Genomic DNA, 55,417 nt, shown 5'->3' on the forward strand with positions numbered 1-55,417 from the left:
ATGGCGACGAGTTCCTTGTCGACCATGCCGTCGCCGCCCATCAGCGGCGCCTTGAGGCCCTGGTCGCGCATCTGGCGGATGATCAACCCGGCCTCGGTGTAGTAGCCGCCGAAATAGACCAGATCGACGCCGTTCTGCTTCAGCTTCGAGACGAGCGCCGAATAGTCCTTCTCGCCCGGATTGATGCCCTCGATCAGGACCTCCTTGCCGCCCTTGGCGCGGAAGACCTTGAGGGTCTCGTCGGCCAAGCCCTTGCCGTAGGGGGTCTTGTCGTGGACGAAGGCGATCTTCTTCCCCTTGAGCTTGGTCGCGAGGTACTCGCCGGCCATGGCGCCCTGCTGGTCGTCGCGCCCGCAGGTGCGGAAGGTGCTCCACATGCCGCGCTCGGTGAACTTCACGTTGGTCGAGCCCGGCGTGATCTGGATGATGCCGGCATCGAGATAGACGTCGGAGGCCGGGATCGAGACGCCCGAGTTGAAGTGGCCGACCACCATCTTCACCCCTTCCGAGGCGAATTTGTTGGCGACCGACACGCCCTGCTTCGGGTCGGAGGCGTCGTCCCCGGTGGAGAGCTCGAACGTCTGGCCCTTCACCCCGCCGGCCTTGTTGATGTCCTCCACCGCCTGGACGACGCCGTTGCGCACCTGCGCGCCGAAGGCGGCGCTGTTGCCGGTCACGGGGCTGCCGACGCCGATCTTGATTTGGGCGTGAGCCGCCCCGCTCAGGCCGAGGCCGAGCGCGAGGCCGGCCAGGAATGTGAAACGCTTCATGGTGTCCCCCCGAAAATCGACAATCACGGCCGCCCCGCTTCCTGCGATAGGCCCTCTTGGCGTTCGCGCCACGTGAACGGCCCGGTGCGGGCGTAGAGCCAGCGGTATTGCGTCGTCATCTGCCGCGCCCGCGTCATCCGGAACGCCACCGAGCCGATGGCGATCACCACGAGCGCGTCGATGGCGAAGTAGTGGGGTGAGAGCAGCGTGCCCGAGAACAGCGCGAAATGGATGAAGCGCACGGCGGCCGCGACGCCGAGCAGCGCCGGCAGGCAGGCGCGATAGGGCCGCCAACTGCGCGCCACGGCGCGCGCCGCCATCCAGCCGGCCCAGCCGCCCATCACCCCGGTGACGAAGAGGAAGGGCAGGATCGACTCCGACTCGTGCAGCACGCCCTGCATCACGCCTGGACCCCCTCCCCCACGCTCGCCGTCGGGGCGTGGCCGCCTTCGAGATAGGCGGCCTTGATCGAGGGATCGTCAAGCAATGCGCGGGCCGGGCCGCTCAAGGTGATGCGGCCGTTGACCAGCACGGAGCCGCGATGCGCCAGCTTGAGGGCGTGGTAGGCGTTCTGCTCGACGAGGAAGATCGTCATCCCCTCCTCCCGGTTGAGCGCCGAGATCGCAGAAAAGATCTGCTTCACCACCAGCGGCGCGAGACCGAGCGAGGGTTCGTCGAGCATCAGCAGGCGCGGCCGGCTCATCAGGGCGCGGCCGATGGCGAGCATCTGCTGCTCGCCGCCCGACATCGTGCCGGCGCGCTGGTTCAGGCGCTCCTTGAGGCGGGGGAACAGGGTGCAGACTTTTTCCAGGTCCTGCCCGAAGTACCGGCCGCCGTGCAGCGCGGCGCCCATCTGCAGGTTCTCCTGCACGCTCATGCGCGGGAAGACGCGCCGGCCTTCCGGCGACTGGGCGAGGCCGAGCCGGGCGATGGCGTGGGTCGGCCGGGCGGTGATGTCCTCGCCCGCGAAGGCAATCGTGCCGGAGCGGGCGCGGGGGGCGCCGAACACCGTCATCATCAGGGTCGACTTGCCGGCGCCGTTGGCGCCGATCAGGGTGACGATCTCGCCCTCGTTCACGTCGAGATCGACGCCGCGGAGCGCCGCGACGCTGCCGTAGTACGCGGAGACGCCGCGAAGGCTGAGGAGCGGGGCGTTCACGGGCGCGCCTCCTCGGCCACGGGGATCGTCAGCCCGACCTCGGCATCGACCTGCGCCACCTCCTCGTCCTCGACGCCGAGATAGGCGGCGATGACCTTCGGGTCCTCGCGGATCTCCCGCGGCGGCCCGTCGGCGATCTTCTTTCCGTAATCCAGCACGACGACGTGGTCGGAGATCTCCATCACCACCGCCATGTCGTGCTCGATCAAGAGCACCGAGGTGGCGTGCTCGTCGCGGATATGGCGCAGGAGCCGGGCGAGGTCGGCCGATTCCCGCGGGTTGAGGCCCGCTGCCGGCTCGTCGAGGCAAAGCAACTCCGGCCCGGTGCACATGGCCCTGGCGATCTCCAGGCGGCGCTGGTCGCCGTAGGGCAGGTCGCCCGCCGGATCGTCGGCGCGCCGGAGCAGATCGATCCGCTCCAGCCACGCGGTGGCCTTCGCGACCGCCGCGGCCTCCGCCCGGCGGTAGCCCGGCAGGCCCAAGAGCCCGAGCAGGGTGTAGCCCGAGGCGCGCATCAGGGGGGCGTGCTGGGCCACCATCAGGTTCTCCAGCACGGTCATGCCGGAGAACAGGCGGATGTTCTGGAAGGTGCGGGCGACGCGTGCCCGGCGGTTCACCGCGTGGTTCGGCAGCCGCTCCAGGAGGTGCGTGGCGCCATCGGTATGGCGCAGCGTCAGCATGCCCTCGCTCGGCCGGTAGAAGCCGGTGATGCAGTTGAACACGGTGGTCTTGCCGGCTCCGTTCGGGCCGATCAGCGCGGTGATGTCCCCGCGCCGCGCCTTGAACGAGAGGTCGTCCACGGCGGTGAGCCCGCCGAAGCGCATGGTGAGGTGATCGACGGTGAGGACAGCGTCGGGGTCGTCCGGGCGGCGCGTGGCCATCAGCCGTGCCCCTCGCGCACGAGGTCCTTGCCGATCGCCTTGCGCTGGCCGAGCGCCACCGTGGGCATCCGGTCCGAGATGAGGCCGCGGGGGCGCCAGATCATCATGGCGACCATGGCGAGGCCGAACAGCAGCAGGCGGAACTCGTTGGGGTCGAAGCCCTCGCCGAACACGGCCTTGAGGAAGCCGAGGTTGCGCAGGAGTTCCGGCCCGCCGACCATGGCGACGGCGGCGACCGCGACGCCGAGCTGGCTGCCCATGCCGCCGAGCACGACGATCGCCAGGATGATCGCGCTCTCGAGGAAGTTGAAGCTCTCCGGGCTGACGAAGCCCTGGCGCACGGCGAAGAACGAGCCGGCGAACCCGCCGAACATGGCGCCGAGCGCGAAGGCGGTGAGCTTGGTCTTGGTGGTGTCGATCCCGAGCGAGCGGCAGGCGATCTCGTCCTCGCGCAGGGCCTCCCAGGCGCGGCCGAGCGGCAAGCGGCGCAGGCGCAACGTCACGAGGCTGGTGAGGAGCGCCAGCGCCAGGATCAGGTAGTAGAGGAACACGATGCGGTGCATCGGATCGAAGGGCAGGCCGACGAGCGCCGAGAAGCCGTCCGGTCCCGCCTTGAACGGCACGCCGAAGAAGGTCGCGCGGGGGATCGAGGAGATGCCCGCCGAGCCGCCGGTGACATCGGTCCAGTTGATGAGCACGAGGCGGATGATCTCGCCGAAGGCGAGCGTGACGATGGCGAGATAATCGCCCCTGAGCCGCAGGACGGGGAAGCCCAGCATCACCCCCCACAGGCCGGCGAACAGCCCGGCGAGCGGCAGGCAGACCCAGAACGACAGGCCGAACACCGTCGAGAGCAGGGCGTAGGAATAGGCCCCGACCGCGTAGAAGGCGACGTAGCCGAGGTCGAGCAGGCCGGCGAGGCCCACCACGATGTTGAGGCCCCAGCCGAGCATCACGTAGGTCAGGATCAGGATGCCGAGATCGATCCAGTAGCGCGCGGGCGAGAGGCCGCCGCTGGCGAGCGCCGCGATCAAGGGCAGGAACAGGGCAAAGCCGACGAAGAGCGGCAGGCCGAGGCGCGGCAGGCCAAGACTCGAAGGGTACTGGGCGGCATTGGGCTCCGCGCCGACCGGCTCGGTCGCCTGATGCGGCGAGGGGGTGAGCACGGCCCGCGCGGCGCGCCGCTCCAGCACCAGGCGCTGGACCAGCCGCACGGCGAAGATGGCGGCGCACAGGCCCGCGACGAGGCCCCAGCGCGGGGTCAGTTCGAGGCCGTCCGCGCCCAGATCGGTGCGGTGGCTGACGATGGGCACGCACAGGCCGAACGCCACTAGGGCGAACAGGCCGGCATCCTTGAGGATCGCGGCGGGGGACGCCGAGGACGCAGCGGCCATCAGACCTTCTCGACCTCGGCCCGGCCGAGCAGGCCCGAGGGCATGAAGATCAGGACGATGGCGAGGATCGAGAAGGCGGCCACGTCCTTGTACTCGATGGAGAAGTAGGCCGACCAGAACGTCTCGATGAGCCCGATGATCAGCCCGCCGATCACGGCGCCGGGGAGCGAGCCGATGCCGCCGAGCACCGCCGCGGTGAAGGCCTTCACGCCGGGCACGAAGCCGTCGGAGAACGAGACCACGCCGTAATAGAGCAGGTAGAGAAGCCCTGCGACCGCCGCGAGCACCGCGCCGAGCACGAAGGTGAGCGAGATGGTGCGGTCGACGTCGATGCCGAGCAAAGCGGCCATCTTCCGGTCCTGCTCGCAGGCGCGCTGGGCCCGGCCGAAGGGCGTGCGCTGGACGAGGTACCAGAAGCCGAGCAGCAGCACGCTGGTCACCGCCATGATCAGGATCTGCTTGTAGGAAAGCGTCACGGCGTAGCCGTCGCGCTCGAACAGGGTCAGCCCGCCGTCGAGCATGGAGGGCAGCGCCTTGTTGCGCGCGCCTTGGGCCACCTGCACGAAGTTCGACAGGAAGATCGACACGCCGATGGCCGAGATCAGCGGCGCCAGCCGGAACGAGCCGCGCAGGGGGCGGTAGGCGATGCGCTCGACGGAGAAGCCCCAGAGCGCGGTCAGCGCCATGGTGACGATGAGCACGAGGAGGAAAGCCAAAGCCACCGAGGAGATGCCCAGAGCCGTCAGCCCGAGGAAGCTGATCAGCGCGATGAAGGTCGAGACCATGAAGACGTCGCCATGGGCGAAGTTCACCATGCCGATGATGCCGAACACCATCGTGTAGCCGATGGCGATCAGGCCGTAGATCGAGCCCAGCGTCAGGCCGTTGATGAGCTGCTGTACGAACACGTCCATGCGGCGGCGGTCTCGGGTCTCTCGTGACGGTGGCGCCCGGCGCGTCGCCGGAAGGTGCGTCCCGGCGACAGCCGGACCCCGCGCAGGGCGCGAGCGTAGCGGCCGGAATCGCCTACGGGAAGGGCTGTCCTGCCGGTTCCGCGTCGCGGCGCCTGATCATCGTCGCGGCAAATGCTGACAAAGGCGGCAAAGGTTATCCTGCGCCGGGCCTCCGTTAAGGGATCGAGAACCCTGCGACGACCAATCGTGCTGAATCAACACGCATCTCAGGAGACCGCGACATGGCCCGGCTTTCATCCATCCGTGGAAAGCTCGGAGCCTGTTTCGGGGTCATGGTCGCCCTGGTGGCGGGGCTCGGGGCGCTCTCGCTCTGGGAGATGCGGCAGGTCCATGCCGCGGCGGAGGATCTGCGCGCGCAGCGCCTGCCCGTGACGCAGCGGCTCGGCAAGATCCAGGTTCTCGTGCTGCGCCAGCGGGTCAACGGCGGGCGCCTCATCTCCGCGGACACGCCCAAGCTGCGCGACGAGGTCGCCGCGACGATCGCCAAGCGCGACGGCGAACTCGCCACGCTGCGGGCGGAGTACCTGAAGCAGCCCGCCACGGCTGAGGCCGCCGCCCTGTTCGGGGCCTTCGAGACGCAGTGGCAGGCCTATACCGGCCTCCAGGCCGAGATCGCCGCCAAGGCTCAGGACGGCGACCTCGCCGGGGCGCAGCGCGTCTACAACACCACCATGTCCACCGGCATCAGCGCGGTGCTGGGCGCGTTGCAGAAGCTCGTCGAACTCAACGAGGCCGAGGCGCGGCTGAGCGGTGAGGCGGCGGAAGCGGCCTACGAGAAGGCCGTCGTGCTCACGGCGTTGTTCGTCGGCCTCGCGAGCCTCGCGGCGATCGCGGCCGCCATCGGGCTCGGGCTGCATGTCGGCCGTCCCCTGCGCGCCATGACGGCGACGATGGGGCGGCTGGCCGCGGGCGACGCCACCGTGGCGATCCCGGCGACAGGGCGCCGCGACGAGATCGGCGCCATGGCGGCGGCCGTGCAGGTGTTCAAGGACAACCTGATCCGCACCCGCGCGCTGGAGGAGGAGACCGCGCTCGCCCGCGCCGAGGCCGAGATGCAGCGTCGCGCCGCGACGCGGGCCATGGCCGACGGTTTCGAGCGGGCGGTCGGCGGGCTGATCGGCGGCGTCGCCTCCGCGGCGGCCCAGCTCCAGGCGACCGCGCAGGGCATGGCCGGCACCGCCGACCAGACCGCCCGCCGCTCGCTCGCGGTCGCGGCCGCCGCCGAGGAGGCCGGGACCAACGTCACCACCGTGGCGGCGGCGGCCGAGGAACTCGGCTCGACGGTGGGCGAGATCGGCCGTCAGGTCGACGGCTCGGCGGCGCTCGCCCAGGCCGCCGTGGGCGAAGCCGGCCGCAGCGCCGCCCTGGTGAAGGAGCTGAGCGGCGAGGTCGCCCGCGTCGGCGACATCGTCACGATGATCTCGGCCATCGCCGGCCAGACCAATCTGCTCGCGCTCAACGCCACGATCGAGGCGGCGCGTGCCGGAGAGGCGGGCCGGGGCTTCGCGGTGGTCGCGGCGGAGGTGAAGGAGCTGGCGAACCAGACCGCGCGGGCCACCGGCGAGATCACCGACCAGATCGGCCGCATCCAGGCCTCGACCGGTCAGGCGGTCTCGTCCATCGACGGCATCGCCGGGCGCATCCGCGAGATCAGCGGCATGGCGACCGGCATCGCGGCAGCGGTGGAGGAGCAGGGCGCGGCGACCCAGGAGATCGCCCGCAACGTCGCCCAGGCCGCCCTCGGCACGGCGGAAGTCACCGGCAACGTCGCGGGCGTGGCGTCGGCTGCGGAGGAGACGGGGGCGGCGGCCACCCAGGTGCTCGCCTGCGCCACCGAGCTGTCGCGCCAATCCGAGCGGCTCGGCAGCGAGGTCGATCGCTTCCTGGCGGGCGTGCGGGCGGCTTGATCCGTGAGGCGGGCGTAACGTCCGCCTCCCTCCGTCCCCGATTGTTGAGGGGCCCGGCGCTAGAGCGCGCTTGCGTCTGGCCTCGTTCCTGCTCCACTGCTGATCCACGAGGAGCCGGCCGCATTCGACAAGGCCGGCCCGTGGAGAGGCCCGATGAAGTCCACCCGGCTGACGACGCTGATCTTTGCCGGGATGGTGCTCGGTATCCTCGTCGGCTACGTCTGCAGCATCACCTGGCCCGACCCGCAGACCGCCAAGGAGATCGCCGGCTACATCGCCCTGATCTCGGACATCTTCCTGCGGCTGATCAAGATGATCATCGCGCCGCTGGTGTTCTCGACGCTCGTCGTCGGCATCGCGCATATGGGCGATACGGCCTCCGTCGGGCGCGTCGGCGGCAAGGCGCTGCTGTGGTTTCTCGGCGCCTCGTTCTGTTCGCTGGCGCTCGGGCTCGTCCTCGTCAACCTGCTCGGGCCCGGCCACAACCTGAACCTGCCGCTGCCCGATACGGGGGCCGGCACCGGGATCAAGACCGCCTCGCTCTCGCTCAAGGATTTCGTCACCCACCTCGTGCCGAAGAGCGCCGTCGAGGCGATGGCCAACAACGAGATCCTGCAGATCGTCGTGTTCTCGATCTTCTTCGGCGTCGCCCTCGCCGCGCTCGGTGAGAAGGGCAAGGCCCTGGCCCACGGCGTCGAGCAGCTCGCCGAGGTGATGCTGAAGGTCACCGGCTACGTGATGAACTTCGCCCCGCTCGCGGTGTTCGCGGCGGTGGCGGCGACGATCACCACGCAGGGCATCGGCGTGCTCGTCACCTACGGCACCTTCCTGGTCGAGTTCTACCTGAGCCTGTCGGTGCTGTGGCTGATGCTGCTGGCAGCCGGCGCGCTGCTCGTCGGGGTCGGCGGCCTCAAGCGGCTGATCGACCTGATCAAGGAGCCGTTCGTGCTCGCCTTCTCGACCGCGTCGAGCGAGGCGGCCTATCCGAAGACGCTGGCCAACCTCGAAAAGTTCGGCGTGCCCAACCGCATCACCTCGTTCGTGCTGCCGATGGGCTACTCGTTCAACCTCGACGGCTCGATGATGTACTGCACCTTCGCGGTCCTGTTCATCGCCCAGGCCTACGACATCCCCCTCACCTGGGGGCAGCAGCTCACCATGCTGTTCCTCTTGATGGTGACCTCGAAGGGCATGGCCGGCGTGCCGCGCGCCTCGCTGGTGGTGATCTCGGCCACATTGGCCCAGTTCAACATCCCGGAAGCGGGCCTCCTGCTCATCATCGGCATCGACCAGTTCCTCGACATGGGCCGCTCGGCCACGAACGTGCTCGGCAACAGCATCGCCACGGTGGCGGTGGCCAAGTGGGAGGGCCAGCTCAGCGAGACCGACCAGAGCCTCGACCGGGAGATCGCCGCCGCCCCCGCGCCGTCCGCCGCCGAGTAGAGGCTTTCCGCGATGCGCGCCCGGATCGCCCTCCTGCTGACGCTCGCGCTGGCCGCCGCCCCGGCCGCCGCGCTCGACCTCGTCCTGACCGGCACGATCCGCAAGGCCGCGGAATCCGGCGAGGTGGTGATCGGCTATCGCACCAGCTCGGTGCCGTTCTCGTTCGAGGAGCGGGGGGCCCCGGTCGGCTACGCGATCGACCTGTGCCGGGAGGTCGTCGAGGACATCGGCCGGGCGACCGGGCGGAACGTCCGCATCCGCTTCGAGCCCGTGACCTCGGCCGACCGCTTCGACGCGCTGAGTACGGACCGGATCGACCTCGAATGCGGCTCGACCACCACCAACGCCGAGCGGCGCAAGCGCGTGGCCTTCTCCCCCGTCACCTATTTCAGCGCGACGAAGCTCTTGGTGAAGCGCGATTCCGGCATCCGGTCCTATCGCGACCTCGGGGGCAAGCGCGTCGTCGTGACGGCCGGCACCACCAACGAGGCGGCGTTGCGCACCATGCTGGCCAAGGCGGCGATCACCGCCGAGATCCTCGTGGCCAAGGACCACGCCGAGTCCTTCGCCATGGTGCGGGACGGGCGGGCGGACGCCTTCGCCACCGACGACGTGCTGCTCTACGGCCTCAAGGCCGCCGCCGGCGCCGAGGGCGCGGCCTTCACGGTGCTGCCGGAAAAGCTCTCGTTCGAGCCCTACGCCATCGCCTTCCGCAAGGACGACCCGGCGCTCGCGGCGTTGGTCACCGCCACCTTCCAGCGGCTGGCCGAATCGCGCGAGCTGCGCTGGACCTACGACAAGTGGTTCCTCAAGCGGCTGCCCAACGGCGAGCGCCTCGACATCCCGATGTCGGACGAACTCCGCACCAGCTTCGCGGTGCTGGGCTTGCAGGACTGAACAAGACCATCGGCAAGATCACCGGGGGGAGACGACATGGCGAAGGCACCCGGCAGCACGGCCAAGCGCGTCGCCAAAAAGGTGGCCAAGGCGGCTTCCGCCGCCTCCGCCGCGCCCGAGCCCGCCGCGTCCCCGCCGACTGACGGGCTCGCGGTCGCGACGGTGCGCACCATCGCGATGGAGGCCGGGCGGACCCGCTCCGAGCACGATCTGTTGGGCAACAGCGAGGTGCCAGCCGACGCGCTGTGGGGCATCCACACCAAGCGGGCGGTGGCGAATTTCCCGATCACCGGTGTGCCGGTGGGGCATTTCCCCGAACTCGTGCGGGCGCTCGCCCTGGTGAAGCAGGCCGCCGCCCGCGCCAACCGCCGCCTCGGCTACCTGCCCGAGGACAAGGCCGCCGTCATCGACGCCGCCTGCGCCCGCGTCGCGACCGATCCGGTCTACGCGCAATCCTTCGTGGTCGACGCGATCCAGGGCGGGGCCGGCACCTCGACCAACATGAACGCCAACGAGGTGATCGCCAACGTGGCGTTGGGGCTGATGGGCCGGAAGCCGGGCGACTACGCCGCGCTTCACCCCAACGACGACGTCAACATGGCCCAGTCCACCAACGACGCCTACCCGACGGCGTTGCGGCTCGCGGTGATCTTCGCCACCGCGCCCCTGGTGAAGGCGCTCGACGACCTCGCCTACGCCTTCAAGGGCAAGGCGGTGGAGTTCGCCGACGTGCTCAAGATGGGCCGCACCCAGCTCCAGGATGCCGTGCCGATGACGCTCGGCCAGGAGTTCGACGGCTTCCACGCCACGATCAAGGAGGACGTGGCGCGGCTGACCGATATCGTCGGGCTGTTCCGCGAGGTGAATCTCGGCGCGACCGCCATCGGCACCGGCATCAACGCCGACCCGCGCTACGCCGCGCTCGCCGTCGAGGAGCTGTCGCGGCTCGCCGGCCAGCCGATGGTGCTGGCCTCCAACCTGATCGAGGCGACCTCGGACCTCGGCGCCTTCGTGCTCTTTTCCGGCACGCTCAAGCGCGTTGCGGTCAAACTCTCGAAGATCTGCAACGACCTGCGCCTGCTCTCGTCGGGACCGCGCACCGGTTTCGGCGAGATCCGCCTGCCCGCGGTGCAGGCGGGCTCCTCGATCATGCCGGGCAAGGTCAACCCGGTGATCCCGGAGGTGGTCAATCAGGTCGCCTACATGGTGATCGGCCAGGACCTCACCGTGACGCTCTGCGCCGAGGGCGGCCAGCTCCAGCTCAACGCCTTCGAGCCGACCATCGGCTTCTGCGTGCTGAGTTCGCTCCGGATGCTGACGGCGGCGATCGACACCCTGACCAAGCGCTGCGTCGAGGGCATCGAGGCCGACCGCGAGCGCTGCCGCAGCCTCGTCGAGGGCTCGGTCGGCCTCGTCACGGCGCTGGCGCCGACGCTCGGTTACGAGGCGAGTTCGCGCGTCGCCCGCCGCGCCCTCAAGGAGAACCGCCCGGTCGCCGACCTCGTGCTGGAGGAGGGCCTGCTGACACGCGCCCAGCTCGACCAGCTGCTCGAACTCGAAGCGATGACCCACCCGACCCGCCGGCAGAAGGCGGGTTCCGCAGGCTGAGCCCGCCCTACCCCGCGGTCACGTCCATCGGTTCCGCCCCGTCCAGCACCCGCCGCGCCCGCTCCCGGTCGAGATCGCCCTCCCAGGCGGCGACGACGACGGTAGCGACGCAATTGCCGATCAGGTTGCCGAGCGCCCGGGCTATGCCGATGAACCAATCGACCGAGAGCACCAGCACGAGGCCGATGGCGGGGATCGCCGGCACCGCGTTGAGGGTCGCGGCCAGGATCACGATGGCCGAGCCCGGCACCCCGTGCGCGCCCTTGGAGGTGACGAGCGAGACGCCGAGCACCAGCATGAGGTCACCGAACGACAGCGGCATGTTGGTCGCCTGGGCGATGAAGACGACGGCGAGCGTCAGGTAGATCGAGAAGGCGTCGAGGTTGAACGAGTAGCCGGTCGGCACCACGAGGCCGACGGTGGAATCCTTGATGCCGAGATGCACGAGCTTGCGCATGATCTGCGGCAGCACCGCATCCGAGGAGGCGGTGCCGAGCACGATGGTGAGTTCGGCCCTGAGATACCGCAGGAACTTCCACAGGCTGAGGCCGGACAGCCGCATCACCGCGCCGAGCACTCCGAACACGAACAGCGCGACCGCGGCGTAGAACAGGGCCACCAGCGACAGGAGCTGCGTCAGCGAGCCGATGCCGTAGCGGGCGACCGTGTAGGCGACCGCACCCATCACGCCGAGCGGGGCCACCCGCACGATCAGCCCCATCGCCTTGAACAGCACGGTCGAGAGCGCGTCGATCATGTCCGAGACCGCACGGCCCTTCTCGCCGCCGACGAGCGACAGGCTCGCCCCGAACAGCACGGCGAAGAACAGCACCTGCAGCACGTCGTTGCGGGCGAGCGCGTCGAAGGCGGTCTTGGGGATCACGTCGAGCAGGAAGGCCGAGATGCCCCCGCCCTGAAGCTTCTGGGCGTTGTCGACGGTTTGGCCGAGCGCCTTGGCGTCGAGGCTCGCGACATCGACGTTCATGCCGTGGCCGGGTCCGACGATCCAGGCCAGCACGAGGCCGAGCACGAGGGCGACCGTGGTCATGGTCTCGAAGTAGACCAGCGCCTTCACGCCCACCCGCCCGACCTTCTTCAGGTCGCCGGCGCCTGCGATGCCGTGGACGACGACGCAGAACACGATCGGCGCCACGATCATCGAGATCAGCTTGAGGAAGGCGTCGCTCAACACCTTCAGGCCCTTGGCGAAGTCGGGTGCCATGAGCCCGAGCAGAATGCCCATGAGCAGCCCCGCGATCACCTGCGCGAACAGCGACTTGTGGAGCGGCGTGCGCGCGGCCGGCTGCGATGCCGCGGTGGTGGTCGTCATCGGTTCAGCCCCTTACGTCCCGGCTCGGGCAGCAAGGGCGGTGCCATCGGGCTCACACCAAGCCGGTGAGGTAGTAGACCCCGATCACGAAGAAGACGGCCAGCGTCTTGATGACGGTGATGGCGAAAATATCGCCGTAGGACTGGCGGTGCGTCAGGCCGGTGACGGCGAGCAGCGTGATGACCGCGCCGTTGTGGGGCAGCGTGTCCATGCCGCCGCTGGCCATGGAGGCGATCCGGTGCATCACCTCCAGCGGGATGCCCGCCGCCTGCGCCGCCTCGACGAAGCGGCCGGACAGCGCGCCGAGCGCGATCGACAGCCCGCCCGAGGCCGAGCCGGTGACGCCGGCCAGCACGTTGACGGTCACCGCCTCGTTGATCAGCGGGTTCGGGATCGCCGAGAGCGCGTCCGAGATCGTCTTGAAGCCCGGCAGCGCGGCGATGACGGCGCCGAAGCCGTATTCGGTGGCGGTGTTCATGCCGGCAAGCAGCGAGCCGGCCACCGCCGCCTTCGAGCCCTCGACGAAGCGGGGCGCGAGGTTGCGAAAACCCAAAAGAACGGTCGCGAGGATGCCGAGCAGCAGCGCGCCCTCCACCGCCCAGATCGCCGCCACCGCCTTGACCGATACGGTGACCGGATGGGCGGCCATCTCCGGGGTCAGCGCCGCGCTCGCGGTCTCGCCGTAGGCCGACGTGATCCAGCCGAGCAGGAGCTTGTTGCCGACACCGACGATAAGGAGCGGCAGGATCGCCACCAGCGGATGGATGACGACTCGGTCTTCCACCGCCTGCGGCTCGTTGGCATGGCCCTCGCCGTAGCCCTCGTCGCCGGCCCGGCGGCGGCGCCATTCGAGATAGGCGATGCCGAGCCCGAACACGAAGAGTGCACCGACGATGCCGAGCACCGGGGCGGCGTAGGCGTCGGTCTTGAAGAAGGAGGCCGGGATGATGTTCTGGATTTGCGGCGTGCCCGGCAGGGTGTCCATGGTGAAGGTGAAGGCGCCGAGGGCGATCGTGCCGGGGATCAGGCGCTTGGGAATATCTGAGCGCCGAAACAGCTCGGCGGCGAAGGGATAGACCGCGAACACCGCCACGAACAGCGAGACGCCGCCATAGGTCAGGATCGCGCCGACCAGCACGATGGCGACGATCGCCCTGCCCTCCCCGAGCAGCCCCGTCACCGCGCCGACGATGGAGCGGGCGAAGCCCGAGATCTCCACGAGCTTGCCGAACACGGCGCCGAGCAGGAAGACCGGGAAATACAGCTTCAGGAAGCCGACGAGCTTCTCCATGAACAGGCCGGAGAACAAGGTCGGCACCGCGGACGGATCGGTCAGCAGCACCGCGCCCATGGCGGCGACCGGCGCGAACAGGATCACCGAGAAGCCGCGATAGGCGATCCCCATCAGGAAGAAGAGCGCCGCGAGGCAGATCAGGAAGCTCACGTCTCACATCCTCCGCGCCGACTCGCGGCCGTGCCGAGGATCAATCTGGACGAAGCTCGGCCGTCTTCAACGGGGCGGCGGTTACAGGACCCGGTGCATCACCAAGGCATCGACCGGCCCGTGGACGGGATGGCGAAACACGCCCGGCAGTCGGCCGATCTCGCGCATGCCGAGGCCCGTCCAGAGCGCGACCGCGCGGGTGTTGGTCGCTACGACGATGTTGAACTGCATCATCGTGAACCGTAAGCCCCGCGCCGTCTCGAACGAGTGCAGCCCCATGGCCCGCGCGACGCCCCGGCCCAGCGCCTTCGGATGCGTCGCGTAGGCACCATTGGCGACGTGATCGCCCGCCCCGAGCTGGTTGGCGCGGAGGTAGTAGGAGCCGACCACGTCCGCCCCGTCCAGCGCGACGTGGACGTGGTGGCCGGGCGCGAACCAGTAGGCCAGCGCCTGCGCCCGGTCCCAATCGCGGGGCAGCGCGAAGGCCTCGCCGGCCCGCAGGATCGGCTCGAGGATCACCCAGATCGCGTCGTGGTCGGTGGGCTCGGCGGAGCGGATGGTGAGGTCGGTCATGGGGCACGCTTGCCTGCGCCTGGGTCGCTTCGGCAAGCCCGTCTTCGGAGGTTCGTCGGGCGCGGCCCGACACCCGCCAAAGGGGTGACCCCTTTGGAAACCCGGTCAGCCGGAGACCGGATCGATCTTGCCCGCTGGCTCCGGACGGGCGGTGTCGTTCCCGCCCGGCGTGAGGGCGATCCGCCCCCAGCCCGGCAGCTTCAGCGCCGGACGGCGCCAGTCGAGGCCGGCGACCGCGCCGAGGAGGTTGATCTCGAAGCCGTCGACCCAGCCGATCGTCAGTCCGGCATAGCCCTGGAGCGACAGGCGCAGGCCCGTGTGGCTCGGGGTGACTTCCAGGAAACGGCCCGGCGGGGTCCAGTCCTTGCCCAGCGCGGTCGGCGGCAGCGGCACGTCGTTGTCGGGAATCGCCGCGACGACGTGGGCCGCGAAGGTGTTCGAGTTCGGCCCCGGCCACGCCCGGTACGAGCCGAGGCTGCGGTGCGGATAATCGGCCACCGCGGCGCGGATCGCCGGGATCGCGCGGGCCGCCGCCTCTCCGTCGAGGGCGAGCACGAGTTCCGGGTCGTTGCCGAACCAGCGCCCGTCCGGGGCGTAGGCGTCCTTGCGCACCGGTTGGCCCCAGCCGACCACGTCGTAGCGGGTATAGCGGGGCGCGCCGGCCTCCTTCGTCACCACCCAGCTGTGATGGGCGAAGATGCCCCGCCAGCGCCCGACCCGGGCGGCGTAGACCCGCACCGTCGCCTCCGGCGCGGCGGCAGCCGGCGGCAGGAGGCCCGCGCTCGACCAATCGGCGGAGGACCAGCTCTCGGCGCGCCCGCCCCTCGCGCTCCACCACAGGGCATGGGTCGCGAGCGGCAGCAGGAAGGCCAGCACGAGGACGAGGAGGAGGGTGAGGCTGGCGAGGCGAAGGCTCGCCAAGAGGGTGGTGGCGTGGGCGGCGGTCATCGGCAGACCATGTTGCCGCGCGCCGGCCACGGTTCAAGCGGCGCGGGGTCGCCTGCGGCCTTTGGCCGGCGCGTCTCCGTGAGCCCCGTGCGCGCCCGCACGCGGGGCGCGAGTGAGGTTTTACGGCAACGCTTGCGCCCGCTCGCGACGCGGCGCCGACTCCACGCTTGTAACAGTATCACATCCACGCGATGAAACATTATAACGTGGTGGAGGTGAGATGCGGACGGAACAGGGACTTCTCGCGGCCGGGATGTTGGCCGGGACGATCCTGTCGGGCGGGACGGTGCCGGTTTTCGCCCAGCAGGCGACGACGCTGGAGGAACTGAGCGTCACCGCGAGTCCGGTCCAGCCGGCGCTCAAGCCCGTGGCCGGCGCCCTCCCGACCTCGTCCGCCCGCACGCCGACCGGGGTGCTGCCGGTGGTGACCGATTCGTTCTCGTCGGTGACGGTGTTGACCCGCTCCGAGATCGAGCGCTCGCAGCCGACCCAGCTCGGTGACGCCCTGTTCGACAAGCCGGGCCTGTCGGCCTCCAGCTTCGCGCCCGGCGCCGCCTCGCGCCCGATCATCCGCGGCCTCGACAACACCCGCGTGCGCATCCAGGAGAACGGCGTCGGCGTCGGCGACGTCTCGGAATTGTCCGAGGACCATGCGGTGCCGATCAACCCGATCGCCGCCGACCGGATCGAGGTGGTGCGCGGCCCCGCGGCGCTCCGCTACGGCAGCCAGGCGATCGGCGGCGTGGTGGCGGCCGAGAACAACCGGGTGCCGACCTTCATCCCCGTGGGCGGCATCGCCGGCCGGGTGACGACGGGCTATTCGAGCGTCGACAACGGCTACAACACCGCGGCCAGCGTGGATGCGGGCGGCGGCGGCGTCGCCGTCCACGCCGACGGCTTCCGCAGCCAGGGCGACAGCTACAACACGCCCGCCGGCATCCAGGCGAACTCGCAATACGTCTCGCAGGGCGGCTCGGTCGGCATCTCGGCGATCGGTGACCGCGGCTTCGTCGGCATCTCCTACAGCCATTACGACGCCCTCTACGGCATCCCCGGCGGCGGCTCGGCGGAGCGCCGCGTGCTGATCGACCCGGTTCAGGACCGGCTGCTGGCGCGGGGCGAATACCGTCCGCTCGAAGGGCCGTTCGCGGTGATCCGCTTCTGGGCCGGCGGCTCGGTCTACAAGCACAACGAGAGCGGGCTGGAGGAGGACGGCTTCCGGGCCATCGGCTCCACCTTCAAGAGCCGCGAGGTCGAGGGCCGGGTCGAGGCGCAGCACGTGCCGGTCGATCTCGGCTTCGGCGTGCTCACCGGCGCGCTCGGCGTCCAGTCGGACCGGCGGGTGCTCGGCACCTCGGGCGAGGCGGGCGGGCTCCTGGCGCCGACCGATGCGCGCGCCAACGCCCTCTACGTGTTCGAGGAACTGGCGCTGCCCTCCGGCACGCGCTTCCAGGCGGCGGGCCGCATCGAGGGCACGCGCGCGACCGGCACGGCGACGAACTTCCCCGGCGACTACCTGCCCGGCCCGGTCGATCCGCTGGAATACGACCGCCGCCGCCGCTTCGCCCCCAAGAGCGCGAGCTTCGGCGTGCTGCAGGACCTGCCGGGCGATTTCGTCGCGAGCCTGACGGGCAGTTACGTCGAGCGCGCGCCCTCCGTGCTCGAACTCTATTCGCGCGGTCCGCACGAGGCGACCGAGACCTTCGAGATCGGCAATCCGAACCTGAAGCTGGAGCGGGCCCGCACCCTCGAACTCGGCATCCGCCGGGCGGTCGGGCCGTTGCGCCTTGACGCCACCGGCTACGTCACCCGCTACACCGGCTTCATCTACAAGCGCGAGACCGGCACCTTCTGCGGCGACGAATTCTCGACCTGCGGCGCCGAGGACGAGCTGCGCCAGATCGTCTACACCCAGGCCAACGCGCAGTTCTACGGGGCCGAGATCGGCGCCCAGCTCGACCTGATCCCCGTCGGCAACGGCTTCATCGGTCTCGACGCGCAGTACGATTTCGTCCGGGCGCAGTTCGACAACGGCAGCTACGTGCCGCGCATTCCGCCCCACCGGGTCGGCGGCGGCGCCTATCTGCGGGCCGACGGCTGGTATGCCCGCGTCTTCCTGCTCCACGCCTTCGCCCACACCGAGACCGCCCCGATCGAGACGCCGACGCCGGGCTGGGACGATCTGCGCGCCGAGATCAGCTACACCAAGCCGCTGGATCCGGCGGTCTACGGCGCGAGCGAGATCACCCTAGGGCTGCAGGGGCGCAACCTGCTCGACGACCGCATCCGCAACTCGGCCTCGTTCAAGAAGGACGAGATCCTGTTGCCGGGCCGGAACCTGCGGCTGTTCCTGACGGCGCGGTTCTGAAGCATCGGCCCGAAAGGTGGGAACCGGCTTTCGGCAGAAGCCGATGCGGCACAATGAAGGAGAGCATCGCCGTCATTCCGGGTTCGCTTATCAGCGCCCCGGATGACGGCGGAGGGGTAGGGGCGGGGCTTTGGTCCTCCGCCCGAGCATTCGACAGGCCCCGATCCGGGACGTAGGATCGCCCTCGTCATCAGGAGGCGATCATGGCGATGCAGGCTCCGGCCATCCTGGCTCCCGTCACGGGATCCCGGCTGCGCGTCGGCCCCCGCGCCCTGCTCCTTACCGCGACCTTCCTCGCCGCCGGGGCCGTGCTGGCGACGTATGACGGTTCGGCCAAGGCTTCCGTCGAGGCCGATCTCGCCCGCGTGCTGCAATTCATGGCCGCGCTCAAGCTCGCCTTCGCGGCCTGTGCGCTGGGCGTGTCGTGGTGGCGGCTCGGCCGTCCCGCCGAGGGCTGGCGGGGGATCGCCTACGTCGCGGGCCCGCCGCTCTCCGTCGCTGGCGGGCTGATGATGCTGTCCCTGGCCCATCCGGGGCTGGCTGCCATCGGCGTCCATGCCGGGCTGGCGGCGGTGATCGCCGCTGCCCTGACCGACAAGGCTTTCTTCGCGGGCCGGCGGAGAGCGTAGCCCGATCAGGCGGCGCGGACGCGGGCGAGGAAGCTCGCGACCTCGGCGCTGAGATGCTCGGATTGCCGCGACAGCGCCGCGGAGGCCGACAGCACGTGGTCTGCTGCGGCACCCGTCCGCTCGGAGGCCTGGGCCACCTCGACGATGCTGCCCGTGACCGCGCTGGCCCCGCTCGCCGCCTGGGCGACGTTGCGCACGATCTCTTGCGTCGCGGCGCCCTGCTCCTCCACCGCCGCCGCGATGCCGGTGCTCATCGTGTCGATCTCGCGGATGCGGCCCGAGATTGCGCCGATGGCGCTCACCGCCTGATCGGTCGCCCCCTGGATCGCGCCGATCTGGCCTGCGATCTCGTCGGTGGCCCGCGCGGTCTGGCTCGCGAGTTCCTTCACCTCGGAGGCCACCACCGCGAAGCCGCGGCCCGCCTCGCCGGCCCGCGCGGCCTCGATCGTGGCGTTCAGCGCCAGAAGGTTGGTCTGCGCGGCGATGTTGGAGATCAGGCCGACCATGTCGCCGATCTTGGCCGAACTGAGCTTCAGCGCCTGGACCGAGGCCGCGGTCCGGTCGGCCTCGGCCACGGCGGTCTGGGCGAGCGCCGCCGAATTGCCGACCTGTCGGCCGATCTCGTGCACCGAGGAACCCAGCTCCTCGGCTGCCGCCGCCACGGTGTTGACGTTGGCGGCCGCCTCCTCCGCCGAGGCCGCGACGGTGCCGGACCGTGCGGCGGTCTGCGCGGCGCTCGCCGTCATCCGCTGCGCCGTGGCCTGAAGCTCGCTGGCGGACGACGACACCGTCTCGACGATGCCGCCCACCGCCCGCTCGAACCCGTCGGCCATCTGCCGCATGCCGGCCTTGCGCTGCTCCTCGGCCGAGGCGCGGGCGAGCCGCGTCTCCTCCTCCAACTGCCGTGTGCGCAGGATGTTGTCGCGCGAGGCCTCGACCGCGCCCGCGATCGCCCCGATCTCGTTGGTGCGGCCGGTGAACGGTACCTCGCCCTGCGCGTCGCCTGCGGCCAGCGCCCGCATCCGCGCGATCAGGCGGTCGAGGGGGCGGGTGAGGCCGAGTACCACGAAGGCGAGGCCGGCGAGTCCGGCCGCGAGACCGAGGCCGCCGAGCAAAGCCGTCAGCCAGATCGCGGTCTCGTAGGTGCCGGCCGCCGCCATGCGGGCGCGGTCGCCGCCCTCGATGTTGATGGCCGTGCCCCGATCGAGCATCTTCACGGCGCCCTCGAAGCTCGTGCGGGAGGCCGCGAACAGCTCGCCGATCCGCCTCGCGTCGCCCGCGAGCGCCGCGGCCTGAAGCTGACCGCGCACCGCGAGGTAGTCGTCCCAGGTTCGGCGGAAGGTGGTCCAGGCGGCCCGCTCCTCCTCGCTCGCGATCAGCGGGACGTAGCGGGCGGCCACCGCCTCGGCCTCGGCGAGCCGCCCGTCGCCGGTCTTGACCAAGTCGGCGTGAGGCTCCGTTGTCGCGACGAAGCGGGCATCGACCAGCCGCAGGCGGGTGATCCGATACTTGAGTTCGCCGAGTTCGCGCACGCTCGGCAGCCAGTTGTCCGACAGGTCGATTGCATTGGTGTTGACCGCGCGGAGCTGGCTAAGGCTCAAGGCGCCCTGCGCCAGGATCGCCAGGGAGAGCCCACCCACCAAACCGATGAGCGTGTGTTTGACTCGAACGTTCACGGCTTGCATTCCCGATGGATTCGACGATCCTTCGGCAACCGGGTGAACGGACGGTAAAGCTCTTTTATTTGTGATCGTGTCTCGGAATATGTCCGGACGCGCTCAAGCGCGGCGGGCCGTCCGCCACAGCCGCCAGATCTTGCGCCAGCGGGCGATCTCGACCGACGTGTTGAGCGGGTCGTAGCCGGGCCGCTCCATCGCCGCGAGATAGGGCTCGACCAGGGCTGCCGGCAGGAAGGCGGGGCGTGCGGCGGGCGCGATGGTGGCCCGCGCCGCCTGATAGGATGCGAGGTGCTGGCGCGCCAGCGCGCGCAATTCGGCGCAGGCGCGCACGAGGCCGGGGCCGCCGCGGCCCGACACGATGTCCTCGCGGGTGACGCCGTTCTTCCGCAACAGGTCGCCGGGCAGGTAGACCTGCCCCTGGCGGGCGTGCCAGGGCAAGGCGCGCAATAGCCCGGTGATGCCGTAGGCCACGCCCGCATGGCCCGCGGCCGCCGCGCCGCCGGGCTCGGCCCCGTCGGCCAGCACCAGGGCGGAGAGGCGGATCAGCGAGGCGGCGGTCTCGCCGCAATAGCCCTCCAGATCGTTCACCCGCGGCATCGGGTCGTCGTAGAGGTCGAACACCCGGGCATCGATCAGATCGACGAAGGGCTGGCGCCCGAGCCGGCGGGCGACGATGGCGTCTTCGAGCGCCGCCGCGACGGGATTGGCCCGCACGTCGCCCCGCGCCTCGCCCTGAAGCGCGTCGCGCCACCATTGCAGGCGGATCTCGCCGGCCATCGGGTTGCCCGCGGCCTCCCTTACGCGGGCCACCGTGAGGCTGAAGGCCGAGAGCGCGAACAGGTGCGGCCGGACGGCGGCCGGGGCGAACAGGGTGGCGAAGTAGCGGTCGGGGTCGCCGTCGCGCACCAACTCCTCACAATGGCGGAAGGCGAAGGCGAGGCCGCCGCCGCTCTCGGGGGCGGGGCTCGGCGCGGTGCGGGTCTCGGGGCGCGTCATGGAGCGGGGCTCATGCGGCGTCGGGTGGGATGCGGGCGCCGCGAGCGGCGCATCTCGGGAAACGCCCCGGCGCGGCCGGTTCTCCCGGACGCGTCCGAGGCACTACGGCACGGCGATCAGGGCGGCCGCGACCTTGCGGTTCTCCGCGGCCAGGATGTTGTACGTGCGCGCCGCCGCCCCCGTCTGCATCGCATCGAGGCCGATGCCCGCGGCCTTCAGGCGCTGCCGCAGGGGATCGGGCAGGAACACGATGTCGGCGCCGGTGCCGACGAGGAGGAGTTCGATCGCCTCGCGCTCGGCGAGCACGGCGGCGAGGCTCGCCGTCGTGATGGCGTCGGCCCGCTCCACCGCCCAGGCGTGGACGCCGGACGGCAGCATCAGGATCGAGCCCCGGTGCGACATGTCGCCGAAGCGGAATCCCCCGTTGCCGTAGGCGTCGATGCCGTGGCGGCCGGGCAGGAAGCCGCCGGGGCGCGGGCCTGCGCTCACCGTCCGCTCACTCCGCCGCCTGCCGCGCCAGGCGGGTCTCGCGCTGGCCCGATTTCGCGCCGGACAGGGTCAGGCCGATATAGATCAGCGACGGCGTCGAGACGAAGATCGCCGAGTAGGTGCAGATCACGACGCCGGCCAGCATCACCACGGCGAAGCCCTTGATCGCCTCGCCGCCGAACAGCACCAGCGCGACCAGCGACAGCGTGGTCGACATCGAGGTCATCACCGTGCGCGACATCGTGGAGTTGATCGACAGGTTGAGCAGGTCGACCACCGGAATGGTCTTGTAGCGGCGCATCAGCTCGCGGGTGCGGTCGAACACCACCACGGTCTCGTTGAGCGAGTAGCCTACGATGGTCAGGATCGCGGCGATCGAGGTCATGTTGAACTCGATCCGGGTGACGATGAAGACGCCGACCGTCAGCACGATGTCGTGCAGGGTGCCGACGATGGCGCCCAGCGCCAGCTCGCGCTCGAAGCGGAACCACAGGTAGAGCAGCACCGCGAGCACCGAGAGCACGACGCCGACGGTGCCGGACTGGACCAGCTCGCCCGAGACGCGGGGGCCCACGGTCTCGGTGCGGCGGAACTCGTAATGCGCGTCGAAGGCGGCGTGCGCCTTCTGCATGACCGCGGTCTGACCCTGCTCGCCGGCCTGGAGCGGGAAGCGCACCAGCACCTGCCCCTCGCCGCCGAGTTCCTGCACCTCGGTCTCGCCGAAGCCGAAGCCGTTGGCGGTCTCGCGGATCTCGGCCACGTCCGACTTCTGGCCGGGTTTCACCTGCAGCTCGACGAGCGTGCCGCCCTTGAAGTCGATGCCGTAGTTGAGCCCCATGGTGAGGAACAGCACCACGGTTGCCACGGAGACGATCGCCGAGAGCGGGAAGGTGAGCCGCCGGAACCGCATGAAGTCGAAATGCGATTCGTCGGGCCAGAGGCGGAGCAGGCGCATGGTCGGTCTCGGAGCCTGAAGGCGGCGGGGCGCCTTCCATACATACGGCGAGGCGGCCTGCCGCACGGCAGGCCGGGAGCGATCAGAACGGCAGGGCCTTGGGCCGGAAGGTCTTGTACCACACCGCGATCATCATGCGGGTCAGCGTCACCGCCGTGATGACCGTGGTGAGGATGCCGAGGATGAACACCACGGCGAACCCCTTCACCGGACCCGAGCCCATGAAGAACAGGATGAGGGCGGCGATCGCCATGGTCGAGTTCGAGTCGATGATGGTGGCGAACGCCCGGTCGAAGCCGGCCTGCAGCGCCGAGACCAGCGAGCGGCCGGAGCGAGCCTCCTCGCGCATGCGCTCGTAGATCAGCACGTTGGAATCGACCGCGGTGCCGATGGTGAGCACGATGCCGGCGATGCCGGGCAGCGTCATCGTCGCCTCCAGGACCGACATCAGGCCGAGGATGAGGCCGACATGGACGAACAGGGCGATGTTGGCGATGAAGCCGAACACGCCGTAGGTCGCGAACATGAAGATCACGACCAGCGCGGCGGCCACCAGCGTCGCCTTCGTGCCGGCATCGATCGAGTCGCGGCCGAGGCCGGGGCCGACCACGCGGCGCTCGACCACCGTCAGCTTGGCCGGCAGCGCGCCGGCCCGCAGCAGCACCGAGAGGTCGTTGGCGTCCTTGACGGTGAAGTTGCCGGTGATCTGGCCCGAGCCGCCGGTGATGGCCGAGCGGATCACGGGGGCCGACTGCACCACGCCGTCGAGGACGATCGCCATGCGGCGCCCGACGTTCTCCGAGGTCGCCTGACCGAATTTCTGGGCGCCGCGCAGGTTGAACTTGAAGCTCACCATCGGTTCCTGGGTCTGCGGGTCGAAGGCCGGCTGGGCGTCGGTGAGATCGCTGCCGTCGGCCATCACGCGCCGCTCGACCGGCACCTTGGCGCCGCCCTCGTCCTTCGAGGGCAGCATGTCGACGTCGCCCGAGGGCGAGTCGGCGATCATGCGGAACTCGAGCTTGGCGGTCTTGCCGAGCTGGTTCTCCAGCTCCTGCGGGTCCTGAAGGCCCGGCACCTGGATCAGGATGCGGTCGGCACCCTGCTGCTGGATCGACGGCTCGCGGGTGCCGCCGATGTCGATGCGGCGGCGCACCACCTCGATCGCCTGCGTCACCGCCCGGCGGGTCCGCTCGTTGATGCCGGCATCGGTCAGGGTGAGCTGCACCGTGCCGCTCTCGTTCTCGTTGACGGCGAGCGTCTGGCCGCCGCCGGGGCCGGCGAGCGGGTTGTTGATCGGCTGCGCCAGCTCGCGCAGCTTCGGCATCACCTTGGCGCGGGCGGCCGCATCGGGGATGCGGACTTCGACGCCGCGGTTGATGACGCGGATGCCGCCGTCGGGCGAGACCGCGGCCTCGCGCAGAACCCGGCGCACGTCGTCGCGCAGCCCCGTGACCATCGAGCGGATCAGGTCGGGCTGGTCGATCTCGAGCAGGATCTGCGAGCCGCCCTGGAGGTCGAGGCCGAGCACGATCGCCCGGGTCGGCACCATCCACTGGATCGACTTCGGCAGCGCGGCGACGAAGGCGTCACGCTTCTCCTTCGAGAAGAAGCTCGGAACCGCGAGGCTCAGGCCGATCAGGATGATCGCCAAGGTCGCGAAAATCTTGGATTTCGAGAAGCGCAGCATCCGCCCGGTTCCGATTTTTGTCGTTGGTGCCGGGCTTTGGCCCGGCACGCTCAAGCGGTGCTTCAGGACGCCTTGACGGGGGCGCCCTTGACGCGGACCTCCGAGACCATCGAGCGCACCACCTTCACGCGGACGTTCGGGGCGATCTCGACCTCGATCTCGGCGGCGTCGTCGAGCACCTTCGTCACGCGGCCGACGAGGCCGCCGGTCGTCACGATGGTGTCCTCGCGGCGCAGGTTCTTGACCATGCTCTGGTGGTCCTTGAGCCGGCGCTGCTGCGGGCGCAGGATCAGGAAGTACATGATCACGAAGATCAGGACGAAGGGGACGAACTGCAACGCGACATCCGCGCCGCTCGCGGCTCCAGTTGCTTGCGCGAAGGCGGGGGTGATCACGCTGTCGGACTCCTGAAACGGGGACGGGCCCGCGCCTGAAGGGGCGGACCTTCGCGAGACGACGGGCCTGTCGAAAAGCGCGCGGACTATAGCCACGGGCGATTCGAAAGCAATCTCATGCTGCCCCGGCCTCGAACGCCGGCGGCCGCGTCCGCGGCCTTGGGCTTTCGCTTCGCTGGACGGCCTCGGCTGCCGCCGAGGCCCGCTCCGTGGGGCGCTCTTCGCGCCCGGCCATGCGGTGCTCCCGCGCGAGACGGGCGATAGCTCCGGCGCGGCTCCCCATTTCCACGGGAAGCGCCTACACAGCCGCGCGATCCGAGGGCATGTGCCCTCTCCTCAGACCCCGAACCGGACATCGCCATGGCTGCCAAGCCGACGCCCGCCGACCTGCTGCCCCTGCTGGAGCGGATCGCCGCCGCCCTGGAGCGTTCCGCGCCCCCCTCCGTCGCGAAGGTCGATACGCGTGCCGCCGACGCCTTCGTGTGGGGCCCCGAGCGCCGGTTGATCCCGGTCCCGAAGGTCAACCGGGTCGAGATCGGCCTGCTGACCGGCATCGACCGCGCCCGCGACACCCTGGTGGAGAACACCGAGCGCTTCGCGAAGGGCTTGCCGGCCAACAACGCCCTGCTGTGGGGTGCCCGCGGCATGGGCAAGTCGTCGCTGGTGAAGGCGGCGCATGCGGAGATCAACGGGCGCCGCGCCGACGGCTCACTCCCGATGAAGCTCGTGGAGATTCACCGCGAGGACATCGAGGCGCTGCCCGAGCTGATGAGCCTACTCCGCGACGATCCGCATCGCTGGCTGGTCTTCTGCGACGACCTGTCGTTCGATGCCGACGACACTTCCTACAAGTCGCTCAAGACCGCGCTCGACGGCGGCATCGAGGGCCGGCCCGAGAACGTGCTGTTCTACGCCACCTCCAACCGGCGCCATCTGCTGGCCCGCGAGATGGTCGAGAACGAGCGCTCCACGGCGATCAATCCCGGCGAGGCGGTGGAGGAGAAGGTCTCGCTCTCCGACCGCTTCGGCCTCTGGCTCGGCTTCCACAAGTGCAGCCAGGACGAGTATCTGGCGATGATTTCCGCCTATGTCGAGCGCCATCGCCTCGTCGTGGACCCGGAGCGCCTGCGCGCCGAGGCGCTCGAATGGTCCACCACCCGCGGCTCGCGCTCGGGCCGCACGGCGTTCCAGTTCATCCAGGATCTGGCGGGGCGGCTGGGGCAGCGGCTCGACGGCTGAGGCACTCAGATCAGCCGCAGCCGGCGCAGCGTCCGCGCGAGGAACGGGCGCAGGGGGAGCGACAGGCGGTAGGCGGCTTCCGCCGGGACGAGGAGCGGGCGCCGCCCGAATACGCGGACGGAGAGAAGGCGCCCGAGCCAGCGCCAGCCCGGCAGGGCGAGCCAGATCCGGGCGAAGGCGGCGGCACCGTCGGTGAGACGCCCGTCACGCCCGCGCACGTGGAACCGGGCGAGAGCCCTGTCCCGGTCGAGGTCCGGGCCGAGCGCGGCGGCGCCCTCGCCCGCCACGTCGACGAAGGCAAGGCGCTCGGCGCCGCGGGTCTTCCGGTAATGGTCGATCTCAGCGCGGCAGAGAGGGCAACTGCCGTCGTAATAGACGGTCAGGTCGGCCGAATCCGGCGTCGGACGAGGCGTCGTCATGCCGTTGGCCTCACGGTCTGCGGCTGACTTGAATGACCGGCTCGGTCGGGCCGTCGATGGCCCGGATCTGGTTGGCGGTCGGGCCGGTGCCCATGAACAGGGCGGCGACGCCGAGCCCGGCCACCGTGACGCCGGCGGCGAAGACCATGAAAAGCTTGTCGATCGTCCGCATCGCGAAGTTTCCATCCTTCTGCTGATGTGTCGGGCACCGGCTGAAAATTGAGCTGGGGCACCCCCGTGTTGCCACGACAGATCGGGCTGAAGTCCCAGCCGTCCAGGCGAAAAATGTCGCGTCTCGCGCGTCCGTGAAGTTCCGTTCACAATTGTCGCACGTCCAGCATTCCGGACAGGCAGAGTTGAGTCGTTATTACGTGTTTCGACGAATTGTCGCAGTGTAGAACCTTGATGGAAGGCAGGCGTTGGGGCCGTTCTTACCACTCACGAGGTCAGATCATGCCGGAACAGCTTCCGACCGACGCCGCGCGTCAGGGCCAGCGGGGCCAGCCCGTGCTCATCGTCCTGCTCGCGAGCCTCGCCGTGCTGGCGGTGGCCTTAGTGGGGCTCGTGTCCTGGCAGGGGGCGAATTCGCCGAAGGATTACGCGAGCCTGAGCCAGGAGGCCGCCCGCCACACCGCCGTCTCGCCGACCACGCCACCGAACCCGGCGCCAGCGCCCAAGCCGCAGTGATCGCGGGCGCGATGCTTCCCCTCCGCTCCGAGACGCCGCCGCCCCCGGCGAGCCTCGATTTCGGGCTCGCCCCGGACAGTGCGGCGCCGAACGTGGCGCAGCTGAAGGCCGACATCGATTCCGGCCGCACCGGCGACAAGGCCCCGCACGGCGATGTCGGTGCGGCCCCGCTCGGGACCTGCGAAGAGGCCGGCGGCGTGCCGCCGAGCCCGCAGGAGATTCGCGAGGCCCGCCGCTACCGTGCCTCGCCCTCGGTCCGCGCGGCGGTCGATCCGCATGGCGAGCGCTCCTTCGTCATGCCGCTGTTCTGGGCGACGGCCGGCAGCATGGCCGGTCTCGTTGCCTTGGGACTGGTGTTCTTTCCGGGCTGAGCTCCCGAACGAAAAGCGGCGGCCCCTCCCGGAGCCGCCGCTTCGTGTTCTGCAGTCTGACAAATCAATTGCTGGCGAGGTGCGGGATCGGGTCGACCGGGGTCGCGCCTTTCCGGATCTCGAAGTGCAGCTGGGGCGAGGTGACGTTGCCGGTCGCGCCCGACTTGGCGATGGTCTGGCCGCGCTTCACCTTCTCGCCGGGGCGCACGTCGAGCTCGCCGTTATGGGCGTAGGCCGAGACGTAGCCGTTGTTGTGCCGCACCAGCACCAGCTTGCCGTAGCCCTTCACGTCCGAGCCCGCATAGGCCACCGTGCCGTCCTCGGCCGCCTTGACCGGCGTGCCCTCGGGCACCGCGATGTTGATGCCCTCGTTGCCGGACGAGCCGTAGCCGTTGATGACGCGGCCCTTGGCCGGCCAGCGGAACGATTCCGTGGCCTCGGCCGCCGGGGCGGGCGCCGGCGCGGTGGCGTCCGCGCTCGCCACCTTCACGGGCGCTGCAGCGGCCGGCTTGGCTTCCGCGGCCTTGGTGGCCTTCGCGGCGCTTTCGGCAGCCTTCGCCTCCTTGGCCTCCTTGGCGGCGGCGGCCTTCGCGGCGGTCTCCGCGGCCTTGGCCTCGGCGAGCTTCTTGGCGGCATCCGCCTTGGCGAGCTTCGCTTCGGCTTCCGCCTTGCGGGCGGCCTCGGCGTCGGCGCTGCGCTTGGCCTCCGCCTTCGGGTCGGGCTTCGTCTCCTTGGTCTCGGCCTTGGCGGTCTGGCCCGGACGCACGTGCTTCTTGGCCTCCGCGAGTTTGGCCTCGGCCTTCTTGGCCTCCGCTTCCGCGGCCTTCTTGGCCTCGACCGCCTTCTTCACGTCGGCGAGCTTCTTCGATTCCGCGGCCTTGGCGGCGGCGGCCTTCTCGGCGGCCTTGGCCTCGGCGATCTTGGCGGCGGCAGACTGCCGCTCGGCCTCGCGGCGGGCCTCCGCGGCCTTCGCCTCGGCGGCAGCCTTGGCTTCGGCGGCTTTGGCGGCGGCCTCGGCCTTCTTCTCGGCGAGCTTGTCCGCCGGCTTGCCGAACTGGAGCTTAGGCGCGGGCACCGGCGAGGCGGAGCGCGGGGTCATGGCGCGGCCCGCATCGGGATTCAGGCCGGCGGCCGACGGGTTCATGCCGGAGACGACGCCGGACGTCGCGCTCATGGCCTCGGCCGAGGCCACGCGGGTGGCGGTGGTCGCCGGGCTCGGGCCGATCGCCAGTGGGCGGGGCGAGAGGTTCGGCGCCGGCAGGGCCTGCGACTGGACCCGCGGCGTGCGGATCGCGGGCGCGGGCGCCAGGTCGGCCTCCGCACCGTCCCCGCCGAGGCTTCCCGTGGACGACGGTTCGCTGCCGCCCATCAACCCGGAGAACGGGTTGCCGAAGGGATCGCCCAGTCGCGAGGCATCCGAAGAGCAGGCGGCGAGACCGCCACCGATGACGGCGATGAGGGCGAAGCGCGACACCGTCCTCAAGCCCAGAACCGAACCCCGAACCCGCATCGACGCACCCGTTCCACCTGACGCAACCTGATGCGGACATTCAAACGGGATTCAGGTTAAGCATCCGTTCCCGTCGATACGCTGCGGCCCGGTTTCGTGCGCCGACAGGACGGTTTGCGGCGTTCAGGACACGCGCCCCCGCCCCGGCGTCATCGGTCCGAGCCGTAGCGCGGGCCCGTCCAGCCGCGCGGGCGGGGCCTCGCCGTCGCGCGCCAGCGTCACGAGGCGGCAGCCCCGCCCGGTCCACAAACCCGCGACCAGCCGCCCGCCGGGATTCAGCGCGGTGAGCAGGTGCGGCGGAAGCGCCGGGACGCCGCCGTTGATCAGGATGCGGTCGAATCGCTGCCGCTCGATCCCGCCGGGGCCGAGCCCGTCGGCCACTTCCACCGTGGCGTCGTTGAGATGGGGGCCGAGCCGGTCGCGGGCGGCGCGGGCGAGGGGGGCGTAGCGCTCCAGGCTGCGCACGTGGCCCGCACCCAGCCGCACCAGCAGGGCGGTGACGTAGCCCGACCCGGTGCCGACCTCCAGCACGCGGGCGCCCGCCTGCATGTCGAGGGCGCCGAGCATGGCGGCGGCGACCGAGGGCGCCGTCATGGTCTGCCCGTGCGCCAGCGGCAGGGCGATGTCGCGCCGCGCATGGTCCCGCAGGTGGGGCGGCGCGAAAGGCTCGCGGGGCACCTGCTCCATCGCCCGCAGCACGGCGGTGTCGCGCACGCCGCGCTCGCGCAAGGCCAGCACGAAGGCGGCGTTGCCGATCCGGCTCCGGCCCGCTTCATCCTCGGGCCCGGCCATCCCTTATTCCTCGAACGCCTTGGCGAAGCGGGTCAGCTCCGGCTCGTCGGTGAGATCGAGGCGCAAGGGCGTCACCGCGATGCGGTTCTCGGCGATGGCCTTGAGATCGGTGCCGTTGCCGGGCTCGAACCGCGCCTTGGCGAAGGCGAGCCAGAAATACGGGTTGCCGCGCCCATCCTCACGGGCGTCGATGCGCAGGAGTTCCTGGTTGCGCCGCCCCTGGGCCGAGACCGCGATGCCGGCGACCGCGTCCGGCTCGCAATCGGGGAAGTTGACGTTGACGACGATGCCGGGCTCGATGCCCGTCTCCAGGATCTTTCGGATCACCCGCGGCCCGTGCGCGGCGGCGCAGGCCCATTTGATGCCGGCGCGCCCGCCCACGCCATAGGCCTGGCTGAGCGCGATCGAGCGGACGCCGAGGATCGTGCCCTCCATGGCGCCCGCGATGGTGCCCGAATAGGTCACGTCCTCGGCGACGTTCTGGCCGCGGTTGACCCCCGACAGCACGAGATCGGGCTTATGGTCCTTCAGCAGATGGGCCACGCCCATGATGATGCAGTCCGACGGCGTGCCCTTCACGGCGAACCGCTTCTCGGCGATCTGCCGCAGGCGCAGGGGATCGTTGAGCGAGAGCGAGTGCGACACGCCCGATTGGTCGGTCTCGGGCGCGACGACCCAGACATCGTCGCTGAGCGCACGGGCGATGCCCTCCAGCGTCTCCAGGCCCGGCGCGTGGATGCCGTCGTCGTTGGTGACCAGGATGCGCATCAGTGGTTCGGTCCCTCGATCCGGGTGAGGCCGCCCATGTAGGGCGCGAGCGCCGACGGGACCGTGATGCTGCCGTCGGGGTTCTGGTAGTTCTCCATCACGGCGATGAGCGCGCGGCCGACCGCGACGCCCGAGCCGTTGAGGGTGTGGACGAAGTTAACCGCCTTGCCCTCCTTCGCCCGGAAGCGCGCACCCATGCGCCGGGCCTGAAAATCGCCGCAGACCGAGCAGGACGAGATTTCTCGAAAAGTCTGCTGGCCCGGCACCCAGACCTCGATGTCGTAGGTCTTCTGAGAGGCGAACCCCATGTCGCCGGTGCAGAGCGTCATCACCCGGTAGGTCAGGTCGAGCTTTTTGAGCACGGCCTCGGCGCAGGACAGCATCCGCTCGTGCTCCTCGGCCGATTTGTCCGGCGTGGTGATCGAGACGAGTTCGACCTTGTTGAACTGGTGCTGGCGCAGCATGCCGCGGGTGTCCCGCCCCGCCGCCCCGGCCTCGGCGCGGAAGCAGGGGGTGAGGGCCGTGAGGCGCAGCGGCAACGCGTCCTCGGTGAGGATCGACTCGCGTACGAGGTTGGTCAGCGGGACTTCGGCCGTCGGAATCAGCCAGTAGCCGTCGCCGGCGGCGAACTGGTCCTCGCGGAACTTCGGCAGTTGGGCGGTGCCGAACATCGCCTCGTCGCGTACGAGGACCGGCGGCACCACTTCGGTGTAGCCGTGCTCGCCCGTGTGCAGGTCGAGCATGAACTGTCCGAGCGCCCGCTCCAGCCGGGCGAGCTGCCCCTTCAGCACCACGAAGCGCGAGCCGGAGAGCTTGGCGGCGGCCTCGAAATCCATCAGCCCGGTGGCCTCGCCCAGCTCGAAATGCTGGCGGCCTTCCGTGAGTTTTTCGCGCGACGAAGCGAACTCGCGATACAGGACGTTGCCGTGCTCGTCGGCGCCCTCGGGCACGTCGTCCTTCGGCCGGTTCGGGATCGCGGCGAGGCGCTCGTCGAGGGTCTTGGCGGCCTCTCCTTGCGCGGTCTCGAGGCCCGGCGCCTCGTCCTTGAGGCGGGCGACCTCGGCCATCAGGTCCGCGGCGCGGGCCTCGTCCTTCGCCTTCTTGGCGCCGCCGATCTCCTTCGAGAGCGCGTTGCGCCGCTCCTGATTGGCCTGCGCCGCCGAGACCGCGCCTTTGCGGGCATCATCGAGGGCGATCAGCTCGGCCGACAGGGGTGCGAGGCCGCGTCTTTCCAGATCGCGGTCGAAGCCTTGCGGGTTCTCGCGGATGGCGCGGATGTCGTGCATGGGCGGCTCTCGGGGCTCGAACGGGGCCCGCTTTGCCGCAACGCCCCCGGCATCACAAGAGCGGCCGAGGGTTCACGGGATGCGGCCGGGGCGAAAGCCCCCGGCCGCAAAATCTCAAAGAATCACTTGATGAGCTTGACCAGGGCCTTGCCCGGCTTGCTCTTCAGCTCCTTGGCGTCGAGCGTGCCGTCGTTGTCCGGGTCGGCGTCCTTGAACACGGCCTCGACCAGGGCGAGGTACTCGGCCTTGTCGATGGTGCCGTCGTTGTCCGGGTCGCCGCTCTTGAACAGGCTCGGGCTCAGCACGCCCTTGGCTTCCTTGGCGTCGAGGGTGCCGTCCTTGTCCGGATCCAGCGCGTCGAACTTGGCGGAAGCGGCGGCCTTGACCTCGGCGAGGTCGAGCGTGCCGTCCTTGTCCGGATCGAAGGCGGTGATGACGGCGCTCTTCTGGGCGAAGGCCGGGCCGGCGGCCAGCGGCAGGACGAGGGCGAGAGCGAGCGCGGCGCTGCGGGTCAGGGACATGTCGGAGGACTCCGGAGGAACGAGGAATCGGCCGTCGAGCGGCCAGCCATGCTTAGCAGCGGGCTTAACTTACGATAGGAGAAATGGTGCAATGCGGCAATGCAATCCGGGAGGGTCTGGCAAAAATCGCAGGTGAAACGCCGGCCGACGCGAACGGAATTTTGAGGCCGCATCGGCGTTTGCCTTGTTGAGAAGGGCGGCTTCGTTCGGGCCGGGAAGGCGAGCCCAGGGGCGCACGTGCCGGGACGGCCCGGCCGTCTCACATCCCGGATTCTGCATGATTTCTCCGAAAATCGGCCCGCCATTCGGTCTTCAGGCCCCCTCCCTATGAGAAATATAAGTGACGGGCCCGCTTGAATTGCGCCCAACGGATTGTCTATATCCAGGGCGTCGAACACGAGGGGCCGGCACGAAAACGGCACCGCCTCCGTTCGGGGCAGGGCCGATCGTGAGATCGACCTTCGTCTTCAAATCGTTGTCAGGAGATACACCATGAAGTGGTCCGCTCCCGTCGTTGCCGAGATCTGCGTCGGCATGGAAGTCACCTCCTACGAGTCCGCCGAGATCGACACCTTCAACTAAGAAGGTTCTTCGGCCCCCGGGCCGGTCTCGCCGAAACCCATCGCTCAATCTGGAGAAACGTCATGAAGTGGTCCGCCCCCGTCGTTGCCGAGATCTGCGTCGGCATGGAAGTCACCTCCTACGAGTCCGCCGAGATCGAAACCTTCAACTAAGAAGGCTCTTCGGCCCCCGGGCCGGTCTCGCCGAAACCCATCGCTCAATCTGGAGAAACGTCATGAAGTGGTCCGCCCCCGTCGTTGCCGAGATCTGCGTCGGCATGGAAGTCACCTCCTACGAGTCCGCTGAGATCGACACCTTCAACTAAGAAGGCTGTCGCCGGACTTGACCGGTGATCGAGGGGCGTCGTCCGACAGGACGGCGCCCCTTTTCGTTGCCTGGCCCCACGCGAAAAGGCCCGGACAGCGCGCGCTGTCCGGGCCTTTTCGCGTCGGTGATGGGGCGCCTCAGAGCCGGTAGCGGATCTGGTCGGTCCAGAAGCGCTCCAGGCGGGTCAGGGACTGGTTGAGGCGGCCGAAATCGTCGTCGGAGATGCCGCCGATCGGCTGAATCGTGCGGGAATGCTTGTCGTAGAGGCCCTGGATCACGTCGTGGATCTCGCGGCCCTTGGTGGTGAGGCTGATGCGCACCGAGCGGCGGTCGGTCTTGGAGCGGGCGTGGTGGAGGAAGCCCGCCTCGACCAGCTTCTTGACGTTGTAGGACACGTTCGAGCCGAGATAGTAGCCCTTGGAGCGCAGTTCGCTGGCGGTCAGCTCCTTGTCGCCGATGTTGTAGAGCAGGAGCGCCTGGACGCTGTTGACGTCCTCGCGGCCCCGGCGGTCGAACTCGTCCTTGATCACGTCGAGCAGGCGGCGGTGCAGGCGCTCCACGAGGTGCAGGGCCTCGAGGTAGGAGCCGGCGGCGCCGGTCTCGGGGGCGGCGGTCTCGGCGGGCTTGCGGGCGGTGTTGGCGGCCTTCGTGCTCATGGTTCCTGCCTCTCTGTCGGGTCGTGCCGGCTGCTTCGTCCGGCATCGCTTATGGGCTGAACCTAGGGGCCTCGAATGAAAGCCGATTTAAGCGACAGGATGAACTTCCGATTTACTTCTGTCGGTAAATGCAAAATGAAGCGATCGTTTTTACCCCTCGTTCAGCCAACATCGCGCGCGGCGAGCCAGGATAACACGAAGTAAATCGCGACGATGCTTGCCTGCACTGCGATGAGCGGCGCCGACATCGGCAGGAGTTGCGGCGTCAGCGCCGCGAGCGTCAGGGACGAGGTGGCGGCGAGCAGCCAGATCACCCCGCCCCAGGCGCTGGTCAGCCACAATCCGACCGCAGCCACGAAATCGATCACCGCGAAATAGACGATTCCCGCCTGCCGCCCGGCGGGGAGGTCGGCGAACGGCGTGGCGCCCGGCCACAGATCGAGGATCTGCCCCCAGGTGGCGAGCCCCTTGGCGACCCAGGCGAGCGCCGTGATGCGCATGAACCAGACCAGCACCACGTCCCAGCGGGTCTGCTGGCGCGGTGCCGCCTCCTCGATGCGATCGACCGGCCCCGATCCCGCGCTCGGGCGCCCACGCCCGTCCTTGGTCGTCCCGACCTTGGCCAGTGCCCTCATGCCGCCGGTCCCTCGCTGCCGTCGAAGCGGGGGATTCCGCTCCCCTCATCCGCGAAGGCGGCCTCGATCGCCGCGAAATCCACCGCCTCGAGCGTCGACGGGTTCCAGGCCGGCCTGTTGTCCTTGTCGACGATGACGGCGCGCACGCCTTCATAAAAATCGGGTCCGCGCATCACCTGCCCGCACAGCCGGTATTCGGCGCGCATGGCCTCCGGAAAACTCAAGGACGGTCCCCGCTGCATCTGCGTCAGGGCGATGGCGAGGCTGGTGGGCGAGCGGGTGCGGATCGTCGCCGCGGTATTCTTGGCGAAGTCCGAGCCTTCCGCGTCGAGGCGTTCCAGGATGCCAGTGACGGTGGCGGCGGAGAAGCACGCGTCGATGGTCTCGCGCTCAAGCGTCAGCGGGCCGGTCTCCGGCGCGGGTGCGGCGAACCGGGCGAGCGTCGCGGCGATGTCCCCGCCCTCGGCGAGAGAATCGAGCAAATCCCCGAAATCCGCGGCCCGGACCGAGTGGGTCGCGAGCCCGACTTGAAGCGCGTCGCCCGCTCCGATCCGGCTGCCGGTGAGCGCGAGATAGGTGCCGGTGCGGCCGGGCAGGCGCGGCAGCGCGTAGGTCGCGCCGACATCGGGGAAGAAGCCGATGCCGGTCTCCGGCATGGCGAAGCTGTAAGTCTCGGCCGCGACCCGCACGTCGCCGTGTAGCGAGATGCCGACGCCGCCGCCCATGACGATGCCCTCGATCAGCGCGACGTAGGGCTTCGGGTAGGTCTTCACATAGGCGTCGAGCAGGTACTCGGCCCGCCAGAACGCCATCACCTCGGTGAGTCGCCCGGCCTGGCCGAGCGCATGGATGCGGCGGATGTCGCCGCCCGCGCAGAAGGCGCGCCCGCCCGATCCCCGCACCGCGACGCGGGTGACGCTCGCGTCCTGCGCCCAGGCCCGCAACTGCCGGTGCATCGCCTCGACCATCGGCAGGGTGAGGGCGTTGAGCGCCTTCGGCCGCGTGAGCGTGACGATCCCCGCCGCCCCGCGCCGCTCGAACGTGATCTCGGGCTCCGCCGCGTCCGCCATGCCGATACTTTCTGCCATGGTGCGCTTAGACGAAGTCCGGGCGGGGGCGTCAATGCGTGGTCGCCGTGCGGGCCCGAGACGTCCCCTGCCCTGCGGCGATGACGGCTTTCGGGCGCGATTCGGGATGTGCTAGAGCATCGGCCCGAAAGGTGGCCGCCGGCTTTCGGGAAAAAAGTCGATGCGGCACAAGGACCTAGAGCGCCTCTCGCTCACCCGAAGTCTTCGGAGCCGCCCATGTCGAACGAACCGCGTCCGCTCGCCGTCGAGACCGCGCGGGAGGCCGCGCCCGGCGCCGGTCCCTTGAGCCTCACCCAGCGCCCGCGCCGCAACCGCAAGGCCGAGTGGTCGCGCCGCCTCGTGCGCGAGCATACGCTCACCGTGGACGACCTGATCTGGCCGCTCTTCGTGATCGAGGGCACGGGCCGGCGCGAGCCGATCGCCTCCATGCCGGGCGTCGAGCGGCTCAGCGTCGACGAGGCCGTGCGCGAGGCCGAGCGGGCGGCGCGCCTCGGCATCCCGGCGATCTCGTTCTTCCCCTATACCGAGCCGAGCCTACGCGACCCCACCGGCTCCGAGGCGCTGAACCGCGAAAACCTCGTCTGCCGGGCGGTGCGGGCGGTGAAGAAGGCGGTGCCCGAGATCGGCGTGATGACCGACGTGGCGCTGGACCCCTATACCAGCCACGGCCATGACGGGCTGATCGAGGACGGCGCCATCCTCAACGACGAGACGGTCGCGGTGCTGGTCGAGCAGAGCCTGATCCAGGCCGAGGCCGGCACCGACATCATCGCGCCCTCCGACATGATGGACGGGCGCGTCGGCGCGATCCGCACCGGCCTCGACCGGGCGGGTTTTCGCGACGTGCAGATCATGGCCTACGCGGCCAAGTACGCATCCGCCTTCTACGGGCCGTTCCGCGACGCCATCGGCACCAAGGCGGCGCTGGTGGGCGACAAGCGCACCTACCAGATGGACCCCGGCAACGCGAACGAGGCGCTGCGCGAGGTCGCCCTCGATCTCGCCGAGGGTGCCGATTCGGTGATGGTGAAGCCGGGGCTGCCCTATCTCGACATCATCACCCGGGTGAAGACCGAGTTCGGCGTGCCGACCTTCGCCTATCAGGTGTCGGGCGAGTACGCGATGATCGAGGCCGCCGCCCGCAACGGCTGGCTCGACGGCGAGCGCGCCATGACCGAGAGCCTGCTCGCCTTCAAGCGCGCGGGCGCCGACGGGGTGCTGACCTACTACGCGCCGCGCGTCGCCGAGCGCCTGCGCGCGGGTCTCTGACGGGGCGCCTCCCTTTGCGTTCCGCGGCGCGGCGGGCGCTCCTCGCCGGCGGCCTTGCCCTGGGCTGGCTCGCCGCCGGATTCGGCTGCGACACCGCCACCGACACCCGCCGCGCGGCCCTGTGCCGCCGCGCCCTGCCCGCGCTCGCGCCCGAGGGCACGACGGCGCGGCTGCTGCGGGTCGGCCCCGGCTCGGGGCCCGGCAGCGTGCGCGTCGATTACCGGCTGGCCGGCGCCGACGGCGCGCTCCTCAAGGGTGAGGAGGCCCGCGTGCGCTTCCTTGCCTGCGCCTTCGGCCCCGGCACCGAGATGACGGCGCTCGCCACGGAGCGCGGGCCGGTCAACGGCGCCTCGCTCTACCTGCTGCGGCACTATTACCTCGAGACGCCGGAGGCCGAGGCCGCCGACCCGGCCAACGCGGACAATGCGGCCAAGACGCCGGGGGGCGCCGCGACGCGCTGACGGTGGCATGCCGTCGGCGGCGTCTCTTGCAGCGCCGGCCACGGTCCCCACCTCATGGGGGATCTTCTCCATCGCTGCGGAGCGCCGGCCATGACCAACCCCACCTTCGGCCCCCGGCCGGGCTACACCGACCCCGCCGGCTATCCGCCCTATGGCGGGATGCCGGTGCCCTACATCCGGGCGAGCCTCGGCGGACGCGCGGTCGCCTACCTGCTCGACCTGCTGTTCATCCTCGTCTTCACCGCGATCCTCGGCACGGCAATCTTCCTCGTCGGCATCGTCACCTTCGGCCTCGGCTGGACGCTGTTTCCGGTCCTCGGCATCAGCGGCATCCTCTACAGCGCGATCACCGTCGGCGGGCATAAGCAGAGCACGATCGGCATGCGGATGATGGGCCTTCGGGTGGTGGCCCCCGAGAGCGGGCGCCCGGTCGACATGCTGACCGCGGCCGTCCACGCGCTGCTGTTCTACGTCGCGATCTCGACCTTCCTCCTGTGGTGCCTCGACATCCTGTTCGGCCTCGTGCGTGCCGACCGGCGCCTCGGCCACGACGTGCTGCTCGGGCTCGCGGTGGTGCGGGTCTGAGCCCGAACCGGACCTTGGTCTCGAGGCATCGGTCGCCGCTGCGGGCCCCCTTCCCCGAGAGCGCATCCCGACGGCGCTGACCGGCGGCGGCGGTCACGCTACAAGCGGTGCCCGCCATCGCCGGGACGTGACCGTTGGGCCTCCTCTACGCGCTTGCCGCCTACTTGAGCTGGGGCCTCGTCGTCCCGGTGCATTTTCGGCTGCTTGCCGGCATCCCCGCCGAGACGATCCTGGCCCAGCGCATCGCGTGGTCGGCGCTGTTCGTCACCGGGCTGATCGCGCTCTTGCGCCACCGCCTCGCCAACCCGTTCCCCCTTCGGCCCCGCCACGCCCTGCTCGTCGTCTCGGCGGGGCTGATCGCCTTCAACTGGCTTCTCTACCTGCGCGCGGTCGAGAGCGGGCACCTGCTCGACGCGAGCCTCGGCTACTACATCAACCCGCTGGTCTCGGTGGCGCTCGGCGCCCTCGTGCTCGGCGAGCGCTTGCGTCCGCTCCAGGCGATGGCGGTCGGAATCGCGGTGCTCGGCGTCGTCGTCGCGGTGGTGATGGCCGGGCGCCTGCCGCTGCTCTCCCTCGGCCTCGCGGTCAGCTTCGCGCTCTACGGGCTGACCCGGAAGATCGTCGGCGTCGACGGCACCGTTGGCTTCTGCGCCGAGACCTTTTTGCTGTTGCCCGCGGCCCTCGGCTACCTGTGGCTCGCCGCGGCGCCGGTGCCGAACGATGCCGCCACATGGTCGCTGCTGGCCCTCACCGGCGTGACGACCGCCCTGCCGCTGATCTGGTTCGCGGCGGCCGCCACCCGCCTGACGCTCGCGACGCTCGGGCTGATGCAGTACCTCGCGCCGACCTGCCTGATGCTCTTGAGCACGCTCGCCTACGGTGAGACCTTGAGCGAGGACCGGATCGTGCTGTTCGCGCTGATCTGGATCGCTCTCGTGCTCTACGCCGCCGACGCGCTGCGGCAGAACCGGCAAAGGCGGATGCGATGATCCGGCTCAACCGCCTCACCGACATTGCGGGGATTCGCGTCGGCCACGCCGAGGACGCCCGAGTCGCGAGCGGCGTCACGGCCCTCGTCTTCGACCAGCCCTTCGTCACCGCGGTCGATGTCCGCGGCGGCGGGCCCGGCACGCGGGAGACCGATCTGCTCGACCCGGCCGCCACCGTGCCCGCGGTCGATGGGCTGGTGCTGTCGGGCGGCTCCGCCTTCGGGCTCGACGCGGCCGCCGGCGCGGTCGCATGGCTCGCCGAGCAAGGGCGCGGCTTCGCGGTGGGCGACGTGCGGGTGCCGATCCTGCCGGGCGCGATCCTGTTCGATCTCCTCAACGGCGGCGACAAGGCCTGGGGCCGCTTCCCGCCCTACCGCGACCTCGGCTACGCGGCGGCGCAGGCCGCCCGCGACGGCGCCTTCGCGCTGGGCTCGGTCGGGGCGGGTCACGGAGCGCGCACCGCCAACCTCAAGGGCGGCCTCGGTTCGGCCTCGTCCGACGTGATCGGCCTCGACGGCGTGCAGGTCGGCGCGCTGGTGGCGGTCAACGCCTTCGGCCGGGTGACGATGGGGCGGGGCCCGCACTTCTGGGCCGCGCCGTTCGAGCGGAACGGCGAGTTCGGCGGCCTCGGCGTCCCCGTCCCGCTGCCGCCGGACCTGCTCGCGTGGCCGCGGGAGGCCCCGCCGGGGGCGAGCACGACGCTCGCGGTCGTCGCCACCGATGCGGCGCTCACCAAGGCCGAGGCCAAGCGCCTCGCCATGGCCGCCCACGACGGCCTCGCGCGGGCGATCCACCCGGTCCACACTCCGCTCGACGGCGACGTGGTGTTCGCGGTCTCGACCGGCCGCACGCCGCTGGCCGACCCCGTCGCCGGCATGGCCCGCCTCGCCTCCGCCGCCGCCGACACCCTGGCGCGGGCGGTGGCGATCGGCGTCTACGAAGCGACGCGGCTGCCCTGCCTCGACCTTCCGGCTTGGCGCGAACTGTAGTCCGAGGTTCCCAAAGGACGTGTCCTTTGGCGGGGCACCGGGGCAGAGCCCCGGTCTCCCTTCCAAACCAGGGCTCCGCCCTGGACCCGCGAAAGGACTTGTCCTTTCGAAACCGGGACTGGGCGTCAGCCTCAGACTTACAGGTTCGTGTAATTCGGGCCGCCGGGGCCTTCCGGCGTGACCCAGTTGATGTTCTGGTTCGGGTCCTTGATGTCGCACGTCTTGCAGTGGACGCAGTTCTGCGCGTTGATCTGGAAGCGGACGCCGTCGGAGGCCGCCTTGTCCTCGACCCACTCGTAGACGCCGGCCGGGCAGTAGCGGCTCGACGGGCCGCCGAAGACATCGTGCTCCGAGGTCTTCTGCAGCTCCAGGTTCTTCACCTTGAGATGGACCGGCTGGTCCTCCTCGTGGTTGGTGTTCGACAGGTAGACCGACGAGAGACGGTCGAAGGTCAGCTTGCCGTCGGGCTTCGGGTAGACGATCGGCGTCACCTCCGAGAGCGGCTTGAGGCAGGCATGATCCGGCTTGCCGTGGCCGAGCGTGCCGAACAGCGACGCGTTGGCGATGGCGTTGGTCCACATGTCGAGGCCGCCGAGGCCCACGCCGACCAGCGTGCCGTAGCGCGACCAGAGCGGCTTGACGTTGCGCACCGCCTTCAGGTCACGCCCGATCGGGCTGTCGCGCCAGCCCTGCTCGTAGGCCGTGAGTTCGTCGCCCTGGCGGCCCTGGGCCAGCGCGTCGAAGATGGCCTCGGCCGCCTGGATGCCCGACAGGATCGCGTTGTGCGAGCCCTTGATGCGGGGCACGTTCACGAAGCCCGCCGAGTCGCCCACGAGGCAGCCGCCGGGGAAGACGAGCTTGGGCACCGACTGCCAGCCGCCCTCCATGATCGCCCGCGCCCCGTAGCCGATGCGCTTGGCCCCCTCGAAGGTCTCGGCGATCATCGGATGGGTCTTGAAGCGCTGGAACTCCTCGAACGGCGACAGGGTCGGGTTCTCGTAGTTCAGGTGCGTGACGAATCCGACCGAGAGCAGGTGGTCGTCGAAGTGGTAGAGCCACGAGCCGCCGCCCGCCTTGTTCGGCAGCGGCCAGCCCATCGTGTGCTGCACCAGCCCCGGCTGGAATTTGTCCGGTGCGAGCTGCCACAGCTCCTTCACCCCGAGGCCGTACTTCTGGTGGTCGCTGTTCCGGTTCAGCTGAAACTTCTCGATCAGCGTCTTGGTCAGCGAGCCTCGCGCGCCCTCGCCGAACACCGTGTACTTGGCCCGCAGCTCCATGCCGCGGGTGAAGTCGTCGCGCGGCTCGCCGGAGCGGGAGATGCCGAGATCGCCGGTCGCCACGCCCTGGACCGTGCCGCGGTCGTCGTAGAGCACTTCGGATGCCGGGAAGCCCGGATAGATCTCGACGCCGAGCCCCTCGGCCTGGGCGCCGAGCCACTTCACGGTGTTGGAGAGCGAGCCGACGAAGTTGCCGTGGTTCGACATGAGCTTGGGGAAGAACGCGTTCGGCAGGGTGAGGCCGCTGTTCTTGGTGAGAAACAGGAACTCGTCGCGCTCCACCGCGGTCTTGAGCGGGCGGTCCGGATCGTTGCGCCACTCGGGGAGCAACGTGTCGAGGCCGATGGGATCGACCACGGCGCCGGACAGGATGTGCGCGCCGACCTCGCCGCCCTTCTCGACGACGACGACGGAGACCTCCTCGCCCTTCTCCGCGGAAAGCTGTTTGAGGCGGATCGCGGCGGCGAGCCCGGCAGGGCCGGCACCCACGATCACCACGTCGAAATCCATGCCTTCGCGTTCGGGCAGCGCCATCCTGTTCCTCCTGCGGTGTGCCGGGGCGCCGACGCGCTCTTACGGCCCGCTCCAATGGTCTAGATTTCTCTCAATCGATTCCAAGGTAGGAAGGCAAGCGCGTCCGGGTAGCGGCAGCTCTGCGCGATGGTGAAGCATCGCCATGAGGAAGGCGTGACGGCGCCCGCGTCACCCAAGACCAGCGCTCGCGCGGACTTTCGTGAATACGATATACACGAAGAGGAGGACCTGCGGCGTCCCGTGGGCGTTGCCCGCCGGGCGGCGACACGCCACATGGGATGAATGAATCCGAGCCACCCCGAGCACGACGTCAGGGCCGACCTGATCTCCTATCTCGACTTTCACGTCGAGGCGGGGGTCGACGCGGCGCTCGATGAGCAGCCGCACGATCGGTTCGGCGAGGCCGAGGCCGCCCCGCAGCGCGAGCTGGCGCCCCCCCGCCGCGCCGCGCCTGACGACGCCTCGCCGTTCCGGCGCGAGCTGCCGAGCCGGGAGGCCCCGCCGAAGGAGCCCCCGCGCACCTACGGCAATGCCGCCTCCGCCAAGCCGGGCGAGGCCGCCGACGATGCTCGCGCGCGGGCGGCGCAGATGCAGAGCCTGGAAGAGCTGGAGGCATTGCTCAGGGGCTTCGAGGGCTGCGGCCTGCGCTTCACCGCAAAGAATCTCGTCTTCGCCGACGGCAATCCGCAGGCGCGGGTGATGTTCGTGGGCGAGGCCCCGGGCGCCGACGAGGACCGGATCGGCAAGCCGTTCATGGGCCGCTCGGGCCAGCTCCTCGACCGGATGATGGCGGCGATCGGCCTCGACCGGACGGGGGCCTACATCACCAACGTCGTCCCCTGGCGCCCGCCGGGCAATCGCAACCCGACCCCGCAGGAGATTGCGATCTGCCGGCCCTTCATCGAGCGGCAGATCGAGCTGGCCAATCCCGAACTCCTCGTCTGCCTCGGCGCCCCGGCGACGCAGACGCTCACCGGCACCAAGGACGGCATCCTCAAGGCACGCGGGCGCTTCTACCCCTACCGCCTGAGCGACGGGCGCGAGATCAAGGCGCTTGCGACCCTCCATCCGGCCTACCTGCTGCGCCAGCCGGTGCAGAAGCGTCTCGCATGGCGCGACTTCCGCATGCTCAAGGCGGCCCTCGACGGGGGACGCTGAGCATCGGCCCGAAAGGTGGGAACCGGCTTTCGGGAAAGCCGATGCGGTTCAGGGATCTGGAGCATCGGCCCGAAAGGCGGTGCCCGGCTTTCGGGAAAGCCGATGCGGCCGGGAAACGAGAGGATCGTTCTGGAACGATCCTCGAGCCTCGCGTAAGGGCGTTGAAGCGGAACCGTACCGTCCGCGGATTCATTCTACAGAACGCCGCGCCCGCGGGCGAAGAGGGTAAGGGAGCGCCATGCGCTGGGATGACTTTCGCGCCTCCGACAACGTCGAGGACCGGCGCGGCGAGGGCGGCGGAGGCGGCGGCTTCGGCTTTCCCGGCGGCAGCGCGGGCGGCCTCGGCATCGGCACCATCGTCATCGTGCTGCTGATCTCCTGGGTCACCGGCATCAACCCGGCGATCCTGATGGGCGGCGCCGAGCGCATGACGAATGGCGGGCCACGCGAGGAGCGCGTCGATCCCGAGACGCAGGCCAAGCGCCGTCAGGCGCCGACCGACCAGACCGGCCAGTTCGCGGCCAAGATCCTCGGCAACACCGAGGATGTCTGGAAGGAGATTTTGCCGAACCAGACCGGGCGGCAATACACGCCCACCACGATGGTGCTCTACCAGGGCGGCACCCGCTCCGGCTGCGGTCAGGCGCAGGCCGCGATGGGCCCGTTCTACTGCCCGCTCGACAAGAAGGTCTATCTCGACACGAGCTTCTTCAAGGAGATGCAGCAGAAGTTCGGCGTGAAGGGCGATTTCGCCTACGCCTACGTCATCGCCCACGAGGTCGGCCACCACGTGCAGGACGTGCTCGGCATCCTCGGCAAGGTCGACAGCCGCAAGCAATCCGCGGGCAGCGAGCGCGAGGCCAACCAGCTCTCCGTGCGCGTCGAGCTGATGGCCGATTGCCTCGCGGGCGTCTGGGCCAAGAACTCCAACGACCGCTGGAATTCCCTCGACCAGAGCGACATCCAGGAGGCCCTGAACGCCGCCAGCGCCATCGGCGACGACAAGCTGCAGGAAAAGGCCCAGGGCTACGCCGTGCCGGACTCGTTCACCCACGGCTCCTCCGAGCAGCGGATGCGCTGGTTCCTCACCGGCTACAAGAGCGGGCAGACGAAGTCCTGCGACACGTTCCGGGCGGCGCGGAACTGAGAGCCCGTTCGCTTCGGCCCTTCGACCGAGCCGGCCCGATACCGCGATCGATCCACCCCACACCCTCATCCTGAGGTGCTTCGCCGAAGGCGGCGCCTCGAAGGAGGGCTCCAGCGTATCGCGCGATCCCTGGAGCCCTCCTTCGAGGCCCGCTTGCGCGGGCACCTCAGGATGAGGGGGCGGGGTCGGACGAACCGGCTAGGCTCTCACATGATCCCGATATCCCTGCAGACCGGGGGCTCCTTCTTCGCTTCGTCCGGTCGCGGCGTCTCGGCTTGAGACGGCGCCGAGAGAGGCACTTTGGGCGGCGGATCGAAGCGCAACGGCAGGGTCGCGGAGATCGGCACCCTGATGTCCGGCGGGGGCGGCGGGGCGGGCGTCGAACTCTCCACGGCGGCGAGCGCGGCGCGGTCGAACACCATCACGCCCGAACTCTGCTCGATGTTGACGTCGCTGAGGGCGCCGTTCGCGCCGACCTTGAACACGACCCGCGCCGTCCTCGGCGAATCCGGCCGGCCCGGCCCCCTCGGATAGATCAGATGACAGCGGATGTGCTCGGCGAGGCTGCGCCGCCATTCGTCGAACGTCTCGGCCGAGGCCGGCCCGTTCGACGCCAGCATGAGAATCGCGAGTGGCACGGAGAGAGCCTTGATCATGGTGCCGATCGCCGATGGAAAGCCACGATCCTAGAGCCGTGCCCGACCCCGTTGGGTCGGATAACGCCTCTAGAACCTTACTTGTTATATTGTAATATGAAATTCCAATTCCGAAACCGTCCGACAAGAGGCCAAAACCAAGGGATAATCTGATATTTTCTATGAATAATTCCTCGAAGACGCTGAGCTTGTTTTCACGGAGTAAATTTTTGCTACAGAGCGATACCTCTTTTTCGTGCGATAACCATGCAACGGCCTCCCATAATGAATAAAAATGCCAAAGGGGGTCCAGCAAGAACTCCAAAGATTGGCCGCGGATTGCCACTATAAAAAAAATCTTCAATTATACCAGGATACCTTACGAACATAATAAAAATCCATATCAACTGTCCTATCAGCATGCCGGGGAAGATAAAAAACCAAATTAAATATTTATTGTATTCTCTTGATCTCAGCACAAAGTATCTATACACATAGGGAAAATTACTCCTGAGATAAATTAAGGGCCAATAAATAAGTGGTATCAAGATTGTAGGCAGAGCAATCTCAGCTATAAATACAAAATTTATATCCGGTCGCCGATGCTGTGCATATCTTGCTATGTAAAGGAGCAGAAATGCACCACCCATGACGGTAAAAATGCGCCCGAACGCACTATCGAGATGCCCTCTTGCCCTCTTGGATGATCGAACCTTGGAATCGTTTGACATCGCCGCTTTTCTTTCGACCTTGCTTACACGTGCACTGGGCCAAATATGAGCACTCATACCATCCGCTTCCGGCGCGAAAGCTAAGGTTTCCGCTTCGTTTTCTGTCGTTCTCGACAGAGCAACTGTTGCCAGTCACGCCTAGCCACAGAGGCGCGGACTGTGCGCATCGAAGCTGCCCGATCGGCAGCACATCGAGTATTTCCATGATGCTATCATCGAACAGCGGCCATTCGACGATAAGCATGTTGTGCCGTTGCATGGCATCGGCGGCTGGTAGCCCGTCGAGGGCGGCCCTGTGTGACCGCGAGATCGTCGGCACGGCTTGGTGATAGACGAGAGTCATCACCTGGGACGAGGCTGGCCAAAGCCATAGCCGGAACCGAGACGATCCTACGCGCCGAACCGGCCATGCTGCAGTCTCCTCGACAACCCGTGGTCTTCCGATCGGGCGAAGGACAACAAGCATCTCTCCCCACGTGGGCGAAAGCTATCTAATCCCGGCGTGCAAGCAAGTTTTCGTGAAATGGGGCTTTACCGCCACGCTCCGGACTGGCTGAGCTGAAACCTCGGCCTCACGGGCCGACGAAGGCCGTCACCCGAGGCTCGCGAGCGAAGCTCATGACGATCACGCGCGGTATCCTGGCGGCGGCCGGACTGGTGTTGAGCGCGGGCTGCGCGGCAGCCGCCCCGCCGACATGGCAGGGCACACTCTACGTCAGCGCGGTCAACTCGGCTTGCACCAACGCCACGGTCGCCGCGGTCGGCGATTTCTGGACCATCGAGTACCGCCCCAAGATCGCGACGACCGACCCGGCGGATGCGTTCCACATCCTCGGGCCCCGCTCGTCGATGCTGATGACCACGGCCAACAGCAACGGCAAATTCGGCGCGACCGGTCTCTACAACGGCACCTGGGTCGATGGCTTCGCCCGCAGCGTCACGGTCGGCCCGACTTCCGCGAACACGGCCGCGGTGGCGCTCACCTTGCCGGCAGGCGTCAGCACGGTTACGGCGACGACGCGCTTCGTCGTCATCAAGGCGACCATCGGCAACTGGTTCGAGCGCAACACCCAGAATGCCGGCTGCACCGTGACGTTCGACGCGGCGCTGATCCGGCGGGTCGATTGATCGGGAGCGGCGCGGCCCCGCCGCCCTACTCCACCCGCACCCAGCCCTGCGGCATCAGCCGCTCCTGCGGCCGGAACTTGGCCTTGTAGTCCATCTTGCGGGAGCCATCGACCCAGTAGCCGAGATAGAGATACGGCAGGCCGAGCGCCCGGGCGCGGTGGATGTGGTCGAGGATCATGTACGTCCCCAAGCTGCGGTCGGCCGCTTGCGGATCGTAGAACGAGTAGACCATCGACAGGCCGTCGGCGAGCACGTCGGTGAGGCAGACGGCGAGCGGCGCGCCGACCCCGCGGCCGTGGATCGCGGAGTCGGGCCCGCGCTCGCGATAGACCACGAGATGGGTGTCGACGTGGCTGTCCTCGATCATCATGGCGTAGTCGAGCACGGTCATGTCGACCATGCCGCCGTCGCCGTGGCGGGCGTCGAGGTAGCGGCGGAACAGGGCGTACTGCTCCGAGGCCGGGCGATTGGGCTCGGGCGTGCCGATCAGCCCGGCATTGCGCTGCATCACCCGGCGCTGGCTGCCGGTGATGGAAAAATCCTCCACCACCACCCGCACCGAGACGCAGGCGCGGCAGGTCTCGCAGGCCGGGCGGTAGGCGATGGTCTGCGAGCGGCGGAAGCCGCCCTGGGTCAGGATCTCGTTGAGATCGCGGGCGCGGCGCCCGACGAGGTGAGTGAACACCTTCCGCTCCTCCTGGCCCGGGAGGTAGGGGCAGGGGGAGGGAGCCGTGAGGTAGAACTGGGGGGTGTCGCGCGGGTGGCTGGTCACGCTGGAAAGGCTCGCCCTCGGGGCCGGCGGCACGGGCGCCCGCACAGCCGGAATCCAATGTAGCGGGATCGCGGCGGCGCTCAACCGGGATCGTGTCGTAGGAGCGGGCAATCGCGCGATTCGAGCGGTTGCGCCGCAGGGGCGGCCGCGGAAGGTCCGGACGCGGGCCGGCGGGCCCCCGGTTCGGCCGGACCCTCAGCGCTTGCGCGTCCCGGTCGGGGTTTCGCCCCGCATCAGGGCGTTGAGGCGCTCGGTGTCGAAGCCGGTCATCGCCCGCGCCTTGGGCGGCTCGACCGCCGGCCCCTGGGTGACGGTGCCGGTGGTGGTGGGCTCCGGCAGGGCGGGGACGGCCCGCGCCATCACCGGCGGCGCCGTGGCGGCGATGGCCGGATGGGCGAGGCGGTCGGCGGCGACGAAGACGACGCTCAGGCTGCCGAGGCCGGTGATCGTCCCGAAGGCGATGACGCGCGACAGACTCACTGGAGATACTTCCCGAAGACGCAACACGGGCAACGGAAACACCATAGGGTCGCCCCCGTTAACGAACCGAAGCATCGGCCCGGCCCGGTGCCGACCCCTTTCAGGACATTTCGGAAATTCCGCCATGAACGAGCAGGCCACCGCGAGCGACAGCCCCTTCATCCAGGGGCGCAATGCCCGGCTCTACGGCAAGGGCGCGGAATCCTGCCCCTACCCCGAGGGCTCGCAGGATCGGCAGGCGTGGCTCCAGGCCTACGAGGAGGCCGCCGCCGACGATCCCGAGGGCGAGAAGGGCTGAAGCGCCCGGCTTGACGCTCCCCGCCTCGGGAGGCTGAAAGGGCGGCGACGCCGCTCTCTCGCCCGCCCCGAGGCCCATGACCAAGTCCCCTCCCCGCGACCGTGCCCGCTTCGGGGCCGATACCCGCCTCGTGCTCGCCGGGCGCGATCCGTCCGAGCAGCATGGCTTCGTCAACACGCCGATCTATCGCGGCTCGACGGTCCTCTATCCGACCTACGACGACATCAAGCACCGCCGCGGCCGCTACAATTACGGTACGTCGGGCACGCCGACGATGGACGCGCTCTGCAAGGCGTGGAGCGAGGTCGCGGGCGCGGCCGGCACGGTGCTGGCGCCGTCCGGCCTCTCGGCCCTGACGCTGGCGCTGATGACCTGCGTCAGCGCGGGCGACCACCTGCTGGTGACCGATTCCGCCTACCGCCCGACCCGCATCTTCTGCGATGGGGTGCTCAAGCGGTACGGGGTGGAGGTGGAGTATTACGACCCGCTGGTCGGCGCCGGGATCGCGGCGCTGATGCGCGACAACACGAAGGCCGTGCTGGTCGAGGCGCCGGGCTCGCAGACCTTCGAGATGCAGGACGTGCCGGCCATCGCGGACGCCATGCATGCCCGCGGCGGCACGGTGGTGATGGACAACACCTGGGCGACGCCGCTGCTGTTCCCGCCGCACGCGCGCGGCGTCGATCTCGCGGTGGAGGCCGGCACCAAGTACCTGAGCGGCGGCTCCGACCTGCTGCTCGGCCTCGTCTCGGCCAACGCCAAGCATTATCCGGCGCTCAAGCGCACCTACGAGCATTTCGCCAACTGCCCCGGCCCCGAGGACATTTTTTTGGGACTCAGGGGTTTGCGCACCATGGGCCTGCGGCTGCGCGAGCACGGCGTCCGCGGGCTCGACATGGCGGCGTGGTTCCAGGGGAGGCCCGAGGTGCTGCGTGTGCTGCATCCGGGCCTGCCCGACGATCCCGGCCACGCCCTCTGGAAGCGCGACTTTTCCGGCGCTTCGGGCCTGTTCGGCGTGATCCTGAAGCCCGTCTCGGAAGAGGCTCTCGCCGCCTTCCTCGACGGGCTGGAGCTGTTCGGGATGGGCTTTTCCTGGGGCGGCTTCGAAAGCCTCGTGATCCCGTTCGACCCGACCGTCTACCGCACGGCGACGCGCTGGCAGCCGGGCGGGCCGTGCCTGCGCTTCCATATCGGCCTGGAGGACATGGCGGATCTCAAGGCGGATCTGGAGGCCGGTTTCGCGCGGATGCGGGCGGCCGGCTGAGAGTGCCTCGCAAACGCCCGGTCACTCCCGGGTTTCCGTCGACCGCGACGGTGCAGCGGGAGTTTTGCGAGAGACAGAGACATTGTGGCGAGCCCCGCTTCGGCGACGCCGCCGAGGTCCGCCCGCGCGCCGGCGGGGATGTCAATTGTTAATCGGCAACCGTTATTTATCATCGACGGGCGCACTCGGAACACGATGCCGTTCCGGGGACGCCGTGACATGCCCGATACAGGTTCCCCCATCGCCGGACCGGCTATGGAGAGGGAGCTTCGGCGCCCCTGGCACCGGGTCTCCTTCCTCGACCGGGAGGTCGAGGCGACCTTCCGCAGCACCATGCTGCCGGCCCGGAAACAGCATGTCGCCCTCGAGATCGTGCTGCTGAGCCTGATCGCCCTCGCTGTCCTGCCCATCGACGCTCAGGAGCACCGCTACGGACAGGCGACGGTGATGCTACGCCTCGGCGTGACCCTCCCGTTCAAGGTCCTGGCCCTCGTGCTGGCCCGCACGGCCCGGACCGATCTTCGCCTCGACATCGCCTCCGCGCTGTCGTTCTGCACCGGCTTTTGCGTTGCGGTGGCGCTCGGCCTCTCCGCCCAGCCGGAAATCCAGCAGCGCTACTTCTCGGTGCTCGGCGCCATGGTCCTGATCTTCGGCGCCTTGACGGGGCAGAGGACGCGCAGCGCCGGCTTGACGGTCGGGTTCGTCGTCGTCCTGCTCGTGCTGGCCACATACAGCTTGAGTCCGAAGACGGGGTACGGCCTGTTCCGCTATGCGGGGTTCATCGCGGCCTTCAGCCTCGTGGCGCTCGCCATTCACGTCCACCTGGTCGAGCGCGCGGCCCGCTCGTTCTTCCTTCGGGTCCAGTTCCTGGCCGCCAAGAACGCGGAACTCGATCACCGCATCCGCGAGCTGGACCGTGTCACCAAGACCGATGCCCTGACCGGCCTCGGCAACCGGCGGCTGATGGAGGACGTTCTCGCCGCGGCCCTGGAGCGGGGGGCGGCACCGGGGCCGCTGGGTCGGGCTGGCGATTCTCGACGTGGACCATTTCAAGCGCTTCAACGACACCGCGGGCCATGTGGCGGGCGATGCCTGCCTGAAGGGCATCGCCGCCTGTCTGGCCGGGACGTTTCCCGAGAAAGGCGTGACGGTGGCGCGGCTCGGCGGCGAGGAATTCGCCCTCCTCGCGCCCGATGCCCCGCCGGAGACTATGCTGGCCATCGGCGAGCGGGCGCGGGCGGCGGTCGAGGCGATGGCCTGGGCCCATCCGGGCCGGTCCGACGGGGCATCCGTCGTCACGATCAGCGTCGGCGTCGCCAGCGTCGTCCCGGGCCCGGGGCTCCAGGCCGCGGACCTCCTGCGGGTGGCGGACGCGGCCCTGTACGAGAGCAAGAATAGCGGCCGGAACGCCGTGACCGGGCGTCCGGCCCTGCCGCTGCCGGACCGGATCAGGCCTCCGCTTCGAGCCGTATCCGACCTGATCGCATCGGGCCAGGAGCTGCCTTTCGGCATGATCCCCGATTTTCATCGCGGGTACAGGAATAGCAGCATAGTTCTGCAAAACATCGCAACCGGAGCTCAACCATGAAGATAAAGGCTCTCATCGCTGTGTGCATCGGCTCCATCATCCCTGTCGGAGCCATGGCCATGGGCAATCCCGCATCCATTTTTTGCGAGCAGATGGGGGGACATTCAGTCATAGCGAAGCTGCCGAGCGGCGACGAAATCGGGCTCTGCTATCTTTCGGATAAGAAAATCGTTGAAGAATGGACCCTGTTCCGGATGTTTGACGGCAAGAAGCCCGCCGATCGAAACAACCCCTTCAGGTAAGCTCTGAAGCGCATTCCAGCGAAGCGAAGGCCGCTTCGTCGGAAGGCGCGTCAAGGCGCCACCCAACCCCCTTGCCACCCCTCCCCGTCCCGCGAAAACACCGCCCGGCGGTGGCCGCGGCGGTCGAGATAGAGCAGATCGAGGCGCGTCGCCCGCACCACCACCGCGCAAAAGTTCTCGCGGCCGATGCGGCGCTCCGGGTCCTCGTCCGGCATGGCGTAGGCGCCGCCTTCTGCCAGCGGCGTGCCGGGGGCGGGGGCGATCCCGTAGCAGACCCGGCTCATCGCCCGCGAGCCGGTCCAGGCGGCCTCCGCCACGGCGTCATCCCGGTGGAGGCGGGCCGTGCCCTCGATCCGCACCTGCAGCTTGGCGCCCGCGTCGTAGACGTGGAGGGCCGCGCCCGAGCCGGCCTCGATCGCGCGGGCCTTGTCGGAGCGGGCGTCGCAGTGGAAGCGCAGGGTGCCGGCCGCCCCGTCGGCCTCGCGCAGCACCACCGTGCGCAGCCGCGGGCGCCCTTGCGGATCGACGGTGGCGAGCGCCGGCAGATGGAACGGGCTGCGGCCCGTCTCCGCCCCTTCCGCGAGGCGCCGCCACGCCTCCGCGCGGAAGGCGGCGAGGTCGTCGTAGAACGGGGGCAGCGGGTCCAAGCGGGGCTCCGGGCGAAGGGCGAGCGATGCTGGGCGCTCCGGCGGCGGGGCGCAAGCCGGACTTCACCCTCCCCTTCCCCCACCGGGGCCGATCTGCCAAGGCAGGGCCGGGGCGGCGAAACAGGCCTACGAGGCAAGGCACGGCGACGCTTCTCGTGCGTTGAAGAACCCGAACGCCCACCCTCACGTTCACGCCACTCCTCCTTCCGCGTTCCCGCGTCAGGCACACCGGTTCCTTGGCTCCCTCCCCCGCCGCCCCCTCGCCTCCCGCCGCCGGCCCGCGCGCCGAGGCCCCCGGCTTCCTCGCGGGCGGCGGCGCCTGCGGGGCGCTGATGCGCGGGCTCGACTGGGCCGCGACCCCGCTCGGGCGCCCCGAGGGCTGGCCCGCCCCGCTCAAGACGCTGGTCGGCCTGATGCTGGCCTCGCACCAGCCGATGCTGATCGTCTGGGGCCCCGCCCACACCACCCTCTACAACGACGGCTACGCCGCGATGTGCGGCGCCCGCCATCCGCGGGCGATGGGGCGGGCCTTCGAGGCGCTCTGGCACGACATCTGGGACCGGGTGGAGCCGATCCTGGCCGCGGCCTTCGCGGGCGAGGCGACGCAGATGGACGACATCGCCTTCGTCATGCACCGCAACGGTTACCCGGAGGAGACCCACTTCTCCTTCGGCTACACCCCCGTGCGGGCCGAGGACGGCACCGTCGCCGGCATGTTCTGCGCCTGTGCCGAGACCACCGCGGCCGTGAAGTCCGGCCGGCAGACGGCGGCCGAGCGCGAGCGGCTGCACCGGCTGTTCGAGCAGTCGCCGAGCTTCGTCGCGGTGCTGTCCGGGCCCGACCACGTCTTCGAGTTCGCCAACCCGGCCTATCGCCAGCTGATCGCCCACCGCGACGTGGTGGGCAAACCCGTGCGCGAGGCCCTGCCGGAGATCGAGGGCCAGGGCTTCTTCGAGCTTCTCGACGAGGTCTTCCGCAGCGGCCGGGGCTACACCGCCCACACCGCGCCCCTGACGATCCTGCGCGAGCCCGGCGGGGCGCCCGAACAGCGCTATCTCGACTTCGTCTACCAGCCGATGCGGGACGCCGCCGGCACCGTCACCGGCGTCTTCGTCGAGGGCTCGGACGTCACCGAGCGGGTGCAGGGCAACGCCGCGCTCGCCGAGAGCGAGACGCGCTTCCGCGCCATGGCGGACGACGCCCCCGTCATGATGTGGGTCACGGACGCGGCCGGCGCCTGCCTCTATCTCAACCGGCGCTGGTACGAGTTCACGGGCCAGGAGGAGGCGCAGGCGCTGGGCGCGGGCTGGCTCGACGCCGTCCATCCCGACGACCGCGGCTGGTCCGGCGAGACCTTCCTGGCCGCCAACGCCCGGCGCGAGGGCTTCCGGCTCGAATACCGCCTGCGCCACGCCGACGGCGGCTACCGCTGGGCGATCGATTCCGCGAGCCCGAGATTCGCCGCCGACGGGACCTATCTCGGCTATGTCGGCTCGGTCGTCGACATCCACGAGCGCCGCGCCGCCGAGCAGGCCTTGGCCGAGAGCGAGGAGCGAGTGCGGCTCGCCGCCGAGAACGCCGAGATCGGCCTGTGGGACGTCGACCCGATCGCCGACACCCTGTTCTGGCCGGCGCGGGTCAAGGCGATGTTCGGCCTCTCGCCCGACGTGCCGGTCTCCATGGCCGATTTCTACGAAGGTCTCCATCCGGAGGACCGCGCGGCGGCCAGCGCCGCCTTCGCCGCCGCCGCCGACCCGGCCCGGCGCGCCCTCTACGATGTCGAGTACCGCACGGTCGGCAAGGAGGACGGGCTGATCCGCTGGATCGCCGCCAAGGGGCGCGGCGTGTTCGAGGGCGACCGTTGCGTGCGCGTGCTCGGCACCGCGGTCGACATCACCGCCCGCAAGAGCACGGAGGCCCGCCTCGTCGAGACCACGCGCCGGCTCGACGCCGTGCTCGACAACGCGACCCAGGCCGTCTTCATGATGGATGCGCAGCAGCACTGCGCCTACATGAACCGCGCCGCCGAGCGGCTGACCGGCTATGCCCTGGAGGAGACGCAGGGGCGGCCCCTCCACGACGTCGTCCACCACACCCGGCCCGACGGCAGCCCCTACCCGCTGCACGAATGCCCGATCGATCAGGCGTTTCCCGAGAACAATCAGGAGCAGGGCCAGGAGATCTTCGTCCACCGCGACGGCTCGTTCTACCCCGTCGCCTTCACGGCGAGCCCGATCCGCGACGAGACCGGCAAGCCCGTCGGCACCGTGATCGAGGCGCGCAACATCGAGGCGGAGCTGCGCGCGAAGGCGCAGCTGGAGGCCTTCAACGCCAGCCTCGAACAGCAGGTCGCCGAGCGCACCGCCGAGCTGATGCGGGCCGAGGAGGCGTTGCGCCAGTCGCAGAAGATGGAAGCCGTCGGCCAGCTCACCGGCGGGCTGGCGCACGACTTCAACAACCTGCTCACCGGCATCACCGGCTCGCTCGAATTGCTGCAGACCCGCCTCGCGCAAGGCCGGCTCGGCGAGATCGACCGCTACGTCAACGCCGCGCAGGGGGCGGCCAAGCGCGCCGCCGCGCTGACCCACCGGCTGCTCGCCTTCTCCCGCCGCCAGACGCTCGACCCCAAGCCCACCGACGTGAACCGTCTGGTCTCCGGCATGGAGGAGCTGATCCGCCGCACCATCGGCCCGGCGATCACCCTGGAGGTGGTCACCGCCGGCGGCCTGTGGTCGGCGCTGGTCGATCCGGGCCAGCTCGAGAACGCGCTGCTCAACCTCTGCATCAACGCCCGCGACGCGATGCCGGAGGGCGGGCGCATCACCATCGAGACCGCCAACAAGTGGCTCGACGCCCACGGCGCCCGCGAACGCGACCTCGATCCCGGCCAGTACCTCTCGCTCTGCGTCACCGACACCGGCACCGGCATGAGCCCGGACGTGATCGCGAAGGCCTTCGATCCGTTCTTCACCACCAAGCCGCTCGGCCAGGGCACGGGCCTCGGCCTCTCGATGACCTACGGCTTCGTGCGCCAGTCCGGCGGGCAGGTGCGGATCTATTCGGAGGTCGGCCAGGGCACGACCATGTGCCTCTACCTGCCCCGCCATTACGGACCGGCGGAGGACGAGGGCCTGCCGGAACGGGCCGCGGCGCCCCGCGCCGAGCAGGGCGAGACCGTGCTGGTCGTCGACGACGAGCCGACGGTACGGATGCTGGTGACGGAAGTGCTGGAAGACCTCGGCTACACCGCCATCGAGGCCGCTGACGGCCCCGCCGGCCTGAAGGTGCTGCAATCGGACGTGCGGATCGACCTGCTGGTGACCGATGTGGGGCTCCCCGGCGGCATGAACGGCCGCCAGGTCGCCGATGCCGGGCGCCTGCTGCGGCCGGGCCTGCGGGTGCTGTTCATCACCGGCTACGCCGAGAACGCGGTGGTCGGCAACGGCCATCTCGAGCCCGGCATGGCGGTCATCACCAAGCCGTTCGTGATGGACACGCTGGCGAGCCGCATCAAGGAGATGATCGACGCCCGCTGATTCTTTTGGGATTCTTTTGAGGGTGATCCGGATGCGTCGGCCGCCTCGGCGATCATCCGATCCCGGAAATCCTGCGCCCACGCCGAATCCCCGGCGCCTTTCCGGCGTCGGGTGGGGCCGCCCATGGCCCGTCCGAAGGGGTGACGCGGGATGCCGGGAAACCCCGGCAGACCAAGCGCTTGTGTCTCAAAAGATCCGGTTGCCCGGCATCCCGCGGACCGGTTCGCTGTCGCGTCCCGAGCCGATTTTTCCTCGCGGTGTCGTCGGCTTGGCCCAGCGGGCGGATAGGCATTCGGGTCTC

57 protein-coding genes (1 of these 57 only partly in view) are annotated in these 55,417 nt (G+C 69.6%); 25 read left to right on the plus strand and 32 right to left on the minus strand.

Annotated elements, in window-relative coordinates:
• The 6 genes in view from BM140_RS01635 to BM140_RS01660 are tightly spaced (at most 23 nt apart) and all read right to left on the minus strand, a layout consistent with a single transcriptional unit that may run on beyond the window.
• Positions 1-770, minus strand: partial view of a branched-chain amino acid ABC transporter substrate-binding protein gene (locus BM140_RS01635; protein ID WP_091941276.1) — the 5' portion only. The gene continues 355 nt to the left of window position 1, outside the view; 770 of the gene's 1,125 nt are visible here — the first part of the coding sequence; it begins with the start codon at positions 768-770; its stop codon lies off the left edge, out of view.
• A 23-nt stretch (positions 771-793) separates the two neighbouring features.
• On the minus strand, positions 794-1,171 hold the full coding sequence (locus BM140_RS01640) for a DUF6867 family protein (protein ID WP_091941278.1): 378 nt from the start codon (positions 1,169-1,171) through the stop codon (positions 794-796).
• Complete coding sequence (locus BM140_RS01645) at positions 1,171-1,929, minus strand: ABC transporter ATP-binding protein (protein WP_091941280.1); 759 nt, start codon at positions 1,927-1,929, stop codon at positions 1,171-1,173. Before BM140_RS01645 ends, BM140_RS01640 begins: the two co-directional genes overlap by 1 nt.
• Positions 1,926-2,810 (minus strand): ABC transporter ATP-binding protein, encoded by an 885-nt coding sequence (locus BM140_RS01650; protein WP_091941282.1) that lies wholly within the window; start codon positions 2,808-2,810, stop codon positions 1,926-1,928. The genes BM140_RS01645 and BM140_RS01650 overlap by 4 nt, the downstream gene beginning before the upstream one ends.
• A complete protein-coding gene (livM, locus tag BM140_RS01655; protein ID WP_091941284.1) occupies positions 2,810-4,204 on the minus strand; it encodes a high-affinity branched-chain amino acid ABC transporter permease LivM in 1,395 nt (464 codons plus the stop codon). Before livM ends, BM140_RS01650 begins: the two co-directional genes overlap by 1 nt.
• Positions 4,204-5,118 (minus strand): ABC transporter permease subunit, encoded by a 915-nt coding sequence (locus tag BM140_RS01660; RefSeq protein WP_091941286.1) that lies wholly within the window; start codon positions 5,116-5,118, stop codon positions 4,204-4,206. The genes livM and BM140_RS01660 overlap by 1 nt, the downstream gene beginning before the upstream one ends.
• 281 nt (positions 5,119-5,399) lie before the next feature.
• On the opposite strand from BM140_RS01660, the gene BM140_RS01665 reads away from it, so the two are divergent.
• The 4 genes from BM140_RS01665 (at position 5,400) to BM140_RS01680 (ending at position 11,033) form a co-directional block, all read left to right on the plus strand.
• A complete protein-coding gene (locus BM140_RS01665) occupies positions 5,400-7,085 on the plus strand; it encodes a methyl-accepting chemotaxis protein (protein ID WP_091941288.1) in 1,686 nt (561 codons plus the stop codon).
• A 153-nt stretch (positions 7,086-7,238) separates the two neighbouring features.
• Positions 7,239-8,528, plus strand: a complete 1,290-nt coding sequence (locus BM140_RS01670; protein ID WP_091941290.1) for a dicarboxylate/amino acid:cation symporter — start codon at positions 7,239-7,241, stop codon at positions 8,526-8,528.
• Between the two features lie 12 nt (positions 8,529-8,540).
• Positions 8,541-9,425: an amino acid ABC transporter substrate-binding protein gene (locus BM140_RS01675; RefSeq protein ID WP_091941292.1), complete on the plus strand. Its 885-nt coding sequence runs from the start codon at positions 8,541-8,543 to the stop codon at positions 9,423-9,425.
• Positions 9,426-9,461: 36 nt separating this feature from the next.
• Positions 9,462-11,033, plus strand: a complete 1,572-nt coding sequence (locus tag BM140_RS01680; RefSeq protein WP_165616369.1) for an aspartate ammonia-lyase — start codon at positions 9,462-9,464, stop codon at positions 11,031-11,033.
• 7 nt (positions 11,034-11,040) lie between these two features.
• Here the strand turns inward: BM140_RS01680 and BM140_RS01685 are convergent, their stop codons facing one another.
• From BM140_RS01685 to BM140_RS01700, 4 genes are all read right to left on the minus strand, one after another.
• A complete protein-coding gene (locus tag BM140_RS01685) occupies positions 11,041-12,363 on the minus strand; it encodes a dicarboxylate/amino acid:cation symporter (protein WP_091941293.1) in 1,323 nt (440 codons plus the stop codon).
• A 52-nt stretch (positions 12,364-12,415) separates the two neighbouring features.
• Positions 12,416-13,807, minus strand: a complete 1,392-nt coding sequence (locus tag BM140_RS01690) for a GntP family permease (RefSeq protein WP_091941295.1) — start codon at positions 13,805-13,807, stop codon at positions 12,416-12,418.
• Positions 13,808-13,888: 81 nt separating this feature from the next.
• On the minus strand, positions 13,889-14,380 hold the full coding sequence (locus BM140_RS01695; RefSeq protein ID WP_091941297.1) for a GNAT family N-acetyltransferase: 492 nt from the start codon (positions 14,378-14,380) through the stop codon (positions 13,889-13,891).
• Positions 14,381-14,485: 105 nt separating this feature from the next.
• Entirely contained in the window at positions 14,486-15,328 is an 843-nt protein-coding gene (locus BM140_RS01700; protein ID WP_091941299.1) for a DUF3750 domain-containing protein, read from the minus strand.
• Between the two features lie 220 nt (positions 15,329-15,548).
• Between BM140_RS01700 and BM140_RS01705 the strand changes: the two genes are divergently transcribed.
• Positions 15,549-17,696 carry a TonB-dependent receptor gene (locus tag BM140_RS01705; RefSeq protein ID WP_091941301.1) on the plus strand — a complete coding sequence of 716 codons (2,148 nt, stop codon included), beginning with the start codon at positions 15,549-15,551 and terminating at the stop codon, positions 17,694-17,696.
• Between the two features lie 203 nt (positions 17,697-17,899).
• On the plus strand, positions 17,900-18,325 hold the full coding sequence (locus BM140_RS01710; protein WP_244535245.1) for a hypothetical protein: 426 nt from the start codon (positions 17,900-17,902) through the stop codon (positions 18,323-18,325).
• A 5-nt stretch (positions 18,326-18,330) separates the two neighbouring features.
• On the opposite strand, the gene BM140_RS01715 is transcribed toward BM140_RS01710, so the two are convergent.
• From BM140_RS01715 to yajC, 6 genes are all read right to left on the minus strand, one after another.
• Positions 18,331-20,001: a methyl-accepting chemotaxis protein gene (locus BM140_RS01715; RefSeq protein WP_091941741.1), complete on the minus strand. Its 1,671-nt coding sequence runs from the start codon at positions 19,999-20,001 to the stop codon at positions 18,331-18,333.
• Positions 20,002-20,103: 102 nt separating this feature from the next.
• Positions 20,104-21,000 carry a phytoene/squalene synthase family protein gene (locus BM140_RS01720; protein WP_091941304.1) on the minus strand — a complete coding sequence of 299 codons (897 nt, stop codon included), beginning with the start codon at positions 20,998-21,000 and terminating at the stop codon, positions 20,104-20,106.
• Between the two features lie 102 nt (positions 21,001-21,102).
• On the minus strand, positions 21,103-21,489 hold the full coding sequence (locus BM140_RS01725; protein WP_091941306.1) for an Mth938-like domain-containing protein: 387 nt from the start codon (positions 21,487-21,489) through the stop codon (positions 21,103-21,105).
• Positions 21,490-21,496: 7 nt separating this feature from the next.
• Positions 21,497-22,444, minus strand: a complete 948-nt coding sequence (secF, locus tag BM140_RS01730; protein ID WP_091941308.1) for a protein translocase subunit SecF — start codon at positions 22,442-22,444, stop codon at positions 21,497-21,499.
• Positions 22,445-22,526: 82 nt separating this feature from the next.
• The gene (gene secD / locus BM140_RS01735; RefSeq protein ID WP_091941310.1) at positions 22,527-24,131 is read right to left on the minus strand and encodes a protein translocase subunit SecD; all 1,605 of its coding nucleotides are present in this window, start codon (positions 24,129-24,131) and stop codon (positions 22,527-22,529) included.
• Positions 24,132-24,193: 62 nt separating this feature from the next.
• A complete protein-coding gene (gene yajC, locus BM140_RS01740) occupies positions 24,194-24,526 on the minus strand; it encodes a preprotein translocase subunit YajC (RefSeq protein WP_091941312.1) in 333 nt (110 codons plus the stop codon).
• A 360-nt stretch (positions 24,527-24,886) separates the two neighbouring features.
• Between yajC and BM140_RS01745 the strand changes: the two genes are divergently transcribed.
• Positions 24,887-25,765, plus strand: coding sequence for an ATP-binding protein (locus BM140_RS01745; RefSeq protein ID WP_091941314.1), 879 nt, complete (start codon positions 24,887-24,889; stop codon positions 25,763-25,765).
• A 5-nt stretch (positions 25,766-25,770) separates the two neighbouring features.
• On the opposite strand, the gene BM140_RS01750 is transcribed toward BM140_RS01745, so the two are convergent.
• Together BM140_RS01750 and BM140_RS25680 are read right to left on the minus strand one after the other, a co-directional pair.
• On the minus strand, positions 25,771-26,184 hold the full coding sequence (locus BM140_RS01750) for a thiol-disulfide oxidoreductase DCC family protein (protein WP_091941316.1): 414 nt from the start codon (positions 26,182-26,184) through the stop codon (positions 25,771-25,773).
• 10 nt (positions 26,185-26,194) lie between these two features.
• Positions 26,195-26,356 (minus strand): hypothetical protein, encoded by a 162-nt coding sequence (locus tag BM140_RS25680; protein WP_165616370.1) that lies wholly within the window; start codon positions 26,354-26,356, stop codon positions 26,195-26,197.
• Between the two features lie 281 nt (positions 26,357-26,637).
• Between BM140_RS25680 and BM140_RS01755 the strand changes: the two genes are divergently transcribed.
• Positions 26,638-26,871 (plus strand): hypothetical protein, encoded by a 234-nt coding sequence (locus tag BM140_RS01755; protein WP_091941318.1) that lies wholly within the window; start codon positions 26,638-26,640, stop codon positions 26,869-26,871.
• Between the two features lie 11 nt (positions 26,872-26,882).
• Positions 26,883-27,242 carry a hypothetical protein gene (locus BM140_RS01760; protein WP_091941743.1) on the plus strand — a complete coding sequence of 120 codons (360 nt, stop codon included), beginning with the start codon at positions 26,883-26,885 and terminating at the stop codon, positions 27,240-27,242.
• 64 nt (positions 27,243-27,306) lie between these two features.
• Here the strand turns inward: BM140_RS01760 and BM140_RS01765 are convergent, their stop codons facing one another.
• From BM140_RS01765 to lanM, 5 genes are all read right to left on the minus strand, one after another.
• Complete coding sequence (locus BM140_RS01765; protein ID WP_091941320.1) at positions 27,307-28,752, minus strand: murein hydrolase activator EnvC family protein; 1,446 nt, start codon at positions 28,750-28,752, stop codon at positions 27,307-27,309.
• A 123-nt stretch (positions 28,753-28,875) separates the two neighbouring features.
• Positions 28,876-29,544, minus strand: coding sequence for a protein-L-isoaspartate O-methyltransferase family protein (locus tag BM140_RS01770; protein ID WP_091941322.1), 669 nt, complete (start codon positions 29,542-29,544; stop codon positions 28,876-28,878).
• A gap of 3 nt (positions 29,545-29,547) precedes the next feature.
• Positions 29,548-30,312 (minus strand): 5'/3'-nucleotidase SurE, encoded by a 765-nt coding sequence (gene surE / locus BM140_RS01775; protein ID WP_091941324.1) that lies wholly within the window; start codon positions 30,310-30,312, stop codon positions 29,548-29,550.
• Positions 30,312-31,598, minus strand: a complete 1,287-nt coding sequence (gene serS / locus BM140_RS01780; protein ID WP_091941326.1) for a serine--tRNA ligase — start codon at positions 31,596-31,598, stop codon at positions 30,312-30,314. The genes surE and serS overlap by 1 nt, the downstream gene beginning before the upstream one ends.
• Before the next feature lie 122 nt (positions 31,599-31,720).
• Positions 31,721-32,119: a lanmodulin LanM gene (gene lanM, locus BM140_RS01785; protein ID WP_091941328.1), complete on the minus strand. Its 399-nt coding sequence runs from the start codon at positions 32,117-32,119 to the stop codon at positions 31,721-31,723.
• Between the two features lie 492 nt (positions 32,120-32,611).
• Here lanM and pqqA (BM140_RS01790) point away from each other — a divergent pair, with 492 nt between their 5' ends.
• From pqqA (BM140_RS01790) to pqqA (BM140_RS01800), 3 genes are all read left to right on the plus strand, one after another.
• A complete protein-coding gene (gene pqqA, locus BM140_RS01790) occupies positions 32,612-32,701 on the plus strand; it encodes a pyrroloquinoline quinone precursor peptide PqqA (RefSeq protein ID WP_015857429.1) in 90 nt (29 codons plus the stop codon).
• A 62-nt stretch (positions 32,702-32,763) separates the two neighbouring features.
• Positions 32,764-32,853, plus strand: a complete 90-nt coding sequence (gene pqqA, locus BM140_RS01795) for a pyrroloquinoline quinone precursor peptide PqqA (protein WP_091941330.1) — start codon at positions 32,764-32,766, stop codon at positions 32,851-32,853.
• A gap of 62 nt (positions 32,854-32,915) precedes the next feature.
• Positions 32,916-33,005: a pyrroloquinoline quinone precursor peptide PqqA gene (pqqA, locus tag BM140_RS01800; protein WP_015857429.1), complete on the plus strand. Its 90-nt coding sequence runs from the start codon at positions 32,916-32,918 to the stop codon at positions 33,003-33,005.
• Positions 33,006-33,144: 139 nt separating this feature from the next.
• On the opposite strand, the gene ldtR is transcribed toward pqqA (BM140_RS01800), so the two are convergent.
• The 3 genes from ldtR to BM140_RS01815 form a co-directional block, all read right to left on the minus strand.
• A complete protein-coding gene (gene ldtR / locus BM140_RS01805; protein WP_091941332.1) occupies positions 33,145-33,663 on the minus strand; it encodes a transcriptional regulator LdtR in 519 nt (172 codons plus the stop codon).
• Positions 33,664-33,824: 161 nt separating this feature from the next.
• On the minus strand, positions 33,825-34,298 hold the full coding sequence (locus BM140_RS01810; RefSeq protein ID WP_091941334.1) for a DUF6163 family protein: 474 nt from the start codon (positions 34,296-34,298) through the stop codon (positions 33,825-33,827).
• Positions 34,295-35,368 (minus strand): enoyl-CoA hydratase/isomerase family protein, encoded by a 1,074-nt coding sequence (locus BM140_RS01815; protein ID WP_091941336.1) that lies wholly within the window; start codon positions 35,366-35,368, stop codon positions 34,295-34,297. Before BM140_RS01815 ends, BM140_RS01810 begins: the two co-directional genes overlap by 4 nt.
• A 234-nt stretch (positions 35,369-35,602) precedes the next feature.
• Between BM140_RS01815 and hemB the strand changes: the two genes are divergently transcribed.
• The 5 genes from hemB to BM140_RS01840 all read left to right on the plus strand — a co-directional run bounded on the left by hemB (position 35,603) and on the right by BM140_RS01840 (position 39,679).
• A complete protein-coding gene (hemB, locus tag BM140_RS01820) occupies positions 35,603-36,655 on the plus strand; it encodes a porphobilinogen synthase (protein WP_091941338.1) in 1,053 nt (350 codons plus the stop codon).
• Between the two features lie 14 nt (positions 36,656-36,669).
• Positions 36,670-37,116 (plus strand): hypothetical protein, encoded by a 447-nt coding sequence (locus tag BM140_RS01825; protein ID WP_091941340.1) that lies wholly within the window; start codon positions 36,670-36,672, stop codon positions 37,114-37,116.
• Positions 37,117-37,206: 90 nt separating this feature from the next.
• Positions 37,207-37,701, plus strand: a complete 495-nt coding sequence (locus BM140_RS01830; RefSeq protein WP_091941342.1) for an RDD family protein — start codon at positions 37,207-37,209, stop codon at positions 37,699-37,701.
• A 134-nt stretch (positions 37,702-37,835) separates the two neighbouring features.
• Entirely contained in the window at positions 37,836-38,690 is an 855-nt protein-coding gene (rarD, locus tag BM140_RS01835) for an EamA family transporter RarD (RefSeq protein WP_091941344.1), read from the plus strand.
• Positions 38,687-39,679 (plus strand): P1 family peptidase, encoded by a 993-nt coding sequence (locus tag BM140_RS01840; protein ID WP_091941346.1) that lies wholly within the window; start codon positions 38,687-38,689, stop codon positions 39,677-39,679. The genes rarD and BM140_RS01840 overlap by 4 nt, the downstream gene beginning before the upstream one ends.
• Before the next feature lie 137 nt (positions 39,680-39,816).
• Here BM140_RS01840 and BM140_RS01845 read toward each other — a convergent pair whose 3' ends face one another.
• The gene (locus BM140_RS01845) at positions 39,817-41,490 is read right to left on the minus strand and encodes an electron transfer flavoprotein-ubiquinone oxidoreductase (RefSeq protein ID WP_091941348.1); all 1,674 of its coding nucleotides are present in this window, start codon (positions 41,488-41,490) and stop codon (positions 39,817-39,819) included.
• Between the two features lie 282 nt (positions 41,491-41,772).
• Here BM140_RS01845 and BM140_RS01850 point away from each other — a divergent pair, with 282 nt between their 5' ends.
• Together BM140_RS01850 and ypfJ are read left to right on the plus strand one after the other, a co-directional pair.
• On the plus strand, positions 41,773-42,648 hold the full coding sequence (locus BM140_RS01850; RefSeq protein WP_091941350.1) for a uracil-DNA glycosylase: 876 nt from the start codon (positions 41,773-41,775) through the stop codon (positions 42,646-42,648).
• A 238-nt stretch (positions 42,649-42,886) separates the two neighbouring features.
• Entirely contained in the window at positions 42,887-43,795 is a 909-nt protein-coding gene (gene ypfJ / locus BM140_RS01855; protein ID WP_091941352.1) for a KPN_02809 family neutral zinc metallopeptidase, read from the plus strand.
• A 206-nt stretch (positions 43,796-44,001) separates the two neighbouring features.
• Here the strand turns inward: ypfJ and BM140_RS01860 are convergent, their stop codons facing one another.
• A complete protein-coding gene (locus tag BM140_RS01860) occupies positions 44,002-44,451 on the minus strand; it encodes an energy transducer TonB family protein (protein ID WP_091941354.1) in 450 nt (149 codons plus the stop codon).
• Positions 44,452-45,779: 1,328 nt separating this feature from the next.
• Here BM140_RS01860 and BM140_RS01865 point away from each other — a divergent pair.
• Positions 45,780-46,289, plus strand: a complete 510-nt coding sequence (locus BM140_RS01865; RefSeq protein WP_091941357.1) for a hypothetical protein — start codon at positions 45,780-45,782, stop codon at positions 46,287-46,289.
• 25 nt (positions 46,290-46,314) lie between these two features.
• Here the strand turns inward: BM140_RS01865 and BM140_RS01870 are convergent, their stop codons facing one another.
• Entirely contained in the window at positions 46,315-47,061 is a 747-nt protein-coding gene (locus BM140_RS01870) for an arginyltransferase (protein ID WP_091941359.1), read from the minus strand.
• A 195-nt stretch (positions 47,062-47,256) separates the two neighbouring features.
• Positions 47,257-47,541: a hypothetical protein gene (locus BM140_RS01875; protein WP_091941361.1), complete on the minus strand. Its 285-nt coding sequence runs from the start codon at positions 47,539-47,541 to the stop codon at positions 47,257-47,259.
• Between the two features lie 124 nt (positions 47,542-47,665).
• On the opposite strand from BM140_RS01875, the gene BM140_RS25685 reads away from it, so the two are divergent.
• Entirely contained in the window at positions 47,666-47,839 is a 174-nt protein-coding gene (locus tag BM140_RS25685) for a ribosome modulation factor (RefSeq protein ID WP_165616371.1), read from the plus strand.
• Between the two features lie 76 nt (positions 47,840-47,915).
• Positions 47,916-49,103, plus strand: a complete 1,188-nt coding sequence (gene metC / locus BM140_RS01880; protein WP_091941364.1) for a cystathionine beta-lyase — start codon at positions 47,916-47,918, stop codon at positions 49,101-49,103.
• A gap of 450 nt (positions 49,104-49,553) precedes the next feature.
• Here metC and BM140_RS25315 read toward each other — a convergent pair whose 3' ends face one another.
• Positions 49,554-50,156 (minus strand): hypothetical protein, encoded by a 603-nt coding sequence (locus tag BM140_RS25315; RefSeq protein WP_131803723.1) that lies wholly within the window; start codon positions 50,154-50,156, stop codon positions 49,554-49,556.
• Between BM140_RS25315 and BM140_RS01885 the strand changes: the two genes are divergently transcribed.
• Both BM140_RS01885 and BM140_RS01890 read left to right on the plus strand, forming a co-directional pair.
• On the plus strand, positions 50,143-50,691 hold the full coding sequence (locus BM140_RS01885; protein ID WP_165616372.1) for a GGDEF domain-containing protein: 549 nt from the start codon (positions 50,143-50,145) through the stop codon (positions 50,689-50,691). The two genes, BM140_RS25315 and BM140_RS01885, sit on opposite strands and share 14 nt — an antisense overlap.
• Complete coding sequence (locus BM140_RS01890) at positions 50,688-50,933, plus strand: DUF333 domain-containing protein (RefSeq protein ID WP_091941368.1); 246 nt, start codon at positions 50,688-50,690, stop codon at positions 50,931-50,933. The genes BM140_RS01885 and BM140_RS01890 overlap by 4 nt, the downstream gene beginning before the upstream one ends.
• A gap of 50 nt (positions 50,934-50,983) precedes the next feature.
• On the opposite strand, the gene BM140_RS01895 is transcribed toward BM140_RS01890, so the two are convergent.
• Positions 50,984-51,580, minus strand: coding sequence for a pyridoxamine 5'-phosphate oxidase family protein (locus BM140_RS01895; protein ID WP_091941370.1), 597 nt, complete (start codon positions 51,578-51,580; stop codon positions 50,984-50,986).
• A 332-nt stretch (positions 51,581-51,912) separates the two neighbouring features.
• Here BM140_RS01895 and BM140_RS01900 point away from each other — a divergent pair, with 332 nt between their 5' ends.
• A complete protein-coding gene (locus BM140_RS01900) occupies positions 51,913-55,116 on the plus strand; it encodes a PAS domain S-box protein (RefSeq protein WP_091941745.1) in 3,204 nt (1,067 codons plus the stop codon).
• Positions 55,117-55,417: the final 301 nt, after the last annotated feature.

It is taken from the genome of Methylorubrum salsuginis (assembly GCF_900114375.1).
Taxonomy (GTDB): Bacteria; Pseudomonadota; Alphaproteobacteria; order Rhizobiales; family Beijerinckiaceae; genus Methylobacterium; species Methylobacterium salsuginis.

Coding starts and splice junctions, on each gene's coding strand:
- BM140_RS01865 (WP_091941357.1), top strand. CDS start 45,780: ATGACGATCACGCGCGGTATCCTGGCGGCGGCCGGACTGGTGTTGAGC.
- BM140_RS01750 (WP_091941316.1), bottom strand. CDS start 26,184: ATGACGACGCCTCGTCCGACGCCGGATTCGGCCGACCTGACCGTCTAT.
- BM140_RS01660 (WP_091941286.1), bottom strand. CDS start 5,118: ATGGACGTGTTCGTACAGCAGCTCATCAACGGCCTGACGCTGGGCTCG.
- metC (WP_091941364.1), top strand. CDS start 47,916: ATGACCAAGTCCCCTCCCCGCGACCGTGCCCGCTTCGGGGCCGATACC.
- BM140_RS01700 (WP_091941299.1), bottom strand. CDS start 15,328: ATGACCGCCGCCCACGCCACCACCCTCTTGGCGAGCCTTCGCCTCGCC.
- BM140_RS01670 (WP_091941290.1), top strand. CDS start 7,239: ATGAAGTCCACCCGGCTGACGACGCTGATCTTTGCCGGGATGGTGCTC.
- BM140_RS01760 (WP_091941743.1), top strand. CDS start 26,883: ATGCTTCCCCTCCGCTCCGAGACGCCGCCGCCCCCGGCGAGCCTCGAT.
- BM140_RS01640 (WP_091941278.1), bottom strand. CDS start 1,171: ATGCAGGGCGTGCTGCACGAGTCGGAGTCGATCCTGCCCTTCCTCTTC.
- BM140_RS25685 (WP_165616371.1), top strand. CDS start 47,666: ATGAACGAGCAGGCCACCGCGAGCGACAGCCCCTTCATCCAGGGGCGC.
- BM140_RS01840 (WP_091941346.1), top strand. CDS start 38,687: ATGATCCGGCTCAACCGCCTCACCGACATTGCGGGGATTCGCGTCGGC.
- BM140_RS01705 (WP_091941301.1), top strand. CDS start 15,549: ATGCGGACGGAACAGGGACTTCTCGCGGCCGGGATGTTGGCCGGGACG.
- serS (WP_091941326.1), bottom strand. CDS start 31,598: ATGCACGACATCCGCGCCATCCGCGAGAACCCGCAAGGCTTCGACCGC.
- BM140_RS01680 (WP_165616369.1), top strand. CDS start 9,462: ATGGCGAAGGCACCCGGCAGCACGGCCAAGCGCGTCGCCAAAAAGGTG.
- BM140_RS01810 (WP_091941334.1), bottom strand. CDS start 34,298: ATGAGGGCACTGGCCAAGGTCGGGACGACCAAGGACGGGCGTGGGCGC.
- pqqA (WP_015857429.1), top strand. CDS start 32,612: ATGAAGTGGTCCGCTCCCGTCGTTGCCGAGATCTGCGTCGGCATGGAA.
- hemB (WP_091941338.1), top strand. CDS start 35,603: ATGTCGAACGAACCGCGTCCGCTCGCCGTCGAGACCGCGCGGGAGGCC.
- secD (WP_091941310.1), bottom strand. CDS start 24,131: ATGCTGCGCTTCTCGAAATCCAAGATTTTCGCGACCTTGGCGATCATC.
- BM140_RS01845 (WP_091941348.1), bottom strand. CDS start 41,490: ATGGCGCTGCCCGAACGCGAAGGCATGGATTTCGACGTGGTGATCGTG.
- secF (WP_091941308.1), bottom strand. CDS start 22,444: ATGCGCCTGCTCCGCCTCTGGCCCGACGAATCGCATTTCGACTTCATG.
- lanM (WP_091941328.1), bottom strand. CDS start 32,119: ATGTCCCTGACCCGCAGCGCCGCGCTCGCTCTCGCCCTCGTCCTGCCG.
- BM140_RS01830 (WP_091941342.1), top strand. CDS start 37,207: ATGACCAACCCCACCTTCGGCCCCCGGCCGGGCTACACCGACCCCGCC.
- livM (WP_091941284.1), bottom strand. CDS start 4,204: ATGGCCGCTGCGTCCTCGGCGTCCCCCGCCGCGATCCTCAAGGATGCC.
- BM140_RS01665 (WP_091941288.1), top strand. CDS start 5,400: ATGGCCCGGCTTTCATCCATCCGTGGAAAGCTCGGAGCCTGTTTCGGG.
- BM140_RS01850 (WP_091941350.1), top strand. CDS start 41,773: ATGAATCCGAGCCACCCCGAGCACGACGTCAGGGCCGACCTGATCTCC.
- BM140_RS01745 (WP_091941314.1), top strand. CDS start 24,887: ATGGCTGCCAAGCCGACGCCCGCCGACCTGCTGCCCCTGCTGGAGCGG.
- BM140_RS01900 (WP_091941745.1), top strand. CDS start 51,913: ATGCGCGGGCTCGACTGGGCCGCGACCCCGCTCGGGCGCCCCGAGGGC.
- BM140_RS01650 (WP_091941282.1), bottom strand. CDS start 2,810: ATGGCCACGCGCCGCCCGGACGACCCCGACGCTGTCCTCACCGTCGAT.
- pqqA (WP_015857429.1), top strand. CDS start 32,916: ATGAAGTGGTCCGCCCCCGTCGTTGCCGAGATCTGCGTCGGCATGGAA.
- BM140_RS01765 (WP_091941320.1), bottom strand. CDS start 28,752: ATGCGGGTTCGGGGTTCGGTTCTGGGCTTGAGGACGGTGTCGCGCTTC.
- BM140_RS01770 (WP_091941322.1), bottom strand. CDS start 29,544: ATGGCCGGGCCCGAGGATGAAGCGGGCCGGAGCCGGATCGGCAACGCC.
- pqqA (WP_091941330.1), top strand. CDS start 32,764: ATGAAGTGGTCCGCCCCCGTCGTTGCCGAGATCTGCGTCGGCATGGAA.
- ldtR (WP_091941332.1), bottom strand. CDS start 33,663: ATGAGCACGAAGGCCGCCAACACCGCCCGCAAGCCCGCCGAGACCGCC.
- BM140_RS01755 (WP_091941318.1), top strand. CDS start 26,638: ATGCCGGAACAGCTTCCGACCGACGCCGCGCGTCAGGGCCAGCGGGGC.
- BM140_RS01695 (WP_091941297.1), bottom strand. CDS start 14,380: ATGACCGACCTCACCATCCGCTCCGCCGAGCCCACCGACCACGACGCG.
- BM140_RS01685 (WP_091941293.1), bottom strand. CDS start 12,363: ATGACGACCACCACCGCGGCATCGCAGCCGGCCGCGCGCACGCCGCTC.
- BM140_RS01815 (WP_091941336.1), bottom strand. CDS start 35,368: ATGGCGGACGCGGCGGAGCCCGAGATCACGTTCGAGCGGCGCGGGGCG.
- BM140_RS01890 (WP_091941368.1), top strand. CDS start 50,688: ATGAAGATAAAGGCTCTCATCGCTGTGTGCATCGGCTCCATCATCCCT.
- BM140_RS01860 (WP_091941354.1), bottom strand. CDS start 44,451: ATGATCAAGGCTCTCTCCGTGCCACTCGCGATTCTCATGCTGGCGTCG.
- BM140_RS01675 (WP_091941292.1), top strand. CDS start 8,541: ATGCGCGCCCGGATCGCCCTCCTGCTGACGCTCGCGCTGGCCGCCGCC.
- BM140_RS01720 (WP_091941304.1), bottom strand. CDS start 21,000: ATGACGCGCCCCGAGACCCGCACCGCGCCGAGCCCCGCCCCCGAGAGC.
- surE (WP_091941324.1), bottom strand. CDS start 30,312: ATGCGCATCCTGGTCACCAACGACGACGGCATCCACGCGCCGGGCCTG.
- ypfJ (WP_091941352.1), top strand. CDS start 42,887: ATGCGCTGGGATGACTTTCGCGCCTCCGACAACGTCGAGGACCGGCGC.
- BM140_RS01710 (WP_244535245.1), top strand. CDS start 17,900: ATGGCGATGCAGGCTCCGGCCATCCTGGCTCCCGTCACGGGATCCCGG.
- BM140_RS25680 (WP_165616370.1), bottom strand. CDS start 26,356: ATGCGGACGATCGACAAGCTTTTCATGGTCTTCGCCGCCGGCGTCACG.